This is a genomic window from Streptomyces sp. NPDC091412, from assembly GCF_044756885.1.
In the GTDB taxonomy this organism is placed as follows: domain Bacteria; phylum Actinomycetota; class Actinomycetes; order Streptomycetales; family Streptomycetaceae; genus Streptomyces.
In genome coordinates, this window is the sequence record NZ_JBIVTV010000006.1 from 236,547 (window position 1) to 290,659 (window position 54,113).

Here is a 54,113-nt window from a genome sequence, read left to right on the forward strand (position 1 = left end):
CCGCGGTCAGGCGTACATCGCATTCGAGGGCGTCCGCGCCGTCCTCGATGGCCTTCCGGTAGGCGGCCAGCGTGTGCTCCGGGGCGGCCTCGGAGGCTCCGCGGTGGGCGACGACTTGGATGTGGTGCTGCCGTGCGTGGGTCACCGCGTCATGGTGCCACCGAGGCGGAATGGGCGGGACGGCGGAGAGCCGTCGATAATGTGTCTGTTTCATGCGAGATGACCTATATAAAGAATGCACCCGGACCCACAGCATCGGCTTACGGTGCTCTGACGGCCCGTGGGAAAAGCTGACTACGTACACACCTGCACATGCACAGCTGGAGCGCGCCGGGTCGCCGGCGGGCATGGCGAGCGTGACCGAGTGCGACCGAAAACAACAGCCGTGGAGCAAGGAGAAGAGCTGTGAGCACCGAGAACGAGGGCAACACGGTACCCCCGGCACCGTCCGCACCTCCCGTGCCGGTGGATGCTCCCGCTGCTTCCCCGCACCCGGCCGTCCCCCAGGGCGGCCCGTCGGCACCTCCGCCCCCGGACGTGCCTCCGCACGTCCCGGGAGCGCACGGCGGGGCCGGCGCGCCCGCACCGCAGGGCCACGGCTCGCCCGTCGACGGCTCCTGGCCGCCCCCGTCCTCCGCCGCGCCCGCATACGGGGACGGCGGCGCGGGAGGCGCCGGCTGGGGCGCCGCGTACCAGCAGCACCAGCCCGCGCCCAAGCCCGGCGGCCGGCGCGGCGGCCTGGTCGCCGCGGTCCTGGTGGCCGCGCTGGTCGCCGGCGGTCTGGGCGGCGGCCTCGGCTACACACTGGCCAGGAACGACGACAGCAGCTCCACCACGGTCTCGGCCTCCGACGCCGGTGCCTCGCAGATCAAGCGGGACCCGAACTCGATCGCGGGCGTGGCCGCCAAGGCCCTGCCGAGCACGGTCACCATCGAGGCCGAGGGAACCGGCGGCCGGGGCGGCACCGGCACCGGCTTCGTCTTCGACACCCAGGGCCACATCGTCACCAACAACCACGTGGTGGCCGAAGCCGTCGACGGCGGCAAGCTCAGCGCCACCTTCCCCGACGGCAGGAAGTACGACGCCGAGGTCGTCGGCCACGCCCAGGGCTACGACGTCGCGGTCATCCGGCTCAAGAACACGCCCTCGGACCTCAAGCCGCTCGCCCTCGGCGACTCCGACAAGGTGGCCGTCGGCGACGAGACGATCGCCATCGGCGCGCCCTTCGGCCTGTCGAACACGGTGACGACCGGCATCATCAGTGCGAAGAACCGTCCCGTCGCCTCCAGCGACGGCAGCTCCGACAGCAAGGCCTCCTACATGAGCGCCCTGCAGACGGACGCCTCCATCAACCCGGGCAACTCCGGCGGCCCGCTCCTCGACGCACGCGGCGCGGTCATCGGCATCAACTCCGCCATCCAGTCCGCGGGCAGCGGCGGCCTCGGCGGCGCCGGCCAGTCCGGCTCGATCGGCCTCGGCTTCGCCATCCCGATCAACCAGGCCAAGTACGTCGCCCAGCAGCTGATCAAGAACGGCAAGCCCGTCTACGCCAAGATCGGCGCGTCGGTCTCCCTGGAGGACACGACCAGCGGCGCCAAGATCACCGACCAGGGCGTCAGCGGCTCGGACCCGGTCGAACCGAGCGGCCCCGCCGCCGAGGCCGGTCTCAAGCCCGGTGACGTCATCATCAAGCTCGACGACCGGGTCATCGACTCCGGCCCCACCCTGATCGGCGAGATCTGGACCCACAAGCCCGGCGACAAGGTCACCGTCACCTACAAGCGCGCCGGCAAGGAGCACACGGCGGAGCTCACCCTCGGCTCCCGCGTCGGCGACAACTGATCCCAGGCGCGCCTGCCCCACCGCCTCCGCAGGTCACAGATGTACTGGTCAGAAGGGGTGCCCCTCAGAGAGGGGCACCCCTTCTGTGTCGAGCGCGACCGTCAGTCCCGGGGCTGGACCATCTTGCCCGACACCGCATCAAGGTGGACGGTTGCTCCCCGAGGTTCCGATTCCCCCTCCGGGGTCATGTCGACGATCCGGACGGGGCGCCATTCTCCGAGGCGCATGGGCATCATGATGTCGTCCACGTAGCGGCGGTAGCTCAGGACGTACGGGGCTTTTCCCTACACAAGAGGTTTGCGAATTTCTCGGCGGCCGCTTTGGACTGATCAGGAGTTAGAGACCCTCCATCGTCTTTGTTGTCCACGGAGAAGACGCTCTGAATTTTGCGCTCAGGCCACAAGAGTGTCGGGTTCCCCTTGTCGGTAGCGATATCTACCTGTCCCGGGAATCCAGGCATTGGTTCCCGCTGATGCACCGTCCAGAAGTAGCCCTGTCCCGCGGTCTTCCGGTACTTCACGCCGAGTGGAACAGGCTGGAGTTACCCGAGAGCTCGCGGCCGTTCAACGATGCCGTGGCCTGCCCGTCGTGCCCCCTCGGCCGGGGTGAAAGCCGGTGCGCCACAGGCCTCCACGGAAGGCACGGGCAACGAGCGAGAGCTGCTCGGCGTGGTGGCCTTCACGACCTGGAAGTCAGCCGGTGGACCCCATCTGGACCCCATGTGGACCACGAACCCCGCGAGACGTCGGAGGCCGGTACGCTGTACCCGCTCCGCTCCTGGTGGGTGGGGACGAGGTGGGTTGCCCGAGCGGCCTAAGGGAACGGTCTTGAAAACCGTCGTGGCGCGAGTCACCGTGGGTTCAAATCCCACACCCACCGCGTAGCAGGTGAGAAGCTTGCAGGTCAGAAGGGGTGCCACTCTCCGGAGCGGCACCCCTTCCGCGTGACTTTGTCTCACCCTGATTCGCCGGTTTCCCATCTCTGACCAGGGCGTCCGGCCAACCTGCGGCCAAGAATCGGGGTCCCTCGCCCCCACTCTCGTGCTCCGCCAACCCCCGTTCGATCAGCGCGTGCTGGAGTTCATCGACCGTACCGACCCGGCGTGACCGACCACGGGTGAGGTGAGGGCGGCCCCGTCTGCGCGAGCCGACGGGGGCCGGGTCGTGCCCGGGGCTAGAAGTGCCCGAGGTCCATCTCCTTGTCCAGCCGCTCCTTCAGCTTCACGCTGTCCTTCAGGAGGGCATCCATCGCGGCCAGGTCTGCCGGATCCGTCTCCTGCACACCCTCGGACACCTTGTCGGCCAGGTCGCGGAGATCCGCGTAGTACGGATCCACCCCCGCCTCGTCGTGCAGTTGCTGCGCCACGGGAGCCGCAAGCGGCTGAAGCAGGGTGAGAGTCGCCTGGCATTGGTGGTCAGTGACACAACCACCGGCGAACGTCTCTTCCGCAGTGAAGCTCGTGTACTGAAGCGCAGCAGATCTTGTCGCCCTCATCTCATCGGGCTTCACCGTCGGGGCCGTCGCTGCAGCCGTCTTCGCTTCCCTGGTCGTGCCCGGCTTACCGGCCTCCCCGCTGCACGCCGTCATCAGAACCAGTGCCCCACCCACGGCCAGCACGGACATGCCGCGGCTGACCCACCTTCGGATCTTCATGCGCGGGAACGTAGCACTTCGCCGGCGACGCGTTGTTTTCCATCGAGGTCGAGGACTGATCGGCACCGTGAGGTCACGGCCACGACAAGTCTCAGGTCCGTCTCCGCAAGGGAAGGGCCGCTCCAGTGTCAATCCGTCGCGGGCCACACCTCGGGCCCGCCGCCGCGCCACTCCACCAGGGGCGACATCGCCACGTCCAGTTCGTCCAGGCCTTCCAGGCCGATCCGTTCCATGAAGACCGACAGCTCGTGCAGGCTGTACGCCGTGCCGAGGGTGGCCCCGTCGGCTCGCACCTGCCGGCCGCCGCCCTCCCCGGGCGGGTTCACGATCACGCGAGCAGTCATGGCACCATCCTGCGGCCGGGCCGTGCGGGACGCATCGCGGCGTGGATCGGTCGAGGTACCCCCACCACGGGCGAAGCGGGGCCGTCCCAGGAGGTTGGTCTGCACCAAAGATCGCGTGCGCGGGTCCCTGCTGAGCTGCCACGTGCCTGAGCTGGGAGAGAATGCGGCTGGACTCGTGGTTCACCGTGGGTCCCCACAGCCTCGTGCCTGAACGGGCACGCCGGGGGGCACGGCACGCTGGGCGATGTCGGCAGTGGCGATTCTGGCGGGGGAAACGTGAGCAAGGGTTGGCCTGAGCGCTGGTGGACGACGGCTCTCCTGGCTGTGGTGCTGACCGGCATCGTGACCTACGACGTCGGGAGGGTCGTGGGGGTTCTTACGGAGCCGGTAGTGGACTGGTGGGCTCTTGTCGGGCCATGCCTGGGGGGAACCTGGTTTGCGCTCCTGGCGGTTGTGTGCGCCCGCCGTGCGATCACCCTCCACAGGAGGACACGAGCCGTAGGTGGTGAGACGCAGGCCGGCCGCTGACTCCCGTCGGGCGAGCCGTGGCACCTCGCGGCCATCCTGTGGCCAACAGTGCTACCGCCTGGCCCCGCCCTCGGTGTAAGCACAGGTCATCGGCCGATTGGGAACTGTCCCGCGCACGGTCTTGAAAACCGTCGTGGCAGGTCAGCGTAAGGCCAGGTCGGAAGGGGCGCCGCTCTCCGCAGTGGCACCTCTTCCGTGTGCTCTTGTCGCACCCTGACTCACCGGGTTCGCAGCATCACGGTTCGGCCCGCTGGGTGATGGCCGCCTCGGTGCGGTCTCCCAGGAACTCGTACCACCGGCGTTCCAGGCAGACGTAGCGCACATCCGCTTCGACGAGGCTCAGGAAACCCGACACGGTCTCGGTGAGACGCTGCTGGAGCCCTGTGTCGGCCAGCGTTCCGTCCTCGGCGAAGGCCTGGTAGCTGTCGGCCAGGCTGAACATGTCCGGGTAGACGCGGGTGCCCAGGTGCTCCAGCGGAACCCTCAGGGCCCACAGCCCGCGGTTGCCGCCGATCAGGGACGGCGAGGCGGAGACGAGCATCGCGTGCTTGCTCTTGAACGGCTGGGGCCGGACACGGGAGACCCAGTCGATCGCGTTCTTCAGCACTCCCGGCACGGAGGCGTTGTACTCCGGCGAGGAGATGACGAAGGCGTCGCTCTGCTCGAGGCGGTCGCGCAGGGCGAGGGCGCCCTGTGGCAGCCCTTCGGCCGCCTCCATGTCGCCGTCGTACAAGGGCATGTCGAAGTCGTGCATGCCGGCGAGGTCGACGGTGGCACCGGTGTCGGAGATGAGCCGGGCCACGAGGGAGGCGAGGCGTGTGTTGGCCGAAGCGGTCCGCAGTGCCGCGCCGAAGACCAGGAACCGCAGCGGGCCGGGAGGCGTGTCCGTGGGCATGGATCCGTCCTTCCGTCGTGGGGACGCGCTTCCAGCGGGGGCGCCCCACTGACCAGTGTGGTTCCGGGAGCGCGGCCGTGCGACCGGCAGCCGGAGCCGGCCAGGCCGGTGATCGGGTGTCCGCTCGGGGTCGTTCCCGTCGGGGGGCTCAGGGGCGGTGGCCCGTCAGACGGGCCGCGGAGGCCATGGTCGCGCGGGCCTCGTGTTCGGTCAGGCCGGTGCGCAGGGCCGCGTCGACCAGCGGGGTGAAGAGGGCGGGGCCGATTCCGTCCTCGTAGGCGCGGCAGGCGGCCCAGAACAGGCGGGTGTTGCGCTGGCCCTCGTGGGCGCCCAGGACGAACTGCACCAAGCCCTCGCCGTGCCGGCCCGCCGAGGGCGGTGCGGGGTGGCGGGCAGCACGGGGCGGGGGGAGCAGGAGGCGCAGGAGGGCGCGCGGGCAGGGGGCCGGTGCGAGGTGCGCGGTGCCGGGGGAGGTGGCGTAGACGCCGTGCCCGGTGCGGGAGCCGGGGCCGACCAGGTAGCCGCCGGCGCCGCGGATGTCGATGCCGGGGGCCAGGCGTCCTGCCGAGTTGGGGACGATGACGTCGGGCGGCCCGCTCAGCCACAGGTGGCGGCCGCCGCTGGGGGTCAGGACGACCACGGTGGCGGGGATGGTGAACAGGTGGCACAGGGCGAGTTCACGCAGGGCCGCCGTGGCGTTCGTGCCGGTCTTGGTGTCCAGGTCGATGCCGATCAGATGGTGCGGGGGCAGTCCGCAGGCGATGCCGTAGCCGGTCGCCCAGGGTGCGGCGGCGAACAGTTCCCGGATGCGGGCCGGGTCGGTGGATGCGTCGTACACCCCGTGGCCGAAGCGGCCGCACTCGCCGTGGCAGGGCGGACCGGGCGGGCCCATTGGGCCGGGGCCGTCGCGGTGGGGGGAGCGCAGGGCCGGGAGTTTCGTCCGGGACAGGGGGATGACGGCCAGTCCGCGTTCGGCGGCTGACAGGGCGTGCGCGAGGGCCAGCGTCGTGGCCTGCCGGTCGATGGTGGCCATGCCCCTATGTTCGTACGCACGTTCGAAAAAGGAAAGAGGGGCGGGGCGCGGCATGTCGTTGGGGTGGGGTTTTCGGGCGGCTTCCGAAGGAACGCCTCAGTCCTTGCGGCGCATGGGGAGTGGCGGTCCGCGTCGCCCTCGTCGGAGCTTACGACGGCAGGAAAGGTGGCGAAAGGGGTTTATCGATATGTCCTCACGCTTGCGTGCGAATCGGGCGCTCCGGGGTGGTTCGCCGGGTTCCGGTGGGCAACTCTGATCTCGCGACGTCGTGAGAAGGCCCGGGCGGTCGGCCAACTGCCCAGGTGAAAGCCGTACTTCACGTACTCCCCGGCAAGGCGGCCGGTGTGTACCCCGTACTGGAGGAGCACCATGGCAAGCATCCGTACCGCCCGTGTTCTCGCCGCCGCGGCGGCCATCCCCCTCGCCGCGGCGCTCTTCACCGGCGTCGCCGCAGCGGGCACGGGAGCCATCGCGGGCGACGGATCGAACGCGGGCGTCGCGGGCGTCGTCGGCAGCGGGGTCGGCCGCGACAACGGCGGCAACTCGTCCACCACGCAGCAGCAGGCGGTCGGATGGGGCGCCTCGAACCGGAGCAACACCGCACAGGTCAACCGCTCCGCGTTCACGGCCATCCAGCAGGGCAACAAGAACGTCGTCATCCACTTCACCCGTCTGTGGTGAGCCGGGGCGGGCCGGCGCGCACTCTGGGAACCCGCCGGCCCTGAACCCCCTGGTGGGTGTGCTCGTGGGGACGTAACACACCTCTGCCCGGCGGTGCTTCGGCACCGCCGGGCAGACGTATGCCGTGCGACCACGGCAGGCGGCCGTGCCCGGGAGGGCGGCCGCCCGGGACGCCGTCCAGGACGTCCCCCAGGGGTGAACCCGCAGTACACACGCCCCGTTCCTCCACCTTCAGGAGGTGCGGCCGGCCCCACCCCTACAACCTGAGGCGGACTCGGCTGCGGGACCTGCGGGCGATCCGCGGGAGCGGGTGCCGCTCCTAGCGTGGAGCCATGACCACACCCGTCTGCACCAGCGTGTCGAAAGCCGCCGTACCGGCGACCCGGACTGCGGCGTACCCGTCCTTCGCGGCGTACGTGCGGGCCCGGCAGCCGCTGCTGCTGCGCACCGCCCGGTCGCTGACCGCGAACCCGAGCGACGCGGAGGACCTGTTGCAGACCGCGCTCACCAAGACGTACGTGGCGTGGGAGCGGATCGAGGACCACCGGGCGCTCGACGGCTATGTGCGCCGCGCGCTGTTGAACACCCGCACCTCGCAGTGGCGCAAGCGGAAGGTCGACGAGTTCGCCTGCGACGAACTGCCCGAGCCGGAGCCGGCGCCCGGCGCGACCGACCCGGCGGAGCAGCAGGCGCTGCGCGACGCCCTGTGGCGGTCGATCATGAAGCTGCCCGCCCGGCAGCGGGCGATGGTCGTCCTGAGGTATTACGAGGACCTCTCCGAGGTCCAGACGGCCGAGGTGCTCGGAGTGTCCGTGGGGACGGTGAAGTCGGCGGTGTCGCGGGCGCTCGGCAAGCTGCGGGAGGATCCGGAGCTGGTGCGCGTGCGCTGACCGTTGGGGGAACGTTGTGTGATCGATCATCCGGAGCTAGTGACATACCACGCGGTATGTGAGCAGAATCAGCGCAGCCATTACCACCGCGTAGGCGACGCCGCCCCGGGAGGACGCCGTGCTGAGCACCATGCAGGACGTACCGCTGCTGATCTCGAGGATCCTGGCCCACGGGTCGACGATCCACGGGGCGTCGCAGGTGATCAGCTGGACCGGTGACAGCGAGCCGCACCGCCGCTCCTTCGCAGGGATCGGCGAGCGCGCGGCCCAGCTGGCGCACGCCCTTCGCGACGACCTCGGCGTCGCGGCCGACGACCGTGTGGCCACCCTCATGTGGAACAACGCCGAGCACGTCGAGGCGTACTTCGCGATCCCGTGCATGGGCGCGGTGCTGCACACCCTCAACCTGCGCCTGCCCGAGGAGCAGTTGGCCTGGATCGTCAACCACGCCGCCGACCGCGTCATCATCGTCAACGGCTCCCTGATCCCGCTGCTCGGCCCGCTCCTGCCGCACCTGAAGACGGTCGAGCACGTCGTCGTCTCGGGCCCCGGCGACCGCACCCCGCTCGACGGCTCCCACGCCCGGGTGCACGAGTACGAGGACCTGATCGCGGCCAAGCCGGTCACCTACGACTGGCCCGAGCTGGACGAACGCCAGGCCGCCGCCATGTGCTACACCTCCGGCACCACGGGCGACCCCAAGGGCGTGGTCTACAGCCATCGTTCGGTCTACCTGCACTCCATGCAGGTCAACATGAGCGAGTCCATGGGCCTGACCGATCAGGACACCACGCTCGTGGTGGTCCCGCAGTTCCACGTCAACGCCTGGGGCCTGCCGCACGCCACCTTCCTGTCCGGCGTCAACCTGCTGATGCCGGACCGCTTTCTGCAGCCGGCTCCCCTCGCCGAGATGATCGAGCGGGAGAAGCCGACCCACGCCGCCGCCGTGCCCACCATCTGGCAGGGGCTGCTCGCCGAGCTGATCGCCCGGCCCCGCGACGTCTCCGCCCTCACCCAGGTCACCATCGGCGGCTCGGCCTGCCCGCCCTCCCTCATGGAGGCCTTCGACCGGCTGGGCATGCGGGTCTGCCACGCCTGGGGCATGACCGAGACCTCCCCGCTCGGCACGGTGGCCCGCCCGCCGGCCCACGCGGTCGGCACCGACGAGGAGTTCGGCTACCGCCTCACCCAGGGCCGCTTCCCGGCCGGCGTCGAGGCCCGTCTGACCGGACCCGGCGGCGAACGCCTCCCCTGGGACGGCGAGTCCGCGGGCGAGCTGGAGGTCCGCGGACCGTGGATCGCCGGCGCCTACTACAACGGCCCCGGCGCCGAACCGCTGCGCCCGGCCGACAAGTTCAGCGAGGACGGCTGGCTGAAGACCGGCGACGTCGGCACCATCAGCCCCGACGGCTTCCTCACCCTCACCGACCGGGCCAAGGACGTCATCAAGTCGGGCGGCGAGTGGATCTCCTCCGTCGAGCTGGAGAACGCCCTGATGTCCCACCTGGACGTCGCCGAGGCCGCGGTCGTCGCCGTCCCCGACGACAAGTGGGGCGAACGCCCGCTGGCCACCGTCGTCCTCAAGGAAGGCGCCACCGCCGGCTTCGAGGCGCTGCGCGCCTTCCTCCAGGAGGAGCGCGGGATCGCCAAGTGGCAGCTCCCCGAACGCTGGACGATCATCGGGGCCGTTCCGAAGACCAGCGTCGGCAAGTTCGACAAGAAGGTGCTGCGCAGGCAGTACGCCGCCGGAGAGCTGGACGTCACCCGGATCTGACCGCGGGCCGGACAGCACGCGCACGCGTACGGCGCGGGGGCGCCGGGCGGGGAGCACCACGGATCCCCGCCCGGCGCCCCCGCGCCGTAAGGACGTGGGCCAGCCGGTCGGCTGGTCGGTCGGCTGGTCAGTTGGTACCAATGCGGGCCAGCAGGTCGACGATCCGGCTCTGCACCTCGTCGCTGGTGGACCGCTCCGCGAGGAACAGCACCGTCTCGCCCGAGGCCAGCCGCGGCAGGTCGGCCTGGCCGACGGCGGCCGTGTAGACGACCAGCGGCGTGCGGTTGAGCTGCCCGTTCGCGCGCAGCCAGTCCAGGATCCCGGCGCGGCGCCGGTGCATCTGCATCAGGTCCATCACGACCAGGTTCGGCCGGAACTGCCCGGCGAGCGTCACCGCGTCGTTGTCGCTCGCGGCCCGCGCCACCTGCATCCCGCGCCGCTCCAGCGTCGCCGTCAGCGCCAGCGCGATCTCCGCGTGCTCCTCGATCAGCAGCACACGCGGCGGATGCTGCTCGCTGTCGCGCGGCGCGAGCGCCTTCAGCAGTACGGCCGGATCAGCGCCGTAGGCCGCCTCGCGCGTCGCCTGCCCGAGTCCGGCCGTGACCAGCACCGGCACCTCGGCGGCGACGGCCGCCTGCCGCAGCGACTGCAACGCCGTGCGCGTGATCGGCCCAGTCAGCGGGTCGACGAACAGCGCGGCGGGGAAGGCCGCGATCTGCGCGTCCACCTCCTCGCGCGAGTTCACGATGACCGGCCGGTAGCCGCGGTCGCTCAGCGCCTGCTGGGTGGTGACGTCGGGGGCCGGCCAGACCAGCAGCCGACGCGGGTTGTCCAGCGGTTCCGGCGGCAGTTCGTCGTCCATCGGCTGCGGCCGCGGGGTGTCCGCGATCTCCACGGCACCACCGGGACCGTCCAGCGGCTCGGGACCCTCGGCGGCGTTCTCGTCCGGAGCCCCGATGGCGTACGACCGTCCGCCGCCCTCGGTGCCGACGGCCATGGCGGGTCCGCCCAGGGAGGGCTGCGCGGGGGGCTGCTCGGCCGGCGGGTGCGGGCGGGCCGTCTGGTCCGGCCGCTGTGCCTGCGTCTGCGGCGGGGTCTGCGTCTGGGGGCGCGCGGCGGCGGCCGGGTCGGGCGGAGTGCCCAGTTTGCGGCGGCGGCCGGAACCGCCGGTCGTCTGCGGGGGCGGCGTGGCCGACGGCGGCTGCGGTGCCTGCACCTGTGCCGCCTGACGGCTGAACGGCACGCCCTGCCCCAGCGTGCGCACGCTGATCGCCCGCCCCTGCGTCGAGTTGAGGTCGACGGGCGCGGCGGCCTCGGCGGGCAGCGGCTGGGCCGCGCGCGCTGCCGGGGCGCCGGGGCCGGGCTGCTGTCCGGTGGGCTGGGCCTGTACGGCGGCCTGTCCCCTCGCCTGCTCGGGAGGGAGGACGGGGCCGGCGGCGGCCGGGATGCCGTGGGGCGGTGTACCTGGGGTACGGGGTGCTCCGGGGGCAGGCGGCTGGGGAAGGGCCTGGGCCGGGGGCATGGGGGCGCCGGTGGCGTTCGGCGGTACGGGGCCGCCACCCGCGCCGGGGGCCGCCTGCGCCGGGGTGCCTGGGGCCGGGATGCCCTGCGCGGGGACGGGCTGCGCGGGGAGCGGCCCGGCCGAGGGCTGGGCGGGAGCCGGGGCCGGGACGGCGGGGTTCTGCAGGGGGGCGAGTGCGGCGGGCTGCTGGGGGAGCGGCTGACCGGCGATGCCGTGCGCGGGAGCGGGCACCGTACCTGCGGCCCCGTGCTCCGGCGACGGCACCTGTGCGGGCAGGGCCGCCTGCGCGGACGGGTGCTGCGCGGGCAGCGCCTGTCCAGGAACGGGCTGCTGCCCGGGAGCCTGCGGCCCTGCACCCGGCTGTCCGGGAGCCGCCTGGGGCACGGCGGGGTGACCGGGCAGACCCTGTGGCGTGACGGGCTGACCGGGGGTCATCTGTTGCGGGGTGGGCTGTCCGGGCACGCCCTGCGGGGCGACGGGCTGTCCGGGCACGCCACGCGGCGCGGCGGGCTGTCCGGGAGCCGCCTGGTGTACGGCGGGGTGACCGGGCACGCCCTGCGGCAGGGCGGGTTGACCGGGCAGGCCCTGGGGAGCGACAGGTTGACCGGGGGTCAGCTGTTGCGGGGTGGGCTGTCCCGGCACGCCCTGCGGTGCGACGGGCTGACCGGGCACGCCCTGCGGTGCGACGGGCTGACCGGGCACGCCCTGCGGCACGGCGGGCTGACCCGGAGTCATCTGCGGAGCGGGCTGCGGGAGCGCCTGTGCGCCACCCGGGCCTGCCTGAGCCGGAACGCCCGGTCCGGCCGTGCCCAGTGCGGGCGCGCCCGGCAACGGCACGGGCACAGCCCCGGCAGGCGCACCCGGAACACCCGGAACACCTGTTGCACCCGGCGCGCCTTGCACGGGCGTCGCGCCCGCCGCCGCGGTGTCCTGCGGCTGGGCCACCGCCCGCCGCCGGCGTCCCGTGGGCGCGCTCGTGGGGTGCGGCTGCGGCGGCGTGTGGTCGTCGGCCTGGTCGTGGGGCACGGCCTGGTGCTGCCCTTCGTCACCCAGGGGGGCGACGGCAGGGGCGCCCTGCGCCGGCACCCGGAGCGCCTGCGCGGCCTCCGGTCCTTCGGCGGGCCGGTCGGCCTCCGCGGGCGGCAGGGCGAAGACGGGACGGGGGGTCGCCTCCTGGGCGGCGGCACGCTCGGTCGCCGCCGCCAGGGCACGCCGACGGCGCCCGGTCGGCTGCGGGCCGGAAGCCGCCGGGTTCTCGCCGCCCGCCGCCTCGGTCTGCGCCGCCTCGGTCTGCGCGTCGGCAGCTGCGGGCAGCGCCGCCGGCAGTGCCTCGGGCGGGCCGACCTCGCCCCTGGCGCGCCGCCCGGTGGGCGCGGGTACGCCCTGCGGCGGCACCGTACCGCCGAGTCCCGTACCCGAGGCCGCCGTTCCCGCGCCGTGCTCGGCCGCCATGACCACGGCACCCTCGGACACGCCCGCCGCGTCGTCGCCGGGCCGTCCGCGCCGCCGTCCCGTACCGCCGGGGCCGTCCGCGTCCTGGGCCGGAACCTGCCCCGTCTCCTGGGACGGCTCGGCCGCCCGCCGCCTGCGCCGACCGGTCGGAGCCGCCGCGGCACCGGCGGTGTCCTGCTCGCTGCCGCTCTCGAGGAACGCGTCCGTCGAGGACCGCCGGGCCCGCCGCCGCCCGGCGCCCGACGGCTCTTCGGGCACGGCGGGCTCCGCCGGGGCAGGCTCTTCGGAAACCGCGGCCGGCTCCAGGGCGTGAACCGGGGCCGGGGCCGGGGCCGCGACGACGCCGGCACCGCCGCCGAGCGGCACCTCCAGGACGTACGCGCTGCCGCTCATGCCCGGCACTTCGTGGGTCTGGAGCACGCCGCCGTGCGCACGGACGATCCCGCGCACGATCGGCTCGTGCACCGGGTCTCCCCCGGCGTACGGCCCGCGCACCTCGATCCGGACGACCTCACCGCGCTGCGCCGCCGCCACCACGATGGTGTTGTCCATGTAACCGCCCGCCGAGACGGGCGAGTTCCCCGTCGCGTCGACGCCTGCGACGTCCGCGACGAGGTGCGCGAGCGCGGTGGCCAGGCGCCGCGGGTCGACCTCGGCCTCGATGGGCGGCGCGTGCACGGCGAACTGCACCCGCCCGGGGCCGATCAGTTCGACGGCGCCGTCGACACCGGCGGCGACGACCGCGTCCAGCATCACCTTCGTCCGGGTGATCTCCTCGCTGCCGGTGTCGAGGCGCTGGTAGCCGAGGACGTTGTCGATCAGCGTCGTGATCCGGGAGTACCCGGCCGACAGGTGGTGCAGTACCTGGTTGGCCTCGGGCCACAGCTGTCCGGCGTCGTCGGCGGCGAGGGCGGCCAGCTCGCGGCGCAGTTCGTCCAGGGGCCCGCGCAGGGAGCCGCCGAGGAGGGTCAGCAACTGCTCGTGCCGGCCGGCCAGCGCCTCGTAGCGGTCCTTCTCCCGCTCGCCGAGGGCGGCGTAGCGCTCCTCGTTCGCCGCGAGTTGCTCCTCGTGGCGCTCGGTGAGTTCCTCGATCTCGGTGACGTGCTGCTGGCGCAGGGCGGTGAGCTCGGAGGCGTGTGCCTCGGCGAGCTCGTCGAGCCGCTCCTCGTGGCGCTGCTCCTCGGCGGCCTTCTCGTCGGCGAGCGCGTCGTAGGGGCGCCGGTCGGTGAAGGTCATGACGGCGCCGACGAGCTGGTCGCCGTCGCGCACCGGCGCGGTGGTCAGATCGACGGGAACCTTGTCGCCGGCCTTGGACCACAGCACCTGTCCGCGCACCCGGTGCTTGCGCCCGGAGCGCAGGGTGTCGGCGAGCGGGGACTCCCCGTACGCGAAGGGGGAGCCGTCGGGGCGCGAGTGCAGGACGAGGGTGTGCAGCTCGCGGCCGCCGAGTTCACCGGCCCGGTAGCCCAGTATCTGGGCGGCTGCGGGGTTGACGAGCACGATCCGCCCGTCGGTGTCGGTGCCCACGACACCCTCGGCGGCGGCCCGCAGGATCATCTCGGTCTGCCGTTGTGAACGGGCCAGTTCGGCCTCGGTGTCGACGGTGCCGGACAGATCGCGGACGACCAGCATCAGCAGTTCGTCGCCGCTGTAGCCGTGGCCGTCGTAGGCCTGCTGGCTGTTCTCCAGATTCGCGCTCGTGACCTCGACCGGGAACTCGGACCCGTCGGTCCGCCGCGCCATCATCCGGGTGGGCTTGGTCCGCCCGCGCGGATCGATGTGATCGGGGCGCCGCATGGAGCCGGGAATCAGCTTGGAGTCGAACTGCGGCAGCAGATCGAGCAGGCCGCGTCCGACGAGGGCGGTGCCCGGCGTCTCGAAGGCCTCCAGCGCGATGGTGTTGGCGTTGACGACGGTGCCGTTCGCGTTGACCAGCACCAGGGCGTCGGGCAGCGCGTCGAGTATGGCAGCGAGGCGAGCAGCGCCTCGGGATGGCCTGCTGCTCACGAGACGCTTCCTCCCTGTCACCGCACCTTGCCGACCGCGGAGGCCATCTTGCCAACCGGCCCGCAGCGTGTCACGCGAGGGAGTCTATGCGCAGAGGTTGCTCCCGCGACGCAGGATGAGAGGGAGGTCGCACGCGGAGTTGACGTCGAACCTGTGACCGGACGATTTCGCTTCGCACGACCTCCGCGAGACCTTTACGGACTCCCGGTCCGCCGCACCTTCGACATGTACCTGCGCGCCGGTGCCCCCGTCCCCGCCTACGCACGGGTGCGCGCCTGCGCGCCCGTTCCCGCCCCCGCGCCGGTACGGGACACCGCGGCCGGCCTCGGAGCGCTGAGGTCGGGCAACAGCGGCACGAGCCGGTTCCAGCGGTCGATCCGGCAGCCGTCGCCACGGTCGTAGGCCGCGTCGACGCGGCGCCCGGCCCACGTGCCGGTGATGCGGGCGGTGGCGGGACCGCCGTACTGCATGGTGCACACGCTGCCGGCGGGCACGGGGGCGAAGGGCTCCCGCCCCCAGTGCGTGTTCCGGTCGAGCACGTCGCAGGCGCGGCGGGCGTCGGGGTGGCTGCCCCCGGCCGGGTGGCAGTACAGCCTGTACGTTCCGTCCCTGCCCGGGCCCGCGTGCCGCACGGTGACGGTGAGGTGGTCGCCGGCCCGGTCCTCGACCCGGACGGGCGGCGGCGCCGCGGCCGAGGCGGCGGGCACGGCCGAGACCGAGGCGAGCCCGGCGAGCACGGCGGAGGCGCCGAGTGCCAGCGCCCGCGACACCGCGGAACGTCGGGCTGGGAGTGATCCGATCTGTGTCATGCCCGGACTAACGCCTCGCGCCCCCGGACGTTGCGGCCCGGCCGCCCGACGCCAGCGGAAGGGCTTTGCCCTGGGCCCCACCTGCCTAGTACCGTAGGGGGCGATTGGTGACACCCCACTCGGCTGTGTCATCATCTGCACGCACCACTCGCGCGCTCGCGTGAGCGGTTGTGCTGGAGGCGTCGCCTAGTCCGGTCTATGGCGCCGCACTGCTAATGCGGTTTGGGCCTTAAAGCCCATCGAGGGTTCAAATCCCTCCGCCTCCGCGCATGATCACCGAAGCCCCGGTCCCTCTGGACCGGGGCTTCGGCGTTGCCGGTTCCGTCCCGCTCCGGACCTTGTTTCCGCAGGTCACAAGGGGTGGGGGGAATGGATTTCACATGGCGGCGGCAGTCATGTAATGTTCTTCCTGTCGCCGCGAGCGGCCCGGAAGGGCCCGGAGCGAAGACAAAAACAGAACAAGCACTCGTAGCTTAACGGATAGAGCATCTGACTACGGATCAGAAGGTTGCAGGTTCGAATCCTGCCGAGTGCACACAGGTCAAAGGCCCCGGAGTGATCCGGGGCCTTTGACGTTTCAGGGGCGTACAGCAGCGAAGTACAGCAACCGCGTCAACCGCTACCGCCCATCGCGTCGGACAGCTTGCTGATCGCGGCGCGCACCTCTTCCTCGCTCGCTTCGGCGTAGACCTCCATCGTCATGGCGATCTGCGAGTGCCGCAGGATGCGCTGTGCCACCTTGGGGTGCACCTTCAAGGCCACCAGGAGTGAGCTGCAGGTGTGCCGAGTGTTCCGCAGCGGGATGACTCGGAGGCCGGCACGGCGAGCCCGCAGGGCGAACATCCGGGTGAGGTTGCCCGGCTCGATCGGCGTGCCGTACTTCGTGGTGAAGATCAGGTCATGGCTGCCCTGCCACAGCTCCCCGGCTGCCTTCCGGTCGCCGATCTGTTGTGCCCGACGCATCCGAAGCGCCTTTAGGCAGAGCGCCGGGAGCGGAAGGAAGTCGTCGGACTCCTCGGTCTTGGTCTCGCGGTGGAGGATCTGCCGCCCGGCTCGCTGGATCTGGTGATCCACGTAGATCTCGCCGGTCTCGAAGTCCACCGAGTTCCAGGTGAGGCCCAGGACTTCACCCCGGCGCAGGCCGAGGCAGAGCACGAGCATCCAGGCTGCGAAGAGGTGATCGTCCCGAGCGGCACAGTCGGCGAGAAACCGCCCGGCTTCAGCGACCGACCACGGCTTGATTCTCCGGCGCCGAGGCTTGGGGACCTTGACCAGAGAGGCCACGTTCTTGCCGATCTCCTCTTCAGCCACGGCGTGCGTGAGCGCCGCCCGGAGGGCATCGCGGGCCGCCTGGACGACACGCCGCGAGGGGAAGGCCTCGCAGCACTCGCCGATGGCGCAGCAACGCCGCTGTTCGGGGCGACGCTTCGCATCCTTGTCCTGGGCGCAGCACTGGCAGGTGGCGGCGAGCTTGTTGATCCACTCGCGCACATCCCGGACCGTGAGCTTGTCGATCCGCTTCGTACCGAGGTGAGGGTTGATGTAGAGCCGCACCGATCCCTCGTAGGAGACGTACGTCAGGGGTGCAAGATTCGGCTTCACGATCTCGTCGAGCCAGTACGCGAGGAACGCGGCGAGGGTGCGGTGCCGGGTGGCCACCGGCCCCTTCTTGGCTTCACCATGCAGTTTGATCCACTTGTCGTGGACCTCTTCCCGGCTCTTGCCATAGACGTACTTACGCTTGCGCTTGCCGTCCGGAGTGTCGACCCAGACGTATGCGGCGAAGCCGTTCTTGTACGGGTAGATCGAGCCTTCACCGTTGGCGCGCTTGCCGCTCATGCCGACACCGCCCAGGACTCGGCGGTAACGCGCCCGATGTACTCATCGACCCACTCCGGCAGGATGCGCCGGTTGCGGCCGACCTTCACGGAGCGGATCTCTCCGGTGAGGACGAGCATCTTCGTCTTCGACAGCCCGAATCCGAGCATCTCGGCAACCTCTGCCGTGCTGTACCACTTGCGCGTGATCACAGCTGTTGTCATGAAGCAGTTCCTTCCTGGGCGAGTTGGTCGCGTAGGGCTTCGCGGGCGGTTTCGCGGTTGAGCTGGAGGTCTCGGGCGATGGTGGCGGCGAGGGCGGATTCGCCGGGGGTGTGGCCGTGTCCGGCGTACTGCCAGTCGGCGAGGACGAGGACGGTGTCCGGCTCGGCGTCGTCCAGGCCGAGGGCGCCGTGTTCCTGGGCGGCGCGGTAGTCGGCGCGTGCCTGGCGGAGGGCGCTGAGGGTGGTGGAGTAGCGGCGGGATTTGGAGGAGAAGTGGCCGCGGAAGCCGAGCATGTGAGCCCAGGCCCACAAACGGCGGTCCGGGTACAGCGGGTCGAGCATCTTGCAGGCTTCGATCAGGCGTCGGGTGTGGTCGGGGACGCCGTGGCGGTCGAGTTCGGCGAGTTCGCCGATGCGGCGGTCGAGGGTGCCGGTGTTCTCGGCGGCTTTGGTGGCGTACTTGGCGACGTAGGAGGCGACGGCCTGTTCGGTGATGTCGGAGCCGTCCCCGAACGCCTTGACCGGCCGGACGTCGAGCTGTCGGCCCCAGCGGAAGGTGCGGGCCGGTTGGTCCCCGGCGGCCGGGACGGAGACCGAGGTGTAGGAGTGTGCGGCGGCGGCGCCGATTGCGTCGGCGAGCAGGTCGACGGTGGCCCAGGACGGCGGCGGGGCGTCCGGCCCGTCGGGTCCGTCGAGGCGGATCACGGCGTGGAAGTGCACAGCGCCGCGCTTTTGGAACTCGGCGACCTTGCCGTACGACAGCCGGGCCAACTCCTTCAGTTCCCGTTGGGTGATGCCGGCGCGGGCGGCGATCTCGCGGCGGAGCCGGTTGGTGAAGCGCTGCCATAGGTCGCCCGCGTGGTTGTTGAACAGCACGGCACCCGCGTAGTCGTAGGTGTCCGGGTCGAGGGCGGTGCCCAGTTCGGGGGCGTCCGGGGCGTGGCGGGTGCCGCAGCGGCAGGCGCCGTGGTCGGGCCGGTTGTGGACCGGTCCGAACGAGGGTGCGGTGAGGGTGGCGAAGACGCGCGCGTGATCCCGGACGGTGGCGGGGATGTCGCGGCGGTCGTCCCCGGCAAGGCCAGCGCGGATGAGGTGGTAGGTGTCGCCCGCGTAGGTCCAGGCGCAGGCGGGGCAGCGGGAGGCGCGGCGGTTGCCGCAGGCGACGCGGAGCCGCCCGCCCGGCTCACCCTCGGTGCTGTAGTGGTGCAGGGTCTGGCCGGTGGTCCTGTCCTTGTGAAGGACCCAGCCGGTGAGGTGGATGGGGTCGGCGCAGCCGCCGGTGCGGCGGATCTGGTCTTGCCAGCGGTCGAAGCCGGGGGACCCGGCCACCCGCAGCAGGTCGCCGAGGGTGGTCGGGTCCAGGCCCGCCAGGGTGGCGGTGTCGGTCACGCTGTTACCTCCCGGCCCGGACGAGGGCGGCGGGGAGGAGGTGGCCGGTGCCCTTGCAGGTCGGGCAGGTGACGTAGACCGTCACGCGGGAGCCGTCGGTGTGGCGGGTGCCGGTGGTGATGGCGACGGCGGCGAAGCCGTCGCAGTCGCGGCAGATACGCCGGGTCGGGGCGTGCTGGGGCATCATGGGCTTGCCTTTCGGGTCCGTTGGATCTGGAGGGTGGGAAGGCGCCCGGAGCGGGCGAAGTTTGGCGACCGAGGCCGCTCCGGGGGCCGCTCAGCGGCGCCGGTTGTCGGCGCTGATCAGGGAGCGGATCACCAGGGCGCAGACGGCGACCGAGGCGCCGGTGATGGCGACCGCGAGGAGCATGGAGACCAGGACGGCGCCGACGACCAGGACGACGGCGGTGCCGCCGCCGACGAGGGCGAGCGCGGTGCCGGGCGTGAGCTGGATCGTGGGCCGGGTCGAGGTCGGGACCGGGGCGACGGGGACCGGCGGCGGGGCCGGGGTGCCCAGGATGATGGCGGTCGGCTCGACGACGACCGCGGGCGGGGTGACGATGCCGGTGGGCTGGGGCATGGTCGGGAGCTTGGGCCGGAGCATGGCGTTTCTCCTTTCGCGGGTTACTTGACGGCGGTGTCGATGACCGGGGCGAAGAGGCTGTCGGCGAGGAGATAGCCGCCGAGGAGCAGCACGGCGACGAGCCACCAGGGCGGGCGGATGAGCTTGACGCCGAGGGCTCCGACGCAGAGCAGGGCGAGCCAGAGCGGGACCTGCATGGCGTTGGCCTCCTAGCGGACCTTGCAGCGGTGGGTGCGGGCGGCGAGCTGGGCAGCGGACTGACTGGTGTAGTCGGCGGACCAGCCGCATCCGTCGGAGCTGCACACGGCGGCGTGCTTGGTGGTGCCGTGGCGGTCGCGATGGGTGCCGATCTGCACGGGGCCGATCCGCATCACGGAGTGGAAGAAGTCGCGGGCAGGCATGTCAGTCGGTCTCCTCACGGGTCGTGGCCGGGTCAGGGAAGGAGGCGCGGATACCGGCGGCGGTGGCCGGGTCGGTGGTGCGCTGGGCGGCTTCCTCGGCGAGCAGGTGGGCGAGGTAGGGCCGGTTGGCGGCGGTCATCTCGCGGGCGCCGTCGAGGTAGTCGGCGGCCGTCAGGTCGGCCGGGTCACGCGTCATCGGCGTTCCCTCTCTTCCGGGTCAGGCGAGTTGGGCGGCGACGGCATCGGCCAGGTGCGGCGGGACGCCGAGGCGGGCGCGAAGGGTGTCGGTATCGATCGGGGATCCCGTCCGAGTGCGGTGGTCGTCGGCGACCTTGCGGGCGTGGTCGACCAGCGCGGCCGGGACCGGCACGGCCGGGGGCGGTGTCGGGGTGGGCAGGGCCGGGGTCTCCTCGGGCTCCGGGACTGCGACGGGTTCGGGCGCCGGGTCCGGCTCGGCGACGGCGGCCGGTTCGGGCTCCACCTCGGACGCGGGATCCGGGTCCGGGGTGGCGGGTGCCGGCGGGGCCGGGGAGCGGTGCGCGGGTGAGTGGGCGAGGAGGGTGCCGCCGAGGAAGGCGAGGGCGGGCCATCCGGCGACGCCGAGGCGGAGCAGGGCGGGCGGGTGGTCCAGGTCGAGGAACCCGGCGGTGGCCACGTTCGCGCCGAGCGAGGCCACCAGGGCGATCAGGAACCAGCACCAGGCCAGCCGGGACGGCCCGTCGGAGCGGAGCCGACGCCAGGCGGCGACCAGGAGCAGGTCCACCGAGATGGGGTAGGCCCACGCCTTCCAGCCGTCCTGTCCGGCGGCGGCGGCGAGGTCGTGCAGGTGGGCGAAGGACAGGGCACCGGCGATGACGGCCTGTACCAGGACGGCATCCACACGCAGGGCCGAGCGGGGCATGGTGGCTTCTCCTTCCTGGCTCAGGCGGCGGCCGGGGCGGACTCAACGGCCGGGGAGGGAACGGGCTTGAGGGTGCCGAGCGCGGGCCGGAACGACGCGAGGGCGGGCAGGTCCGGGGTCAGGTCGGCGTGCCGGTTGCAGGTGTTCACGGCTTGGCGCAGCGAGGTGTGCGGGGCGCGGATGCGGGCCCATCCGCCGGTGGAGTCGCCGGTGATGGCGAGGCCGGGGGTGTCGGTGGGGATCTGGATCGCGGCCAGCACGGCGTCCGGGGCGATGTCGCCGAGGGCCATGTTCGCGCTGGCTTCGTCGTTGACGCGGTGGGCGGTGCGGCCGGTGAGCTGGGCGCGGAGCATGGTGATGCCCTTGCCGAGTTCGGAGCCGAAGCGCTGCCCGCAGACCTCCAGATAGATGCCGGCGGCGCGGCCGAGCTGGGCGAGCCGCGCGAGTGCGGTGATGATCCGGTCCCGCCGCTTCTCCTCCTCCTTGCTGGCGAACAGGGCGAGTTCGGCGACCTCGTCGACCAGGACCACGATCGGCACCGGCCGCAGGTCCTCGCGCAGGTCCCAGATGTCGGCGGCGATCTCCGCATCCGGCACGTCAGCGGTGATTCGCTGCTCGGCGCGGATGAGCTGATAGACGCCCTCCATGTGGGACACCAGCGCATCCAGGAGTTGGGCGGCGGTGTCGGGGTTGTCGGCGAGCGCGGAGAACCGGCGGGCCAGCGGGAACAGCTCCACCCCTTGCTTGCAGTCGATGCCGACCAGGGCGACCCGGTGCGGGGCGAGCGCGGCCACGAGGTTGCGCTGATAGACGGACTTGCCGGACTCCGTGGCGCCGAGGGTGAGCGCGTGGGGTACGGCCCGGTAGTCGCGGTAGTGCACGGCTCCGTCCTCGCGCAGGGCGACCGGGACCCGCATCGGCCGGGTGTCGACCAACGTCGGCATCTGCACCCGCTTGAGCACGTCATAGCCGGTCATCCGCACCTCGACCACGCCCGAGCGCAGTTCACGGGAGGTGACGCCGTACAGGGCGAACGAGTGCCGCAGCCGGTCACACGACGCCGCTACGTCGAAGGCGTCCTGACCGGGGCGGAGCTTGAGGCGCAGTACCAGGCCGGTCCGGGTCGGCCGCACCCGCAGGATGAGCGGGGCACGGGGACCGGGGACGGGCCGGTTGGCCACCCGCGCCACGGTCAGGCGCCAGCGAGGGGCCGGGACCGTCAGACCGCAGGCATCCATGACCGAGCCGTACCGGACCAGGACCCGTAAGGCGGCGAGGGTGACCCCGAGGGTCAGCCAGTACCAGGCGGGGCGCCGCCACCGCAGGAGACCCGCAGCAGCGACGACCAGCACCAGGGCCACGAACAGCCACGTCATGGCTCAGGCCGCCTTCGGCTTCGCGGCGGTGTCGACCAGCGAGGTCACCGCAACCGCCCGGAAGGCGATCCCGTGCCGCTTCTGGCCGTTGAACTCGTTCTCCCACGGCCGGGCGATCAGACCCGTCAGCGCGACCGGGGTGCCCATGGCCAGCTCACCGGAGATGCCGGGCTCCGGGACGGTGAGGGACAGGATCTCCACCTCGTCGTTCGCCGCGAACATCACGTCCACGGTCATCAGCTGCGCGCCGGTCTCGGCGTCGGTGGCGATCTCACCGGTACGGCGGTCCTTGACCTTGGGCTGCGGGGCCTTGGCGACCATCACGGTCGCGGCGGAGGTTTCCACGGGGATCTGACGCATCGTGTCTCTCGCTTTCGCCAGGCCGAACCACTGTCGGCTCATGCAGAGTTCATGTCCTCAACTCCTCCTTAGGAGTTGCGAGTACGACTATGAGGGCTCCCCGACTAGTCGTCAAGTCCTCTTGAGGACTTAGACTGTGCGCAGATCTAGGAGGCCCGCAGATGGCGAAGCGATACGAGAAGGTTTCTGAGGATTTGCGCCGACGCATCGAGTCCGGCCAGTACGCCCCCGGGGACCGCTTGCCACCAGAGACGACACTTGTCACGGAGTACAAGGTCAGCTTGCCCACGCTGCGGCAGGCCCTGGGCGCGCTCCAGAACGAGGGGCTGATCGAGAAGCGGCACGGCCGAGGCAACTTCGTACGCAAGCAGCGGCAGAGGGCAGAGCGGAGCAACCTTCGCCATCAGTGGGAGAAGGACCGTGCGCGCGCGGACCTGAAGGAGCGCAGCACCACGGGCGCTACCGAGCGAGACACCGGCCTCACGATCGCGCAGCTGGCATTTAATGCCGAGTATGAGCGGGTCGAAGCCTCGGACACCCTCGCCGCAGCGCTGGACGTCGAGCCAGGCACCGCCGTACTCAAGCGGACGTATCGCACGCGCAGTGTGGACGAGGACGAGCCCTTGAACGTGGCCCGGTCGTACATCCCCTACGAGCTCGCAGAGCAGAACCCCGATCTGCTCGACGAGGGACAGGAGCCGTGGCCCGGCGGCACCATGAATCAGCTGCACACCGTGGGGATCGAGGTGGACCGGGTCGAGGAGGTCGTGACCGCGCGTCCGCCGACCTCCGAGGAGGTCGAGGAGCTGGGGCTTGTGCCAGGTGTCGCGGTCATGGATGTCCGGAAGACTCTCTACGACATCGGCGGCCGGATCGTGGAGGTGGCAGACGTGGTACTGCCCGGCGACCGCTACGCCGTGAAGTGCGTGACCCCACTGGAAAGGTGGTGAACGGTCGCATGACGAACCTTGTCTCAGTGATCACACCGGTGCATGGGCCGAGTGCGCGGTACCTCGCCGACGCCTACTCGTCACTCACCCAGCAGGAGATGCCCCCCGGCTGGGACTGGGAGTGGCTCATCCAGGAGGACGGCGAGACCGAAGACGTACGGCCACACGTCCCCGCGGACTCCCGGATCAGCTTCGATCAGGGTCGGCACGGACGCGCCGGCATGGCTCGCACGATGGCACTCGCCCGGGCCCGCGGCGACCTGGTCAAGGTGCTGGACGCCGACGACAAGCTCACCCCTGGGGCACTACTCCGAGATATCACGGTCCTGACCGAGCAGAGTGCGGTCGCCTGGACGACATCACGCGTCCTTGACCTCCTGCCGGACGGGTCAACCGTCGGCTTCGAGGGCGACCCGCCAGCTGGCCCGATCGCCAAGAGTGCCGTCCTGGAACGGTGGCGGACGCACGACTACAGGGCACAGGTTCACCCAGCGACGCTGTGCGCACGGCGCGACCTGGTGACCGCGTTGGGCGGATGGATGGCGCTCCCAGCCTCCGAGGACACCGGCCTCTTGATGGCGCTGAACGCCGTGAGCACCGGGTGGTTCATCGAGGAGTGCGGATTGCTCTACCGCAAGTGGCCCGGACAGAGCACTGCCCAGGACGCCCACCATCATGAAGTCGAGCGGCCCGCCCGGATGAAGATCATTGAAGAACGCGCCGAAGCGTTGAGCAAGCTCAGCACATGGCACCTGTGAGCCCGACCTAGCTACTGAGATTGAACTGGTGATGTCGGCCAGGTCGGCAGGCGGCGGACGGTCGCTCGGACGTTCTTCAGCGGCCGTCGCATGGGTCATCGTCCGCAGACACCGGCTTGGTGTCGGCCGCCAGGCAGGAGGAGTACACCCGCGGCGGCGTGGGCCGCGGCTTCGGTTCCGACGTGGCGCCCACGGCAATGATCGCCCCGGCACCGACGAAGGTTAGCCCTGCCATCGCGGCGAGCCAGGTAGCGCGGCTCACTGATCGCCACCGAAGTGGTTACGGAGATCGTCAAGGCAGTCGTCCTCGGTGCTGACCTGGATTCGCGAGAAGACCAGCACTCCGTCTCCCTTGCCTTCCTGCTTGGCCTTGGCCCGCTGCGTCTCGATGTCCGCGATGCGCTCGGCGCACTCGGCACTGACGGACTTCTCGGGCTGCGGGTCCGGTGCTGAGGAGGCGTTCAGTGTGGCGGTGGCGGCGAGGCCGGCCGCGCACAGCACCGCCCAGGCGACAACCCACGAGCGGCGGCTCATCCGTATCGGCTTAGGCATCCAGGCATCCTACGAGCGCCGCGGCGGGCTGTCGCCGAATCGGGACTTCCTCGTCGACGAGACCAACGACGGAGCCAGCTGGCGTCGCCGACGAGGGCGGCGGTGTCTGACCGATCGCGCGTCAACTTTGGCCAGCTATGGCAGGTGTTCCACCGGGACGGACGTTGGTACGACCAGTACGCCATGGGAATGCTGGAGGGGGAGCTGCGCTAGAACAGGCCCCGAGCAGCACGCGGTAAGACTTTCCCTACTTCATCAAGGCGGCTCGCTCCGCTCACCGCGCGCGGCCCGGCCCCCGGCCGGGCCTGCGCTCCTGTCTCCGCCCCGCTCCAGCCCGGCCGGCGCCCGTGCCGCGCGCACAGCAATCAGCCGCCTGATGCCAGAGAAGCGGTACGTCGTGGGCTGGGGCGGTCGGCTCCACGGCTTTAGGCAGCCACTTTGGCGCGAGCCTCGAAGATCATGGCCCCAACGTCGTGCTTTACCGGGCAGGTCCACAGACTGCCCGACGCGCCGGAAGCTTACGGGGCCATGATCACTCGCGCCAAAGCAGCTCCAGCCCAAAGCCGTTCCGCCGACCTTTCCGGAACAACCCTCACCACTCGGACTGCCCGCTCTATGATCTCCCCAGCGCCGCAGGCATCTGCAACCGAGGAGGAAGTTCGATGACGAACCCTGACGCTTCCCAGGGATCCCCGGATAATGGGCCCACCTTCCTTTGCCGAATCGGGACGATCTTTCTCCTCACTCCGGAGAAGCGGAAATTCGGGGACTACATGGAGAACCTATGTAATGCCCTCCAGGGAGACCCGAGAGTTCAGTGGGTAAAACGGGCAAAGCTCAACACTGACTACTGTTCGCACATAGCGGTCTACCCGAACGCTGACGAGTCGGATTCGGATGAAGTCATGCATGGATCCGACGCCATGCGTGCTGTTCAATTCGACAGGCCTCTCCTCTTTAAGATCGTCGTTCCGATCAAGAACCAACCGCAACATCATCATGCCGATGACATCCCAACGGACACATATTGGGTCTCTTGGGATGGAGTTGTGGTTATGGTCCTTTGGCGTCACGAGCGAGAGGCCATTCCGAGTTCGGGCGGTCAGATCATCCTGCAGCTACTGGAAGAGATCTGCGCATCTGCGAATCTCGGCGTATTCAATCAGGCATGCTCGCCAGCCTGCATGAACGTCTTCATGCACTCCGATCTCGTCATTAAGCAGCTAGACGGCCTCGAAGACTGCCGGGTATTCGGTTTTGATCGAACGACGGTAGACGTAGCCGCTCCGCCCAGCGAGGATCCCGAAGGTGTACTTATCGACCTAAATTACAGCTTCGGTCGCACCGCCCTCTATTTCGCCCGTCAGAAAAACAGCGGGCGCCGGATAATCGACTTGGAAGCCGAGGCTTGGAGAAGGGCAGCACGCCTCCTTTCTCATTACTCGGCACATGTTGAGGCTGCAGCCACACCTCTCCGGAAGCGCATAGTAATGCGATGGCGCAACCGAGGGTGGCGGTCAGAGGTCCGCTCACTTTCCGCTCAGACGTGGGTTTGCATGACTGGCATCGAGGTGACGCTCCGGAATTGGAAGGAGCTCAAGAACGATTTCTTCGGCGCAGCAAAGGAAAACTCGTGCATGCCCATCTTCGAGACGGACTACTCTGACGAAGTAGCAATGATCGAGTCGATTGACCTTTCTCGCTTGGAGAGCATGAGTACGCAGGTAGAGTCCAGATTGGACAACCGCCTGGTTTCCATCGCTACGGCTGGAGGAGCGGTTTCGGGAGCTATCGCAGGCGCTCTGGTGACGTTGCTGGGAGGCTAGGTGGCAGCCTCCGTGCGCTGTCGGGCCCCGCATCGTATGAGCCTCCAGACTTGGGACGGCTGGGCCGTCTCTGAGCCGTCCAAGGTCGGCCGACGCCGACCGACAACGACTGAAGCCCACGGCGTCTGATCTGGTCAGAGCCGTGGGCTTCTTCTGCCTCGTTGGTCAGCGGGACCGGTGATCAGTAGACCGGCATGTCCGGCTGCGCAGACAGACCGCCGGGCTCGTGCCGAGATCACCGACTTCTGGCGGGATTGGTGACGGGGACGGTACAGCAGCGGAATACAGCAACCACAGCAATCGTCCCCGCCCAGCAGTGACCTCGGGAGACCACAGGGCAACCTGTATGACCGCTGTCGCCCGATCCCTGTAGAGCTACGGATCAGAAGGTTGCAGGTTCGAATCCTGCCGAGTGCACACAGGTCAAAGGCCCCTCAGGATCATCTTGAGGGGCCTTTGACATCAACGGCTGACATCAACGTGGCCCGAAGCGTCGATCAATCCTCGGTGTCCGGCTCCTGCTCGCCGTCTGTTTTCTCCTCTGGCTCGTACAGTCCCAGCGCGTCGTCCATCCGGTCGGCGGCGGCTTTGAGCGTCGTGCTCATGACGTGCGCGTAGGTGTCCAGCGTCATCGTGATCGTGCTGTGCCCGAGCGTTTCCATGATCGTGCGAGCGTCCACACCCTGTGCGAGCAGGAGCGAGGCGCACGTGTGCCGGAGGTCGTGCACTCGCACCCGTCGTACGCCGGCGTCCCGGCACAGGATGGTGAGCATCCGGTTCAGGCTGCGAGGGTCCGTGACGCGACCGGTCGTCGTGGTGAAGATCAGCCCATCCGGCTGCCCCGGTGCGAGCTGCCACTTTTTCCCCGCGACCTTGCGTTCCCGTTCCTGCTGGGCTCGGTGCTGTGTGAGTGCCCGCATGCAGTGCTTCGGGAGGGACACCGTACGAATGGAGCGCATCGTCTTCGGACTGACGAAGATCAGCTCACGCCGGATGCGCTGTACGGGCGGTCTTGAGCATGATGCGAGCCTCTGCGGCGTCCAGCGGACGCACCTCCTTGCGGGTGACGGTGGCGGTCTCCACGATCCGCGCGACGTTCCGCGCGATCAGCTCTTCCCGAATCGCCTGTTGCAGCGAGGACCGGAGGACGACATGGATGTACTGGACGGTCCGGGCGGACGGGCGACGCTTGCAGCAACGGCCCACGGCGCAGCACGAGCGCGCTTGCCCTCCGGACGCTCCGCGTCCGCACCCCGCAGGCAGCACAGGCAGGAGTCCTTGAACTCCGCGAGGAACCGGCGCACGTCCGCCGGCGACAACCGGTTCAGTCGCTTCTTGCCGAGAGCGGGTCGGATGTACAGGCGGGTCAGACCCTCGTAACTGTTCAGCGTTGACGGTTTGAGCCGCTGGGGTGCGATGGTGGCGAGCCAGTAGGTGAGCTAGTCACCGAACGCCATGGTGGACTCGGCGGCCGGGATGTCCTGACGGGTCTTCTCCTGTGGGCCTCGCGTCTCGGGTTGGCTTGCCCAGCGTCCAACGCACCCGGCCGACCATGGATTCATTGAACAAACACCAACGCCCCAGCCCATTGACTGAGGCGTGGACGTTTTTTGGTCTGCGCGCCTAAAAGGGTGGTTCTTCTGCGGCCCGGCGCAACTACGAACTACGAGGCAGTGCCTTTATGATCCCTCTCTTCCGGGGGCTCCCGCTATTTCCAACGACGCCAACGGGATGATGCATGACGACGACACCGGGTTCCGCTGTGTGGCGACGCCGGAGCAGATGGAGCCCCGAAAGCGGCGACGAGTAGGGCTTTCCTCGTCCAGTCCCAGATCCCGCGCCATCCCTGCTGGCCCGCCCAGGAAGTGTGCCCGGCTATCTACGTGCGTGTGCAAGTCAGTGAGGAGAGCCCGCGCTCACGCGGCAGGCTCCGCCAGCCGAGCGGCGGAGCCTGGTCTTTGGGGCTTGGGACATCCGGAGTATCCTGCCGGACTTCGCGAAGTCCCTGTTCTACGCTTCCTCAGTGCAAAGCTTGTCGTAGTTCCTTTCGTAAGCGGCCGTGTAAGCCTGCATGTACTTCGAGTTCGTCGTCTTCGGCGCCCAGGACTGCTTGTATGCGCAGTCCGGGCCGTCGGCCTGCCCGGCTACCCGTCCATCGCGATTGCCCTCCTTCGCCCCCAGGGGCGGCTTCGGGGCCTCAGTCACAGACACCGACGCGGCGTGGGTGGTGTTGGCCGAGCCCTGTGCCATGGTTGCGGGCGAGAACGCCAGGGCCACGGCTGCGACGAGGGGGCTCGCCACGAGTGCGACGGTTCGCTTCGCGCGCATAGTCAGCCTCTTCCTTGAAGCGGTACGACATATGGTGCCTCGACCTGGCCAAGCACATCCTTCGCGCGGTTGCTGATCAGGGAGCGGCATCTACACTCTCTGGCACCATGAGGCCGGTGGATTCCGGCTTCCGACGCCAACTTCCCTGCGGACCGACTACTACTCGCAGTTGTGGCGTCTCTAATTCGACCGTAGCGAGCGCCGGCCAGTATGTCCACTTATGGCCTAATCCCCGTGATTGACGTGCCAGCTGCCGCCGATTCCACGGTGACTAGTTGTGCTTCGTCACCTCAGTCGATCTTGCCTGTTCGGGGGCATGATGGCGAATATGTGTGAGCGGTCATGAAATTCCCCACGATCTCCATGATCAGCAACACGTAATTCCCCACCTGGGCTGGGGCGGTGACGGGCCGCCCGACGGCTGAGTGTGCGGCTGGTCAGGTCGGTGAAGGGCGCCTACGGCGGCGCTCCGCGCCGGCCTTGACAGATCAGAAGGCATCCGACCTCCACGGCTGACATCAACGAGGCCGGACAGCGGTACACAACGGCGCCCCTGGGCGACCGTTGGGCAGCCGACGACAGCACCAGGCGCGAGCGTGGATCGAACTCCTAAGGCGGGTGTCGCAGGTTCGAATCCTGGACACCGGGCGAGCCTTGGCAGCTCGCTGCGCTCGGCGCGACGGCGTTCGGGAGCTCCCGCCCGCCGCGTGCTTCCGGGCCGGCTCGGACCTGGCGTGCCCGACGGGTCGGCACAGTCCTTGCGACTCTCCCGGCCACGCTCGCGCGGGAGCGCCCCGCGGCGCGTGGCTGCGGGACGCCTTGTGGGGTTTAGTCGACCGGCTGCCCGTCGTACTTACCGCCCACGCAGGGGTTGCCCGGCAAGTCGATCCGAGGCGTTCCGCCGCCGTCCATGCACTGGTGAGGGCCGACGACGGGGGCACCCTGTGCGGTGGCGGCGGTGGCGGTGGCGGCGCCTGTGAGGCCGAGTCCGGCGAGGGCTGCCGTGGCGCTGACGGCGGCGAGGATTCGTCGAATGCGCATTTGGTTCCCCTTTCGCGGATTACCTCGGTTGGGGCACTAGTCAGATTGATCCTCACCTCTGTGGGTGGCACGTCATGTTGCGCCGTTCGGGTGACAGTGCTGGCGGGTGCGGGGTGGTGACGCGACCCGTCGGACAGGCCCTGGAACGAAGAGACCACCCCGGCCGGATGGGTGGTCTCCTCGTTGTTCCGGAGGGGGCGGCGTCCGCGACCGGGCCCCATGCCAAGAGCCGGCGCTCGACCAACTTCCCAGGGCTCAGCGCGGTGGCCGATGAAGCGGGGTCACGGCTGCCTGGGCCGTGCCTGGGCGCACGGCCTGGCTGGGCGGAGGGTCGGCCGGATGGATGGCCACCGGGCCGTACATCGTTCACTGCCCTCGCAGGTGGAATTCGCTGGAGGCGCCGCACACGTCGTGCTGCAATGCACGCCATGATTCTTGGAAATCTCGTACGCCTGCGCGCGCTGGCACCGTCCGACGCGGAGTCGTTGTGGCGGTGGAACAACGACCCCGACGTGATGTGCTGGTTGGACGCGTATTACGACCAGCACTTGGAGGGGGTGCGCAAACGCCTCGAGGAGCGGGGGCCGAACACGTACGGGGACACGCTGTACGGGATCGAGGTGCGTGACGACGAGACGCTGATCGGGTTGGTGCGGCTGCGGGATGCCGAGCCGGAGACGGGTTGTGCCGAGCTGGACATCTACCTGGGCGAGAAGAACCACTGGGGCCGGGGCTACGCCACCGACGCGCTGCGCACCATGTGCCGGTACGGGTTCGACACCATGCGGCTGCACAAGATCTCCCTGACAGTGGTCACGGAGAACCATGCGGCCCACCACATCTACCTGAAGGTCGGCTTCGTCGAAGAGGGCCGGCTGCGGCAGGTGTTCCACCGGGACGGACGTTGGTACGACCAGTACGTCATGGGAATGCTGAATGGGGAGCTGCGCTAGGCCCTGCCTGGGCTCCGGCCCCGCCGTCGTCATCTTCCGGCCCGTAACTGTCACCCCTCAGCGGGCATCGGCGCCCTGCTCGTGGAGCAGCGACGGGCACGTGTGCCGGGGTGGCTGAGGTCAGCACCGTGTTTCCGTCGGCCGTACTCCAAGGGTCGTCCTCTCCAACTCGTCAACAGGAAGCCGGCGTTGTAGCCGCACCTGCCTCCGGCACGCCGACCGCCCCGGCACCATCGGCACCGGGGTCTTGATCAGGGCTTCCATGACCGGACCACCCGGAATGCTGTCCAGGCCGAGGGGTGGTCCGTCTCTCGTCGTCGGCCTCAGCCGCCCGGGAAACGTTCGGCGAGGGGGGCTTCGGGATCGGCTCAGGGCTTTGCCCACCTCATGGATGACGAGAGGCCCGGGAGTGATCCGGGGTTTCTCGCGTTGCAGGGGTCTGTCGTCAGGCGGCGTGGGCAGCGCGGGGCCGGGGTCACCGACGTCCGTGACTGATCGTTCCCCGGCCGTGGAACCCCGCGTCCGGTCCTGAGCGGTCGGCCGAGCGCGCCCGCCCCCGGAGGCGTTGTCAGTGGGGGCCCGTACTCTCGCAAGGGATGACGCGGGTGTGGAAGTGCTCGGGGCTGCGGTGGTCGGCGGACGGTCCCGTGCTGGTGTGGGACGGCGGCCGGTCAAGCGCGCTGCCGTGGGGGAAACGGGTGGCCTTCGAGGTCGCGGAAGGGGGAGTGCGGACATGCGTGGGAGCGCGGGGGCACGTGTGTCCCGTCCGGGCGGCGGTGCCGGGGCGGAGCGCGGGGGCGCGGTGCGAGGAGTGCGCGCGGCTGGATAGGGCGCACTCCGTGGCCGCGGACACGATCGCCGACGACCCGCGGCCCTACCACGTATATCTGGCGTGGTTCGGGCCCGCCATGGTCAAGGCCGGGATCACGGCCGTGGAGCGGGGTTCCGCGCGGCTGCTTGAGCAGGGGGCCGTCTGCTTCAGCTGGCTGGGCGCGGGTCCGCTCATGGCGGCGCGCCGTACCGAGGAGTTGCTGCGCGCCGCGCTCGGGGTCCCGGACCGGATTCCGTACGCCGAGAAGCGCGCCGTACGGTCCGCGCTTCCCGTGACCGAGGAAGAGCGGGCCGCCGAGATCGAAGCGATGCACGCGCGGGCGAGCGCGCTCGGCGGCTGGCCGGAGACGCTGGAGCGGGAGCCGTTCCGGCCTGTCGATCACGCCGGGATCTTCGGGCTGGCCGGTCTGCCGGCCGCCGTGGGCGAGGTGACCGAGCTTGTCGCGGGCGGGGTGGTGAGCGGTGACCTGGTCGCGGCCGCCGGGCCCGATCTGCACCTGGCGGCCGGTGACGGAGTCGTCGTGCTGGACACGCGGCTGATGGCCGGCTGGGGACTGCGACCTGCCCAGAGCGTGGGATTCACCGTGCCGGTAAGGGAGTTGCGGAACCGGGCGGGCGTGCAGGACGGCCTGCAGGACGGGCTGTTCTGAAGCGTGCCGACCGCCGGGGAAGTCCCTGGCTGCCGGAGACTTCCCGGGCTGGCACAGCCGAGTCACGCGCCTCCCAGGCGTTTCCTGAGAACCGCCTGTGGGTTTCTCAGGGAAATCACAGACCCGTGAAAGTCTGCTCTCAGAGGCTCCCTGAAGGGTGTCCCCCATGACCACGACCTCGCCCCAGGGGCACACCGAACTGCTGAGGCCGGACGGGAGCCCCGTCCGGGTGCTTGTGGTGGACGACGAGCCGTCGATCACCGATCTGCTGTCCATGTCCCTGCGCTACGAGGGCTGGCAGATCCGCAGCGCGCAGGACGGGCACGGCGCGGCCCGGGCCGCGCGCGAGTTCCGGCCCGACGCCGTCGTCCTGGCCATGACGCTGCCCGACATGGACGGGCTCACCGTCCTGGGCCGGCTGCGCCGCGAACTGCCCGGGGTGCCCGTCCTCTTCCTGACCGCCAAGGACGCCGCGGAGGACCGTATCGCCGGGCTGACCGCCGGCGGGGACGACTGCGTCACCAAGCCGTTCGGTGTGGAGGAGGTCGTGGCGCGGCTGCGCGGGCTGATCCGGCGCTCGGGTGCCGCCGACCGGCGTTCCGACTCCGTACTGGTGGTCGGCGACCTCTGTCTGGACGAGGACAGTCGCGAGGTGTCGCGGGGAGGGGAGGACATCCACCTCACCGCCACCGAGTTCGAACTGTTGCGCTTCCTGATGCGCAACCCGCGCCGCGTGCTCAGCAAGGCTCAGATTCTGGACCGCGTCTGGTCGTACGACTTCGGCGGGCAGGCCAACGTCGTTGAGCTGTACATCTCCTACCTGCGGCGGAAGATCGACGTCGGCCGTGAACCGATGATCCACACCCGGCGCGGGGCCGGTTACCTGATCAAGCCCGCGGGGTGAGGCGAGACTCTCCGCGTCGCTGAGGTCCGGCCGCACTCTGCACGCCGCGCGCCGCACGTGCCGCTGACGTCCGGCTGTCGCCGCGCGCCGCACGTGCCGCTGACGTCCGGCTGTCGCCGCGCGCCGCATGCCGTCGGCCGTCGCCGCGCGCTCGTACGTCGTATCGACAGTCCTATACGGTGTATAGCATGTCGACGACCTCGCCGGAGCAGACCTCTCCGCAGGCCGCCCAGGGCCACCCCCAGCGCTGGCTGATCCTCGGCGTCATCTGCCTCGCCCAGCTCACCGTGCTGCTGGACAACACCGTTCTGAACGTCGCGATCCCGTCCCTCACCCGTGAGCTGCGCGCGGCCACCTCCGACATCCAGTGGATGATCAACGCGTACTCGCTCGTGCAGTCCGGGCTGCTGCTGACCGCGGGCAGCGCCGCCGACCGGTACGGCCGCAAGAAGATGCTGGTGGCGGGACTCGTCCTGTTCGGCGTCGGTTCGCTGGCCGCCGCACTCGCCGACTCCACCGGACAGTTGATCGCCGCCCGCGCGGGCATGGGCGTCGGCGGGGCGCTGCTGCTGACCACCACGCTCGCCGTGGCGATGCAGATCTTCGCCCCGGCCGAGCATCCCAAGGCCATCGGCATCTGGAGCGCGGTCAACGCCCTCGGCTTCGCGATCGGCCCGCTGATCGGCGGCTTCATGCTGAACCACTTCTGGTGGGGCGCGATCTTCCTGATCAACCTGCCGGTCGCCGTACTGGGCCTGATCGCGGTTCTCGCCCTCGTCCCGGAGTCCAAGAACCCCCGAGGGGACCGGCCCGACCTGCTCGGCGCGCTGCTGTCGACGGTCGGCATGACCTCGCTGGTGTACGCGATCATCTCGGGTCCCGCGCACGGCTGGACGTCGACACGGGTGCTGGTCACGGCGACGGTGGCGGTGGTGGTGCTGGCCCTCTTCGCGTTCTACGAGAGCCGGATCCCGTACCCCATGCTCGACCTGCACTTCTTCCGTGACCGCCGCTTCACGGGCGCGGTCGCCGGGGCGGTGCTGATCACCTTCGGCATGGGCGGCGCGCTCTTCCTGCTCACCCAGCACCTTCAGTTCGTCCTCGGCTACGGCCCCCTGGAGGCCGGTCTGCGCACCGCGCCGCTCGCCCTGTCGGTGGTGGCGCTGAACTTCACCGGACTCGCGGCCCGGTGGACGACGCGACTCGGCACCCCGGTGGCGATCGGGCTGGGCATGGTGCTGATGTCCGGCGGGCTGGTGTCGATCGCCACGCTCGCCTCCGGCGGGTACGGCGGCACACTCCTGGGCCTTCTGCTGATCGGCGCGGGCTGCGCGATCGCCAACCCGGCCATGGCCCACGCCATCATGAGCGCGATCCCGCCGGCCAAGGCGGGCGTCGGGGCGGGCATCAACGGCACGCTCGCGGAGTTCGGCAACGGCCTGGGAGTGGCCGTCCTGGGGGCGGTGCTCAACTCCCGGTTCGCGGCGGTGTCCCTGCCGGTGGCCCTGGCCGCGGCGGGGTCGGCCGCCGAGAAGAAGCAGGTGACCGACGCGTTCTCCGCCGGACTGGAGACCAGTCAGCTGGTGGGAGCGGTGGCCGTGCTCCTCGGTGGCCTGCTGGCCGCCGCGTTGCTCCGCAGGGCTGAGCGGGCAGACTCGGGGATGGTGGTGGCCCACTAGTGCTGTGACCGGAAAGGTTTGCAGGGAAGCTGCCGGGCGTCGCGAGCCGGTGAACCCTTCCGGTCGCAACACCGGCTCGGGCGGCACCGCCGCCGCGCGGCCGCGCGTTCGTCGTGGCCGGTCGCGCGCCGCGGCGGAGTGCCTGCCGGGCACCGCCCCGCGCGCCTTCGGGCGCCCGGCACGACCGGCGGTTCAGGAGTTCGAGGAAGGTGCGCCATGGTGAAGGCAGCCCAGGGGGCCAAGGGCGCGGCGCGGACCAGCGTCTGGCTGGAGGGCAAGGCGCGCCGCGGCGGGCGCGGCGGGCAGCCGTCCGGTCTCGACCGGGAGCGGATCACCGAGGTCACGGTGCGGCTGCTGGACGCGGAGGGACTCGCGAAGTTCTCCATGCGCCGGCTCGCCGCCGAGATGAACGTGACGGCGATGTCCGTGTACTGGTACGTCGACACCAAGGACGACCTGCTCGAACTCGCCCTCGACGCCGCCTTCGGCGAGCTGCGGCTGCCCGAACCGGACGAGGAGACGGACTGGCGCGACCAGTTGCGCCGGCTCACCACCGAGTACCGGGCGCTGCTGGTGCGCCACCCCTGGCTGTCGCCGCTCGCCGGGACGTTCCTCAACATCGGCCCGAACTCGCTCGCCTTCTCGGGCACGGTGCAGCGGGTCATCCGCCGTACCGGGCTGCCCGAGCAGCGGCTGACCGGGGCGATCTCCGCCGTCTTTCAGTTCGTGTACGGCTACGGCACGATCGAGGGCCACTTCGTGGCCCGCTGCGCCGAGGCGGGCATGGCCCCGGACGACTACTTCCGGCACGCGATGAGCGCGGCCACCCGGGCCCCGGACGCCACCGAGGTGCTCCGGGAGTCCGCGATCCTCATGGCGGCCCGCGGCGGCGACACGGTCGAGGAGATGCTGGACCGCGACTTCGCCTTCGCCTTGGACCTGCTGGTCGCCGGTATCGAGGCGATGGTCGCCCGCGGCTGACTACTCGTCGCCCGGTGCCAGCCGCGCCGGGAACCCGCCGGTCGCCACCGGCCCCCAGCGCCGCGGAGTGATCCGGATGATCGACTTGCCCTGCCTGACCATGGCCTCCCGGTACTCGTCCCAGTCCGGGTGCTCGCCCGCGATGTTGCGGTAGTACTCCACCAGGGGTTCCACGGAGTCCGGTGCGTCGAGGACCTCGGCGGTGCCGTCGATCTGCACCCACGGGCCGTTCCACTCGTCGCTCAGCACGACGACGCCGACGCGTGCGTCCTTCTTGGCGTTGCGGGTCTTGGCCCGCTCCGGGTAGGTGGAGACAACGATCCGCCCGGAGTCGTCGACTCCGCAGGTCAGCGGCGAGGCCTGCGGGCTGCCGTCGGCCCGCCGGGTCAGCAGCAGGGCGCGGTGGCGTGGCCGTACGAAGTCCAGCAGTTCGTCCAGCGAGACGCGGGTGTTGGTCGCGATGTCGGGTGCCATACGCGCAGCCTAGTGCTGTGGCCGGGAAGGTTTGCCGGGAAGCTCGCGGCGTCCGGTGCGGTACATCGCAAGGCGGAGCATTGCCCGCGTACGGGATGTACTCGGGTGATGCGACAACGCGGCGAGGTGCCGTGCCGGGCGTCGCGAGCCGGTGAACCTTTCCGGTCACAGCACTAGGACCGACCGGGGCCAAGGCCCTTCGCCGGCTGAGCCCGTCGCGTGTCCTGCGCCCGGCTCGCTCAGGCGAGGGCGCCGCTCAGGCCGTCGTGCACGGGCACGTCGCGGCGGACCCCGGTGACCTCCAGGACGCGGTACGGGACGCCGTCCGGCCTCGCCACCACGCGGAGCAGCACTCCAGAGGGCAGCCCGTGCCGTACGTCCTCGACGAGGCGGGCGCCCTGGGAGTCCATGAAGCGGGTGTGGGTGAGGTCCAGGACCAGCACGTCCAGCCGGCCCGCGCGGGCCGCGGCGAAGGCCAGGACGCCGGCGCGCAGGGCCGGGGCGTTGGACAGGTCGATCTCCGGGGGCAGGACGAGCAGGAAGCGGCCGGGGTGGTCGCGCGCCCGGCAGGGGCTCGGGAAGTGGGTCACCGCACTCACCTGGTAGAAGGCAGAGGTCCATCCGGTCTCGAAAGGCCGCTTCCCGACCCGTCCGGCTCCATTGCACCATTCCCGCGTGCCGGTTCACAGGGGCTGGGGCCGACCGTCAACCAGGCGGAACCTGCTGGGAAGGACGAGATAAAGTTCTGTTCGTCCTGTGCTCGCAGTCGGGAATGTGCTGCGGAGCTCTCCTGCGCATGGCCGTGTGGCCGTGCATGCCGAAGAGGTTCGTGGTGCCTGCGTCCGACTTTTCTGAATTGCCCCGTTTTCCGGGAGATCTCGAGCTGGCCGAAGCGCTGACGACGGCGGCTCAGCAACTGCACGACACGGTCACCCCGCACAGCACCATGCGAGCCGCCGTAGGGCTCGCCGTGCGCCTGCTGCCGGGCGCCGAGCACGCGGGCATCTCGGTGCTGGAGCGCGGCAGCGGCCGCCGCACGGTCGCCTGGACCGACGCACTCGTGCGCACCGCCGAAAGGTCCGGTGACGGTGACGGGGGCGGCCCGTCACCGTACTGGGATCACTTGTGGCGCGCGCCCGTCGTGCACCTGACGGACAGTGAGGCCGAGGTCGGCGGCGCGTCGCTGGCCGGCCTGGGGCTGCGCTCGGCGCTCGCGCTGCGGCTGCGCGCCGACAAGCGGCGGCTGACCGTGCTCACCGTCTACGCCCGCAAGCCGGACGTCTTCGACGACGCCGCGACGCGCGTCGGACGGCTGTTCACCGCGCACGTCAGCCTCGCCCTGGACTCGGTGACCGTGCGCGAGCAGCTCACCGAGGCGATGCGCACCAGGGACCTCATCGGCCAGGCCACCGGCATCCTCATGGAGCGGCTGAACATCGACGCGGCGGAGGCCTTCGACAGCCTGGTGCGAGCCTCGCAGCGGGAGAACGTCAAGCTGCGCGACCTCGCCCGCCGGATCGTCGATACGAACAACGCCAGATGAGCGACGGGGAGTTGATCGGCGTCCGGGGGACACCAGCGCCGCGTCCGGTGCGGCGAATGGGGGGCGTCCTCCTGCTCGAAGAGCCCGGTGAAGCGTGACTCTCCGACCTGGCCGCCGAGACCCGCCGGCCCGCGTACATGCCGTACGCGCTGTCCGGCGGGGCCCGTCGGAGCCGGTCAGGGCCCGTCGGCGTCCGGTGCGTACGGGCGCTCCCGCTCGTCGTGACTGGCGAGGCGGGCGCCGCGATCGACTTCTACGGCCTAGAGCCCGGCGCATTCAGGGCGGGCCGGCACCGGCACCGGGCCCGCGCCTTCGCCGCCCGCGCCGCGGACGCCGTTGACCTCGCCCCCGCGTCTCGAACGCGACCGGGCCGCCGTGCCCGACGTGCGCACGGCGCTGGTGTCCCGCAGCGCCATCGACCAGGCGATCGGCGTCCTGACGGCCCGGGAACGGGGCGACGCCGGCAAGGCCCTGGACCGTCCGCGCCACACCTCCCAGCACCGGAACACCAAACTCCGCGATCTGGCCACGGACCTGGTCTCCCGCGTCACGGACCCGGGCCGCCCCCCCCGTCCGGCGGCCGGTGGGGCAGGCCGCGGGGCCGGTGGACTATGCCGCGGGGAGCACGGTGCCCTGGACCGCCTGGATGTCCAGCTCGACCCTCAGAGTGGTGCCGATGGCCGCGATACCGGCCTGGAGGACCTGGTTGTAGTTCATGGCGAAGTCCTCCCGGCGCAGCTCGGTCGTCGCCCGGAAGGCGGCGCGGGTGCCGCCCCAGGGGTCGGCACCGGTGCCGAGGTAGGCCAGGTCGAGGTCGACCGGGCGGACCACGCCGCGCATGCCCAGCTCGCCGTGGACGGTCCAGCGGTCGGGGCCGGCGGCGGCCACACCCGTGGAACGGTAGGTGATCCGCGGGTGCCGCTCCACGTCCAGGAAGTCCGGGGACTTCAGATGGCCGTCGCGCATGCCGTTGCCGGTGTCGATGGAGTCGGCGCGGATGACCGCCTCCACACGGGACTTGGTGACGTCGTCGGGGGCGATCTCGACGGTGCCGGCGAAGTCCGTGAACCGGCCGTGCACGCTGGAGATCCCCAGGTGCTGGGCGACCGCGGCGACCGAGGAGTGCGCCGGGTCGATGGTCCACGGCCCCGGCGGGGGCAGTTCCGCGCCGCCCTGCCGGGCCAGTGTCACCGTGCCGACCTCGGCCCGGCCGCTCGCGGTGACGATCGCGCTGGAGGCGGCGGGCGCGTACCCGACCGCCGTGACGATCACCGTGTACGCACCCGGTCCCAGCACCGTCGTGTCCCGTACGGCGCCCTCCGCGTCGGCCTCGGCCCGCAGCACCTGCGTGCCCGTCATATCGGTCATCGTGACGACCGCGTGCGACACGGCCCATCCGTCCCGGGTGCGGATCCTCGCGGTCAGTCCCATCCCGTTCTCTCCCTGCACAGCCTTGCAAAATGGTCGGAAAGCGACCGGCCCGCGGCACGGCGCGGCTCCCCTCGGAGCGCGCCCCGCCACGGGCCGGACCGAGACCCGGGACCTTGCCCGGGCCTCATGGGCACTCTGGCCCGGGGTTACTCGCCGGGGTGGGCGAGGTCGATGTCGTGGTCATCGACACCGCGGCCCGTGACCGTCAGGGCGGTCGCCACGGGCGGGTAGCCCGTCGCGATGACGGTGTAGTCACCGCCGTTCAGGTCGGTGAAGGCGTACGCCCCGTCCGCGCCGGTGGTGGACGTGCCGACCACGTTGCCCGCCGCGTCGACCAGGGTCACCCGGGCGTCCGCGAGGGGACCGTGCGGAGCGCGGACCACGCCCTGGAGCTGCGCCCCGGCCTCCAGGTCGATCTCGACCCGGGTCACCCCGGTGCCGCCCACCTCGACCGGCAGCGCCCGCGGCCGGTACCCGGCGGCGTTCACCGCGACGGTCACCGCGCCCGGCACCAGCTCGGCGAAGGAGAACTCGCCGCTCTCCCCGGTGGTCCCGGTGGCCAGCAGATCACCGCGCACATCGGTGACGATCACCATCGCGTCCTTCACCGGCAGCCCGGACCCGGCGGCCCGGACCACACCACCCAGTCCGCTGGTGCCGCTGAGCAGGATGTCGTACGCCACCGGCTCGCCGTTGACGACCACCGTGGACGCCTGCGGCTGGAAGCCGTCGGCGGAGGCGATCAGGACGTACGAGCCCGCGCCCGGCGCGTCCACCGTGTAGGCGCCGTCGGCCTGCGCGACCGACCGGCCCAGCTGGCGGCCCGCCAGCGAGATCAGCGTGACCGCGGCCTGCGGCACCGGCGCGCTCTCGGCGCCCCGGACGAAGCCGTGCACCGGTATCCCGCCGCCGGCACCGGCGCCGGGCGCGACCGTGGCGACCGCGGCCAGCCGCTGCGTGCCCTCGGGACCGGTGCCGGCGCCCTCGGCGGGGGAGGCGGCCATCGCCCAGCTGGGCACCCGCTCCCCGGCGGAGCCGGCCGCGGCCTCGGCGGACCGGGCCTCGGCGACGACGGGAGCGGCGGCCGGGTCCACCGGCGCGGGCTCGGCCTCGCCGGCCTGCGCCAGCGCGCCCTTGGTCCGCAGCGGGACCTCCTTGATGAACAGGGTGATCAGGAAGGCCACCGCCGCCAGCGCGGCGGCGATCAGGAAGATGTCGGCGATGCCGTGCCCATAGGCGCTCTCCATGACCGTGCGCAGCGGCTTGGGCAGCGCGTTCATGTCCGGGATGGTGTCGCTCGTGCCGGAGGCGGACATGGCGGCCGCGTACTTCGGGCTGAGGTCGGCCAGGCCGTCCTTGACGTAGTCGGTGATCCGGTGGGCCATCACCGCGCCGAGCGCGGAGACGCCGACCGCACCGCCGAGGGAACGGAAGAAGGTGACCGTGGAGCTGGCCGAGCCGAGGTCGCTCGGAGAGACCTGGTTCTGCGTGCACAGCACCAGGTTCTGCATCATCATGCCGATGCCGAGACCCAGCAGGGCCATGAAGACGGCCGTCTTCCAGTACTCCGTGTCGTAGCGGATGGTGCCGAGCAGGCCGAGCCCGGCCGTCACCAGCACGCCACCGCTGACCAGCCAGCCCTTCCACCGGCCGGTACGGGTGATGAACTGTCCGGAGACGGTGGAGGAGACGAACAGACCGCCGATCATCGGGATGGTCATGACGCCCGACATCGTCGGGGACTTGTCCCGGGCCAGCTGGAAGTACTGGCTGAAGAACACGGTGCCGCTGAACATCGCGATACCGACGAACAGGGAGGCGAGCGACGCCAGCGTGATGGTGCGGTTGCGGAACAGCCGCAGCGGGATGATCGGCTGGCTCGCCTTGGACTCGACGAGCACGAAGAGCAGACCGAGGACGATCGAACCGGCGACCATCGCGTACGTCTGCCAGGACAGCCAGGCGTACTTGTCCCCGGCGAAGGTGACCCAGATCAGCAGCAGCGACACGGCGGCGGAGATCAGGGACGCGCCGCCCCAGTCGACCTTGACCTCGCGCTTCACCACGGGCAGGTGCAGGGTCTTCTGCAGGACGATCAGCGCGATGACCGCGAAGGGCACGCCGACGTAGAAGCACCAGCGCCAGCCCAGCCAGGAGGTGTCGGTGATGACACCGCCGAGCAGCGGGCCGCCGACGGTGGCCACGGCGAAGGTGGCGCCGAGGTAGCCGGAGTAACGGCCGCGCTCCCGCGGCGAGATCATCGCGGCCATGACGATCTGGGCGAGGGCGGACAGACCGCCGGTGCCTATGCCCTGCACCACACGGCAGGCGATCAGCATGGCCGGGTTCTGGGACAGGCCCGCGCAGGCCGACGCCAGGACGAAGATGACGAGCGCTATCTGGACGAGCGCCTTCTTGCTGTAGAGGTCGGCGAGCTTGCCCCACAGGGGAGTGGCCGCGGTCATCGACAGCAGGGCGGCCGTGACCACCCAGGTGTAGGCGGACTGGCCGCCGCCGAGGTCGCCGATGATGTGCGGCAGCGCGTTGGAGACGATCGTGGACGACAGGATCGCCACGAACATGCCGAGCAGCAGCCCGGAGAGCGCCTCCATGATCTGCCGGTGGGTCATCGGAGCGCTGCCGGGGGAGCCTCCTCCGTGCTTGGCGTGGGCCCGCACACCGGCTGGTGTGGTCGTTGCCATGGGCTTCCTTTTTCTTACGTGCTTGCGGGTGTACGGGTGGTCTTGGGGGCAACGGGGGCGGGGGTCCGGGCCGGAGCGGAACGGCAGTCGCCGAAGCTGGCGCGCAGGCGTGTCATCAGCCGGATCAGCTGGCCGACCTCGTCGTCGGTCCAGTCGCTCAGCCGCTCGCTGAGCAGGCGGGTGCTCCGCCGGGTCAGCTCGTCGAGCTGGTCCAGCCCGGCGGGCGTCAGGCGCAGGATGCGCGAACGCTTGTCCGCGGGGTCCTGGATCCGCTCGATCCAGCCGCGTGCGGCGACGTGCGCGACGTGCCGGCTGGTCACCGACATGTCCACGGAGAGCAGCTCGGCGAGCTTGCTCATGCGCATGTCCCCGTGGCGGCCGAGCAGGGTCAGCACGGCGGCCGAGCCGGCCGGGCAGTCGGGCGGCAGGATCCGCCCCATGTCCCGTTTCACGGCTCCGACGGCACTGAGCTGACGCGCAAGCTCTTCGTACTGCGCCTGCTCGGCCATCACACCTCCCGAATTCGTTGCTCAGGGCAACCGTAGAGTGGTTGGTTGCCACAGGCAAACAAATCGGGCCCCGGCGGCGCAAAAACATGGCAAAGGCAAGTATTGGCGAATGTAAACCCGCAGGTGAAGTGTCGTCCGCCGTCCAGAGGTCGCGGTGCGACGCGGTCGGCATCCAGCCGCCCGTCGGAGTTCCCTGCCGAGTGGCGCGCCGGGCGGGGTGCCAGGTGGGATGCCAAATGGGCTGCAGGGCCCCCCGCTTGGGCGGCGGCAGCGTTTTCGCTAGGGTCTCGGGCCATGGCTAACACCCAGGGCCCGCAGGGCAACTACGACCCCGCCGGCAGCACCCAGATGTTCCGCGCGTTCGTCGACGACGCGCCTCCCCAGAGCGCGCAGCAGCAGGCGTCATCCTCCGGCCCGCGTGTCGGACTGATCGTCGCTGTCGTCGCCGCGGTGGCGGTCGTCGCGGCCGTCGCCTGGCTCGCGCTCAAGTAGGGCGAACCGCCCTTTCGGTACGAAGCACTCTTTCCGGTTTCCCGTCTCCGTCCACCGGCGCCAGCCGCCCCCTCTCCCCCGTCGGCTCCCTCTCCGCCGGCCCCGCCGCCCCGCGCGCGGCCGGGAAACGGCTCCCAGACATACGACGGCCGCCGACGCGCCCGAAGGCGCCTCGGCGGCCAGGAGTCGACGTCACCACGGCAGTGCGCCGTGATGTCCGACGCCCCGTCGAGCGACAGGCGCCGGACCATGCGGATCAGTCGCTGATGAGCCCCTCCCGCAGCTGTGCCAGCGTCCGCGTCAGCAGCCGGGAGACGTGCATCTGCGAGATGCCGACCTCCTCGCCGATCTGCGACTGGGTCATATTGGCGAAGAAGCGGAGCATGATGATCCGCCGCTCCCGGGGCGGCAGCTTGGCCAGCAGCGGCTTGAGCGACTCGCGGTACTCCACGCCCTCCAGCGCCGTGTCCTCGTAGCCGAGGCGGTCGGCCAGGGAGCCCTCGCCGCCGTCGTCCTCGGGGGTCGGGGAGTCCAGCGAGGAGGCGGTGTAGGCGTTGCCGACTGCGAGGCCGTCGACGACGTCCTCCTCCGACACGCCCAGCACGGCGGCCAGTTCCGTGACGGTCGGGGAGCGGTCGAGCTTCTGCGAGAGCTCGTCGCTGGCCTTGGTGAGCGCCAGACGCAGCTCCTGAAGGCGCCTGGGCACCCGCACCGACCACGAGGTGTCGCGGAAGAAGCGCTTGATCTCGCCCACGACCGTCGGCATCGCGAAGGTCGGGAACTCCACGCCCCGCTCGCAGTCGAAGCGGTCGATCGCCTTGATCAGGCCGATGGTGCCGACCTGGACGATGTCCTCCATCGGCTCGTTGCGCGAGCGGAAGCGGGCCGCCGCGTAACGGACCAGCGGGAGGTTCAGCTCGATCAGGGTGTCCCGGACGTAGACGCGCTCGGGACTGTCCTCGTCGAGTGCGGCGAGCCGCAGGAACAGGGAGCGGGACAGGGTGCGGGTGTCGATGATCTCCGAGGCCGGCAAGGCCGACACGGCCGGAACAGCCGGGGCGGGAGCGGCCTCGAGGGCCGCCACGTCGTCGAGGGCGTCGAGCGGCTCGAGCGCCGGGGAGGGCGTCTCGCTCTTCGTGAGCGTCAGCACCTTGGAGCTGCCCTGGTCTGCGGACATGCCACCCCCTCTGGGTCGCGGGACGGTCGCGGCCACGCTCTCTGACGAGGAGAACGCAGCCCTCACCTGAATACCGGAGCCGAAGCCACGGCAAACGCGCTTCCCGCAGAATGTCACATGTCGGCAACGCGCTGTAGGGACTTGTCGACAAGTCAGAACCGAATCGGCCCTGGAAAAAAGGGGTCTGACGGCTTTTCAGCTTGAAGATGTCGGGAAGTGCCCTGATGGGTGATTCGCTCTTCCCGGTTACGCGTCGATCCTGTTTGCGGATCGCAATCGCTGGAAGCTACGGGCGAGTAGCCGGGACACGTGCATCTGGGACACGCCGAGTTCCGCACTGATCTGCGACTGGGTCAGATTGCTGTAGTAGCGCAGCAACAGGATCCGCTGTTCCCGTTCGGGAAGCTGGACGAGGAGGTGGCGGACCAGGTCGCGGTGCTCGACGCCGTCCAGGGCCGGGTCCTCGTAGCCGAGCCGGTCCAGCAGCCCGGGCAGCCCGTCGCCCTCCTGGGCCGCCTCGAGGGAGGTCGCGTGGTACGAGCGTCCGGCCTCGATGCAGGACAGCACCTCCTCCTCGGTGATGCGCAGCCGCTCGGCGATCTCGGCGGTCGTGGGGGAGCGGCCGAAGGCGGTCGTCAGGTCCTCGGTCGCGCTGTTGACCTGCACCCACAACTCGTGCAGCCGGCGCGGGACGTGGACCGTGCGGACGTTGTCGCGGAAGTAGCGCTTGATCTCGCCGACGACCGTCGGCATGGCGAAGGTCGGGAACTGCACGCCCCGGTCCGGGTCGAAGCGGTCGATGGCGTTGATGAGCCCGATGGTGCCGACCTGGACGACGTCCTCCATCGGCTCGTTGCGGGAGCGGAAGCGGGCGGCCGCGTAGCGCACGAGCGGCAGGTTCGCCTCGATGAGCGCCCCGCGCACGCGGGAGTGCTCGGACGTGCCGGGTTCGAGTTCCTTCAGCTGGCTGAACAGCACCTGCGTGAGGGCCCGGGTGTCGGCACCGCGCCGCTTCTCCGGAGCCGGAGCCGGAGCCGCATCCGAGGTCGGATCCGGAGCGGGAGTCGCGGTCGGATCCGGAGCGGGGGTCGCGGTCGGATCCGGAGCGGGGGTCGCGGTCGGATCCGGAGCGGGGGTCGCGGTCGAGGCCGTGGCCGTGGTGGTGCCCGGTGCCGGGGTCGAGACGGGATCCTGGGGCGGCGCAGTCTTGGCCGACACGGTCAACGCCACCTCTTCGTCGATCAACTCATCCGTCAAAAGCGGTCATAGCATCACAAGACAGGTGCATCGTGTTCAAGCACCGCATATGCACGTGTTGAGGGATGAAATAGGGCATAAGACGTCGAGAAGCCCCGCACCGTTCCGATGCGGGGCCGAGCGTGCATCCGTACGGCCGTACGGCTGAGAAGTGCCGGGCCGTCAGAACTCGTAGTCGGCGATCACCCACGTGGCGAACTCGCGCCACTGGGCGACGCCCGCCTGGTGGGCCGGGTGCTCCAGGTACCGGCGCAGCGCGTCGGTGTCCTCGACCGCCGAGTTGATCGCGAAGTCGTAGGCGATGGGCCGGTCGCTGACGTTCCAGCCGCACTCCCAGAAGCGCAGGTCCTCGATCTGCCCGCCGAGGGCGCGGAAGGCCTCGGCGCCCGCCACGACGCGCGGGTCGTCCCGCTCGATGCCTTCATCGAGCTTGAAGAGGACCAGGTGGCGGATCATCATTTTCCTCCGTTGGCGGCCCACGTCATGAACTCGCCTATGGCCTTGGCGGCGTCCGATATGCCCTCGAACCCTATCTCGACGTAGCCCGCGGCCCCCTTCGGGTCCGTGATGATCACGTACAGCACGAAGACCACGACCACATAGACGACGATCCTCTTGGCGTTCATCGCCATCGCGGCCTCCCCCTGTCGGTGATTTCCCGGTCGCTGAGTTGCCTGTAGTCGGTACCGTCCGGGCCGAGCGCTGTAGATGATCGCACAAAGGGCCCCGTCCTAGTGGACGGGGCCCTTCTGAAGCGGTAGCGGAGGGATTTGAACCCTCGGTGACTTGCGCCACACTCGCTTTCGAGGTCTGTTCGCGCTGGTCAGAGCGTGATCCAGAGTCGTTCAGCCTCGTTCATCCTCGTCCTCCCGCCCGTCGCGTGAACCGTTGTGAACGTCTCCGCACGGGGGTGAATGAGACGGAAACTGAGGCGGAGTTATCGCTCGCTGACCTGCGCGTTAGTACTCCAGCCGGACTTCTGGATATTCCCTCCTATCGTGAAGGCGGCAGGGGTGGCCATGATTCGGGCGGTAGCGGTAGCGGTAGCGGTAGCGGGGGCGAAGGGGGCGGGGGCGGGGGTGGCTCCCACGCCGGGAGCACCGGGCCGCCCGCGCGCAGGCGTGCGATGGTCAGCTCGGCCCGGCGGCGTGCGAGCGGCGCGTCGTCGCGTTCGAAGCGATAGCGGATGCGGGTGCGGCTGTCGGTGACCTCGGTGGACAGCAGCCGGTAGCCGAGCGCGTGGGCGATCTCCTCGACGTTGCGCGAAATGGCGTCCTTCAAGAAGTTGAGCGTCAGCTCGATCCGGCCCCGGCCGTCGAAGAGGGCTACGATCTCCTCGCTCTTCACTTTCCCCACTTTCTCCAGAAAGGCCGTCAGCCTCGCACCAGGAGCACGACGGCCTCGTTCAGCCGGTCACGTCGCCGGTGAACTCGGGGAAGTCCTGGCCCGAGTAGTCCGCCACGCGTTGCACCCTGACGACGATGCGCTTGCCGTACTCCGTTTTCATGGACCAGTCGTCGGTGAAATTGGACCCCGTCCCCGGAGCCAGCTGGCCCTCCAGGGGCTTGGACCCGCTCTCGAACGTCGTGTGCAGCGCCTTGCCGCCGGTCGTCGCGCCGTCCACGAGGAGCGTCACCCCGTGCAGGTCAACGGGCTTCTGGCCCTCGTTGGACACGTACAGCAACACGCGGAAGCCGGTGTACCCCGCCTGCGGTGCCTCGTCGTAGTAGGTGGACACCCGGGCGTCGATGACGGAGACATTCAGACCGTCCGGCCAGGTGTACCCCTTATTGAAAGTCAGGTGCTCCGAGGGTGCCGTGCTCGTCGCGGCTGTCGGCGGCTGTGAGGGTTTCGGCGTCGCCTTGTTGTCCTCGCCGCTGCCGGTGTTGTCGCAGGCCGCCAGAGCTGCCACCAGTAAGGCCGCTATCGCGACCGTCACGCGTGTGCGCATGTCTCCTCATTCCTCAGTCGGTGCACATCGTCCCACCGGTGTTCCTCAGCCCCGACACCCCACGCACACCACAACGGACCCGCGGGTGGGTACGGCGCCCCCTCCATCCCGGTGCCGGCCGATCCCCCGCCGGAGGCACTGTTCTGACCTCGGCTGTGCTGTCTCAGTCCAGCCCCGGCCTGGTCTTCGCCCCCTTGTGGGCGCGGGCGGGCGACGGCGCGCGGCCCCGGTGACGAAGGCACGGAGGGGCGGCGCGGCGGCGACCGACCGGCGCCGCCGCGCTGTGCGCGGCATCTCTGATCTTCGATCGGACTGCTTGCAGTTCAGAAGGCCGGGAGCGACGGCGAGCGAAGCGAGCCCTTGATGGCAGCAGGGAAAGTCTTATCCGGCTGGGGCGGCCTGCCTCGAAGGTGTGCGCCACGTGCACGGATCTTAGGACGGGCATACGAACGCCCCCGCCTCGACTCGCGAGGCGGGAGACCGTAGCTCGCGCCTACCGCTCTGTGATTGCGACCGACGCTTTGGCCCGACTGGCGCTCTGGACAGACGCCATCTGATCCGTGGCGGATATCGAGGGGGCAGGGTGACACCCTGTCCCCTTAGGCAGTGTCTGGCGGATCAGCAAAGCCATCTCTTGAGCAGCCTCGATGACCCATGTCCAAGGGATGTGCTGAGATGGGGCTCCTCAACCAGGCAGGGAAGTTGGATAGCGGCGCGCACAACGGCTGTGGCCCGGTGCAAGATCTGTCCCCTGATGACCACGTGTTCGTGTCCAAGCACGTGTATCGCGGGCAGCCGGTTGTGCGTGTGCACCTCGATGAGGACGGAGACTGGCAGGCGTTTTCGGCTGAAGAACCACGCTGGTTTGGACGGCCGCGGCTGATTCACGCAGCTCACCTGTTGGAGCATGATCCGTCATTGGCCAGCCTTCCGGCCCTGCCGCTGGGCCACCTTGCGACCAGAGATGAGGCTTCTGGCACAACATGGCAGATCTTCCAGGGGTGACGTTCAGGAACGGAGCCACAGTCGGAGCGCTGCGGTGGTGACGGTGCCGTGGAAGACGTAGGCCCTACTTGTCGTAGCGGGTGGCCGCTCTTGATCGGCCAACTGAGACGGGGATGCGCGAAGGGTCCGGCTCATCGAGCCGGACCCTTCGTCTACCTGCGGTAGCGGAGGGATTTGAACCCTCGGTGACTTGCGCCACACTCGCTTTCGAGGCGAGCTCCTTCGGCCGCTCGGACACGCTACCGAGGGAGACCTTACAGCACACCGGGCCGTGCTTCGAAATCCGTTTCCGTCCCGCCCCGGGCGGCCCGGATTCAGCGGCCGCGGAAGAAGTCGGTCAGCAGCGCGGCGCACTCCTCGGCGAGCACACCCTCGATCACCTCGGGCCGGTGGTTGAGCCGCCGGTCCCGTACGACGTCCCACAGGGAGCCCGCGGCGCCGGCCTTCTCGTCGCGGGCGCCGTAGACCACCCGGTCCACCCGGGACAGCACGATCGCTCCGGCGCACATCGTGCACGGCTCCAGTGTGACCACCAGGGTGCAGCCCGACAGCCGCCACTGCCTGGTCTTCGCGGCGGCCCGCCGGATGGCGAGCACCTCCGCGTGGGCGGTCGGGTCGCCGGTGGCCTCCCGCTCGTTGTGGCCGACGCCGAGCACGGTCGTGCCGTCGGCGGACAGCACGACCGCGCCCACGGGCACGTCCCCGCCCGGGACGGCCTGCCCGGCCTCGTCCAGGGCGAGCCGCATCGCGGTTCGCCAGCGGTCGCGCACCGGGTCCGCGGCCCGGGCAGGGGCCGGGGCCCCGGTCGGGGTCGGCGTCCGGTTCGTGTTCGGCATCCCGCTCATGTCGGACGGTCCGCCCGGGTCCGGCGCGTCCGTCCCGGTCAGCGGACGGTCTCCAGCACCTCCGAGGCACCCAGGGCCTCGGCGATGGCGTTCAGCGCGTCCTCCGGGTCCAGGATGCGCAGCTCCTTCGCGCCGACCCCCAGGTCGCCGAGGATCTCGCCGTCGCCCAGCGGGCTGTGCGTGATGGCTTCGGTGGACGACGACTCCTCCTCGTCGTCCTCGGTGGACGCCGGTTCGCCGTCCTCCGTGCCGTCGAGGTCGAGGGAGTCCAGGTCGGGGCCGTCGTCGCCGGGCTCCCGGCCGAGCAGTTCGTCGGTGAGCAGGATCTCGCCGTACGAACTACGGGCAGCGGCGGCGGCGTCGGAGACGTAGATACGAGGGTCGTCCTCGCCGTCCACGCGTACCACGCCGAACCACGCGTCCTCCTGCTCGATCAGGACGAGCACCGTGTCGTCGTCGGCCGAGGCCTCCCGGGCCAGGTCGGCCAGATCGGCCAGCGTCTCCACATCGTCGAGCTCTGTGTCGCTCGCTTCCCACCCGTCTTCGGTGCGCGCGAGCAGTGCGGCGAAGTACACCGTGACTCTCCCACTGGTCATAGGCGTGCCGGTTGGGGGTCCCCCCGGCGGAGGTTCTGGGCGGGGGAGCTGGGCTCCGAGCCCCACCCACTCGGAATCGTGGCAGAAACAAGGCCTTCAGGGGACGTCTTCGGCTCCCTGTGTCCGGCAGTTTTGATCGCACACCGGTAAAGGACTCACCAGCGCACACGTTGCCGCCACCAGCGGATCGTACGCGGCTTTCCCCCGACGGCCACGCACACCCACCGTCGGAGACGTCCGTGCGGGTGCAGCTCTGCTCCCGTGTGCCTTCCGCGCGTGTCTTGCCGTGTGTCCGGCCCCGCGCCTTCCCCGGGACCCTCGCCGGGGTCTCGGCGGGAGTTTTCCGCGACCCGAGCCCATGGACCGGGTGCGTGACCCGGCGCGCGGCGGGGGTCCCCTCCGTGTCCCGATGGCACCCAGGGCGCCCGTGCCCCGGTGGTGGCCGTGTCTCGGTGGTGTCCTACCAGCGGAACGTGCGCATGCGCATGGCGTGCCGCAGCCGGGCGGTCTTGGCGCGGCGGGGCTGGACGCGGTCGCGCAGGGCCCGGGCCTCGGCGAGATCGCGCAGGAACCGGGCCCGGCGGCGGCGCCGTTCGGCGTCCGCCGCGCCGGCCGTCTCCGGGAGGTCCGCCGTGTCCCGCCGCACGCGCGGCGACGGGTCCTTGTCAGGTTCCCGTTCCCGATCAGGCATCGGCTCACCACCCCAGTCCGTCACTCCCACTTTCCCCCGGATGCCGGGTTTGATGCCACAACAGCGCACGCCGGCGGGGGTGCGACCCCGCCCGCCCGCCGGCGGGACAGCGGGCGGGCGGGCGGGATCGGGGCCCGGTTACTGTTGGCCCATGCGTCTCCACGTCGTCGACCACCCGCTGGTCGCTCACAAGCTCACCACGCTGCGCGACCGCCGCACCGACTCCCCGACCTTCCGCCGGCTCGCCGACGAACTGGTCACCCTGCTCGCCTACGAGGCGACCCGCGACGTGCGCACCGAACAGGTCGACATCAACACGCCGGTCGCCCCGACCACCGGCGTCAAGCTCTCCCACCCGCGGCCCCTGGTGGTGCCGATCCTGCGGGCCGGCCTCGGCATGCTGGACGGCATGGTGCGGCTGCTGCCGACCGCCGAGGTGGGCTTCCTGGGCATGATCCGCAACGAGGAGACGCTGCAGGCCTCTACGTACGCGACGCGCATGCCGGAGGACCTCTCCGGCCGTCAGGTCTACGTCCTGGACCCGATGCTCGCCACCGGCGGCACGCTGGTCGCGGCCATCCAGGAGCTGATCAAGCGCGGCGCCGACGACGTGACCGCGGTCGTCCTGCTGGCCGCCCCCGAGGGCGTCGCCGTGATGGAGCGCGACCTGGCGGGCACCCCGGTGACCGTGGTGACGGCCTCGGTCGACGAACACCTCAATGAGCACGGCTACATCGTCCCGGGCCTCGGAGACGCGGGCGACCGGATGTACGGCGCCGCCGAGTAGTACCGGCCCGCCGACTGACGCCTCTCGGGTGGCCCCGCGGGGCCACCCGCCACCGACCCGGCTGCGGGGAGCCTCAGCAGCCCTTCTTCGGGGCGGTTGCCGAGGGCTGAGGGGCCGTCAGGGCGGTCAGGGCCTGATCGGCGGCCGTCTGCTGGGTCAGCGCCTTGAAGCCCGTGCCGATGATCAGGTCCACGTCGGTGCCCTTGCGGGTGTCCGTGCGGCTCTCCGCCCCGGCGAGCTGGGTGGCGAGGACGGGCAGCGAGGTGTTCAGCGACGAGGCCGGGCCGACGAGCAGTCCGGCGCCCTTGACCTTCTTGTCGAACTGCTCGGTCGCGTTGCCCACCTGACCGATGCGGAAGCCGCGCTTCTTCAGCTCGTCCGCGGTCTGCTTGGCCAGGCCGCCGTGGGGCGTGGCGTTCAGGACGTTGACCGTGATCTGGCCCGGCTTGGGCAGCGTCCGGGCCGCGCTCGTCGCCGACGGGCTCGCTGCGGGCGACGCCTTGGTCGAGCAGTCCCCGTCGGTGCCGGCCGCCGAGGCCTTCCGGCCGCCGGTGAAGACGTCGATGAGCTGCCACGTGCCCCAGCCGATCACGCCAAGGACCGTGACGGAGGCGACGGCGAGGAACACGAGCCTGCCGCGCCGCCGGGGCTTGCGCATCCGCGGGTATCTGTTCCCCGTGATCCGGTACTTCCCGCCCATGCCGGGGGGAGTCAGCATGCTCATGAGCGCAGCGTAGTGGGCATGAGCGGTGATTCCTACTGGATGATCATCGGAGCGGCTCAGCAGAACCCGAAAGGTCCAAGCCGTGACCGGACGGCGGGTCCGGACGGCTCAACTCCCGGCTCACGTTCCCGGCTCGGTGCCCCGGCCAAGGGCCTGGCTCAGGGGCCCGGCTTCAACGGCGCGGGCCCGCGGCCCGGATGCTCAGTCCAGCTCCAGCACGCGCGCGTGCAGCACTTGGCGCTGCTGGAGCGCCGCCCGTACCGCGCGGTGGAGGCCGTCCTCCAGATACAGGTCGCCCTGCCACTTCACGACGTGCGCGAAGAGGTCGCCGTAGAAGGTCGAGTCCTCCGCGAGGAGGGTCTCCAGGTCGAGCTGCTGCTTGGTGGTCACGAGCTGATCGAGGCGGACCGGGCGCGGCGCGACGTCCGCCCACTGCCGGGTGCTTTCCCGGCCGTGGTCGGGGTACGGCCGGCCGTTTCCGATGCGCTTGAAGATCACACGGAGAGCCTACCGGCCCAGACCTTCCGGGCGCAGCCCGGCCGCTGGAGTGCGGCGCTGGAAATGCCGCAGCAAAACCGGGCGAACCGGGAACGGGGGCTTGAGATCGGCGACAGCGGGGCCGTGCTGGGACCGCGGGGTGCGGGAGTTCCCGCCGTGCGCCCGTTGTGCACAGGCTGTGGACAACGGGTCACACGGTGCGGGGGACGCGTTCGGCGTGCCCGCGGATGCGGAAGGCGGTGACGAGCTCGAAGATGCCGACCACCACCAGCCACCAGCCGCCGAGCACGATGAGCACCGCGGCCGACCGGAGCGGGGCGTCGATCAGCACGATGCCGGCGACGAAGGTGAGGATGCCGAGGAAGATCTGCCAGCCGCGCGCGGGCGCGCCGCGGTCGTGGACGGCGGCGATCGTCAGGGTGATGCCGCGGATCAGCCAGCCGATGCCGATCCACAGCGCGAGCAGCAGGATCGACTGCGTGGCGCCGCGGAAGCACAGCAGGCCCAGCAGGATCGACAGGGTGCCGCTGATGAAGGCCAGCACGCGCAACGAGGTCGTCTTGTGGGTGCCGAACGCGGAGACCAGTTGGAGCACGCCACTGACCAGCAGGTAGATCCCGAAGAGGATTCCGGCGGCCAGCAGGGAGGCGCCCGGCCAGAGCAGCACCAGGACGCCGAGGATCAGGGCGGCCGCACCGGTGGCGAGGACCGCCTGCCAGGCGGCGTGGGACAGAAGGTGCAGGGGCCCTTCCAGCGGCGGTTCGTACTGCGGGGGCGGCGATGTCCGCGGCTCCCGCGGGTCACGCATGGCATGGACGCGGCGATCGTCGTACGCCGGGCTTTCGGGGCCGCTGCTCGGTGGCTCGGTCATGGTTCATGCTGGGACCGGGCGCGCGCGTACCGCCACCCGGGACCGGCCGGTCGGCTGACGTGCGTCGCACGGCCCGTCCCGGCCGCACCGCCGTCCCGGTCACTTCCCGGGGGACTTCGTCCCCTTGCCCGCTTTGGCAGCCTTGGCCGCCGCCTTCAGCTCCTGCTTGTGCGCCCGCACTCTGGCCAGCGACTCGGGCCCGGTGATGTCCGCGACGGACCGGAAGGAGTCCCGCTCGCCGTACGCTCCCGCGGCCTCCCGCCACCCCGTGGGCCGCACACCGAGCTGCTTGCCGAGCAGCGCCAGGAAGATCTGTGCCTTCTGCTTGCCGAAACCGGGCAGCTCCTCGAGGCGTCGCAGAAGCTCGCGCCCGCTGTCGACGTCCCGCCAGATGGTCTCGGGGTCGCCGTCGTAGTGTTCGACGAGGTATTGGCACAGCTGCTGGATCCGCTGGGCCATCGACGCCGGGTAGCGGTGTACGGCCGGCTTGTCCGACAGGAGCCGGGCGAACGTCTCCGGCTCGAAGGCCACGATCTCGTGGGCGTCCAGTTCGTCGGTGCCCATGCGCCCGGCGATCGTCGCCGGCCCGGTGAACGCCCACTCCATCGGGATCTGCTGGTCCAGCA

57 protein-coding genes, 4 tRNA genes and 2 pseudogenes (2 of these 63 cut by a window edge) are annotated in these 54,113 nt (G+C 70.5%); 20 read left to right on the forward strand and 43 right to left on the reverse strand.

What is annotated here, in order from left to right; genetic code table 11:
* Positions 1-145, reverse strand: partial view of a glycerophosphodiester phosphodiesterase gene (locus ACIQMV_RS18125; protein WP_141359925.1) — the 5' end (the start) only. 683 nt of this gene lie to the left of the window's left edge; only the first 145 of its 828 coding nucleotides appear in the window; its start codon is at positions 143-145; its stop codon lies off the left edge, out of view.
* A 260-nt stretch (positions 146-405) separates the two neighbouring features.
* On the opposite strand from ACIQMV_RS18125, the gene ACIQMV_RS18130 reads away from it, so the two are divergent.
* Entirely contained in the window at positions 406-1,842 is a 1,437-nt protein-coding gene (locus ACIQMV_RS18130; RefSeq protein ID WP_402593763.1) for a S1C family serine protease, read from the forward strand.
* Positions 1,843-2,636: 794 nt separating this feature from the next.
* Positions 2,637-2,721: transfer RNA gene (locus tag ACIQMV_RS18135), tRNA-Ser, on the forward strand.
* Positions 2,722-3,015: 294 nt separating this feature from the next.
* On the opposite strand, the gene ACIQMV_RS18140 is transcribed toward ACIQMV_RS18135, so the two are convergent.
* From ACIQMV_RS18140 to ACIQMV_RS18155, 4 genes are all read right to left on the reverse strand, one after another.
* The gene (locus ACIQMV_RS18140) at positions 3,016-3,495 is read right to left on the reverse strand and encodes a hypothetical protein (RefSeq protein ID WP_402593765.1); all 480 of its coding nucleotides are present in this window, start codon (positions 3,493-3,495) and stop codon (positions 3,016-3,018) included.
* A 128-nt stretch (positions 3,496-3,623) separates the two neighbouring features.
* Entirely contained in the window at positions 3,624-3,839 is a 216-nt protein-coding gene (locus ACIQMV_RS18145; RefSeq protein ID WP_402593766.1) for a hypothetical protein, read from the reverse strand.
* 763 nt (positions 3,840-4,602) lie between these two features.
* The gene (locus ACIQMV_RS18150) at positions 4,603-5,262 is read right to left on the reverse strand and encodes an NADPH-dependent FMN reductase (RefSeq protein WP_402593768.1); all 660 of its coding nucleotides are present in this window, start codon (positions 5,260-5,262) and stop codon (positions 4,603-4,605) included.
* A 148-nt stretch (positions 5,263-5,410) separates the two neighbouring features.
* The gene (locus ACIQMV_RS18155) at positions 5,411-6,295 is read right to left on the reverse strand and encodes a bifunctional DNA primase/polymerase (RefSeq protein WP_402593770.1); all 885 of its coding nucleotides are present in this window, start codon (positions 6,293-6,295) and stop codon (positions 5,411-5,413) included.
* Between the two features lie 369 nt (positions 6,296-6,664).
* Between ACIQMV_RS18155 and ACIQMV_RS18160 the strand changes: the two genes are divergently transcribed.
* From ACIQMV_RS18160 to ACIQMV_RS18170, 3 genes are all read left to right on the forward strand, one after another.
* Positions 6,665-6,976 (forward strand): hypothetical protein, encoded by a 312-nt coding sequence (locus tag ACIQMV_RS18160; RefSeq protein ID WP_402593771.1) that lies wholly within the window; start codon positions 6,665-6,667, stop codon positions 6,974-6,976.
* A 332-nt stretch (positions 6,977-7,308) separates the two neighbouring features.
* Positions 7,309-7,866 (forward strand): SigE family RNA polymerase sigma factor, encoded by a 558-nt coding sequence (locus ACIQMV_RS18165; RefSeq protein WP_402593773.1) that lies wholly within the window; start codon positions 7,309-7,311, stop codon positions 7,864-7,866.
* A gap of 118 nt (positions 7,867-7,984) precedes the next feature.
* Positions 7,985-9,640: a long-chain fatty acid--CoA ligase gene (locus ACIQMV_RS18170; RefSeq protein WP_402593775.1), complete on the forward strand. Its 1,656-nt coding sequence runs from the start codon at positions 7,985-7,987 to the stop codon at positions 9,638-9,640.
* A gap of 127 nt (positions 9,641-9,767) precedes the next feature.
* Here ACIQMV_RS18170 and ACIQMV_RS18175 read toward each other — a convergent pair whose 3' ends face one another.
* Entirely contained in the window at positions 9,768-14,621 is a 4,854-nt protein-coding gene (locus ACIQMV_RS18175) for a PAS domain-containing protein (protein ID WP_402593777.1), read from the reverse strand.
* Positions 14,622-14,878: 257 nt separating this feature from the next.
* On the reverse strand, positions 14,879-15,430 hold the full coding sequence (locus tag ACIQMV_RS18180; protein ID WP_402593779.1) for an SSI family serine proteinase inhibitor: 552 nt from the start codon (positions 15,428-15,430) through the stop codon (positions 14,879-14,881).
* A 175-nt stretch (positions 15,431-15,605) separates the two neighbouring features.
* Between ACIQMV_RS18180 and ACIQMV_RS18185 the strand changes: the two genes are divergently transcribed.
* Together ACIQMV_RS18185 and ACIQMV_RS18190 are read left to right on the forward strand one after the other, a co-directional pair.
* Positions 15,606-15,696 (forward strand) — tRNA-Ser (locus tag ACIQMV_RS18185).
* Positions 15,697-15,892: 196 nt separating this feature from the next.
* Positions 15,893-15,965: transfer RNA gene (locus ACIQMV_RS18190), tRNA-Arg, on the forward strand.
* Between the two features lie 77 nt (positions 15,966-16,042).
* Here ACIQMV_RS18190 and ACIQMV_RS18195 read toward each other — a convergent pair.
* The 11 genes from ACIQMV_RS18195 to ACIQMV_RS18245 form a co-directional block, all read right to left on the reverse strand.
* Positions 16,043-17,269, reverse strand: a complete 1,227-nt coding sequence (locus ACIQMV_RS18195) for a tyrosine-type recombinase/integrase (protein WP_402593781.1) — start codon at positions 17,267-17,269, stop codon at positions 16,043-16,045.
* Positions 17,266-17,472: an excisionase family DNA-binding protein gene (locus ACIQMV_RS18200; protein ID WP_402593783.1), complete on the reverse strand. Its 207-nt coding sequence runs from the start codon at positions 17,470-17,472 to the stop codon at positions 17,266-17,268. The genes ACIQMV_RS18195 and ACIQMV_RS18200 overlap by 4 nt, the downstream gene beginning before the upstream one ends.
* Entirely contained in the window at positions 17,469-18,860 is a 1,392-nt protein-coding gene (repSA, locus tag ACIQMV_RS18205; protein WP_402593785.1) for a replication initiator protein RepSA, read from the reverse strand. The genes ACIQMV_RS18200 and repSA overlap by 4 nt, the downstream gene beginning before the upstream one ends.
* Positions 18,861-18,864: 4 nt before the next feature.
* Positions 18,865-19,044: a hypothetical protein gene (locus ACIQMV_RS18210; RefSeq protein ID WP_402594000.1), complete on the reverse strand. Its 180-nt coding sequence runs from the start codon at positions 19,042-19,044 to the stop codon at positions 18,865-18,867.
* 93 nt (positions 19,045-19,137) lie between these two features.
* Entirely contained in the window at positions 19,138-19,464 is a 327-nt protein-coding gene (locus ACIQMV_RS18215) for a SpdD-like protein (RefSeq protein WP_402593787.1), read from the reverse strand.
* Positions 19,465-19,484: 20 nt separating this feature from the next.
* A complete protein-coding gene (locus ACIQMV_RS18220; RefSeq protein WP_402593788.1) occupies positions 19,485-19,640 on the reverse strand; it encodes a hypothetical protein in 156 nt (51 codons plus the stop codon).
* Positions 19,641-19,652: 12 nt separating this feature from the next.
* Complete coding sequence (locus ACIQMV_RS18225; RefSeq protein WP_344569109.1) at positions 19,653-19,844, reverse strand: mobile element transfer protein; 192 nt, start codon at positions 19,842-19,844, stop codon at positions 19,653-19,655.
* A 1-nt stretch (position 19,845) separates the two neighbouring features.
* Complete coding sequence (locus ACIQMV_RS18230) at positions 19,846-20,040, reverse strand: hypothetical protein (protein ID WP_402593790.1); 195 nt, start codon at positions 20,038-20,040, stop codon at positions 19,846-19,848.
* Between the two features lie 21 nt (positions 20,041-20,061).
* Complete coding sequence (locus tag ACIQMV_RS18235) at positions 20,062-20,745, reverse strand: DUF2637 domain-containing protein (RefSeq protein ID WP_402593791.1); 684 nt, start codon at positions 20,743-20,745, stop codon at positions 20,062-20,064.
* Positions 20,746-20,765: 20 nt separating this feature from the next.
* On the reverse strand, positions 20,766-22,121 hold the full coding sequence (locus tag ACIQMV_RS18240) for an FtsK/SpoIIIE domain-containing protein (RefSeq protein WP_402593792.1): 1,356 nt from the start codon (positions 22,119-22,121) through the stop codon (positions 20,766-20,768).
* A 3-nt stretch (positions 22,122-22,124) separates the two neighbouring features.
* Entirely contained in the window at positions 22,125-22,481 is a 357-nt protein-coding gene (locus ACIQMV_RS18245) for a hypothetical protein (protein WP_365436196.1), read from the reverse strand.
* Positions 22,482-22,642: 161 nt separating this feature from the next.
* Here ACIQMV_RS18245 and ACIQMV_RS18250 point away from each other — a divergent pair, with 161 nt between their 5' ends.
* Positions 22,643-23,431, forward strand: coding sequence for a GntR family transcriptional regulator (locus ACIQMV_RS18250; protein WP_402593794.1), 789 nt, complete (start codon positions 22,643-22,645; stop codon positions 23,429-23,431).
* Between the two features lie 8 nt (positions 23,432-23,439).
* The gene (locus ACIQMV_RS18255) at positions 23,440-24,189 is read left to right on the forward strand and encodes a glycosyltransferase family 2 protein (RefSeq protein ID WP_402594002.1); all 750 of its coding nucleotides are present in this window, start codon (positions 23,440-23,442) and stop codon (positions 24,187-24,189) included.
* A gap of 258 nt (positions 24,190-24,447) precedes the next feature.
* On the opposite strand, the gene ACIQMV_RS18260 is transcribed toward ACIQMV_RS18255, so the two are convergent.
* Positions 24,448-24,741, reverse strand: a complete 294-nt coding sequence (locus ACIQMV_RS18260; protein WP_402593796.1) for a hypothetical protein — start codon at positions 24,739-24,741, stop codon at positions 24,448-24,450.
* 662 nt (positions 24,742-25,403) lie between these two features.
* Between ACIQMV_RS18260 and ACIQMV_RS18265 the strand changes: the two genes are divergently transcribed.
* On the forward strand, positions 25,404-26,567 hold the full coding sequence (locus tag ACIQMV_RS18265) for a hypothetical protein (protein ID WP_402593798.1): 1,164 nt from the start codon (positions 25,404-25,406) through the stop codon (positions 26,565-26,567).
* 497 nt (positions 26,568-27,064) lie between these two features.
* Here ACIQMV_RS18265 and ACIQMV_RS18270 read toward each other — a convergent pair whose 3' ends face one another.
* The 5 genes and pseudogenes from ACIQMV_RS18270 to ACIQMV_RS18290 all read right to left on the reverse strand — a co-directional run bounded on the left by ACIQMV_RS18270 (position 27,065) and on the right by ACIQMV_RS18290 (position 29,936).
* Complete coding sequence (locus ACIQMV_RS18270) at positions 27,065-27,526, reverse strand: tyrosine-type recombinase/integrase (protein ID WP_402593800.1); 462 nt, start codon at positions 27,524-27,526, stop codon at positions 27,065-27,067.
* A 25-nt stretch (positions 27,527-27,551) separates the two neighbouring features.
* Complete coding sequence (locus ACIQMV_RS18275; protein WP_402593802.1) at positions 27,552-27,773, reverse strand: hypothetical protein; 222 nt, start codon at positions 27,771-27,773, stop codon at positions 27,552-27,554.
* Positions 27,674-27,991 (reverse strand): annotated as a pseudogene (locus tag ACIQMV_RS18280) (N-terminal phage integrase SAM-like domain-containing protein); the annotation flags it as partial. The pseudogene ACIQMV_RS18280 and the gene ACIQMV_RS18275, both read right to left, overlap by 100 nt.
* 586 nt (positions 27,992-28,577) lie before the next feature.
* Positions 28,578-28,895, reverse strand: a complete 318-nt coding sequence (locus ACIQMV_RS18285) for a hypothetical protein (protein WP_402593804.1) — start codon at positions 28,893-28,895, stop codon at positions 28,578-28,580.
* 828 nt (positions 28,896-29,723) lie between these two features.
* Positions 29,724-29,936 carry a hypothetical protein gene (locus ACIQMV_RS18290; RefSeq protein ID WP_402593805.1) on the reverse strand — a complete coding sequence of 71 codons (213 nt, stop codon included), beginning with the start codon at positions 29,934-29,936 and terminating at the stop codon, positions 29,724-29,726.
* A gap of 428 nt (positions 29,937-30,364) precedes the next feature.
* Here ACIQMV_RS18290 and ACIQMV_RS18295 point away from each other — a divergent pair, with 428 nt between their 5' ends.
* The 5 genes from ACIQMV_RS18295 to ACIQMV_RS18315 all read left to right on the forward strand — a co-directional run bounded on the left by ACIQMV_RS18295 (position 30,365) and on the right by ACIQMV_RS18315 (position 35,934).
* Complete coding sequence (locus ACIQMV_RS18295) at positions 30,365-30,889, forward strand: GNAT family N-acetyltransferase (protein ID WP_402593807.1); 525 nt, start codon at positions 30,365-30,367, stop codon at positions 30,887-30,889.
* Between the two features lie 596 nt (positions 30,890-31,485).
* A complete protein-coding gene (locus ACIQMV_RS18300) occupies positions 31,486-32,370 on the forward strand; it encodes a DUF2797 domain-containing protein (RefSeq protein ID WP_402593809.1) in 885 nt (294 codons plus the stop codon).
* A gap of 166 nt (positions 32,371-32,536) precedes the next feature.
* Positions 32,537-33,274: a response regulator transcription factor gene (locus ACIQMV_RS18305; RefSeq protein ID WP_402593811.1), complete on the forward strand. Its 738-nt coding sequence runs from the start codon at positions 32,537-32,539 to the stop codon at positions 33,272-33,274.
* A 188-nt stretch (positions 33,275-33,462) separates the two neighbouring features.
* Entirely contained in the window at positions 33,463-34,953 is a 1,491-nt protein-coding gene (locus tag ACIQMV_RS18310) for an MFS transporter (RefSeq protein ID WP_141359959.1), read from the forward strand.
* Between the two features lie 216 nt (positions 34,954-35,169).
* Complete coding sequence (locus tag ACIQMV_RS18315) at positions 35,170-35,934, forward strand: TetR/AcrR family transcriptional regulator (RefSeq protein WP_402593813.1); 765 nt, start codon at positions 35,170-35,172, stop codon at positions 35,932-35,934.
* On the opposite strand, the gene ACIQMV_RS18320 is transcribed toward ACIQMV_RS18315, so the two are convergent.
* On the reverse strand, positions 35,935-36,408 hold the full coding sequence (locus tag ACIQMV_RS18320) for a PPOX class F420-dependent oxidoreductase (RefSeq protein WP_141359961.1): 474 nt from the start codon (positions 36,406-36,408) through the stop codon (positions 35,935-35,937).
* Between the two features lie 239 nt (positions 36,409-36,647).
* The gene (locus ACIQMV_RS18325) at positions 36,648-36,998 is read right to left on the reverse strand and encodes an STAS domain-containing protein (RefSeq protein WP_402593815.1); all 351 of its coding nucleotides are present in this window, start codon (positions 36,996-36,998) and stop codon (positions 36,648-36,650) included.
* 224 nt (positions 36,999-37,222) lie between these two features.
* On the opposite strand from ACIQMV_RS18325, the gene ACIQMV_RS18330 reads away from it, so the two are divergent.
* Positions 37,223-37,951: a GAF and ANTAR domain-containing protein gene (locus ACIQMV_RS18330; RefSeq protein ID WP_402594004.1), complete on the forward strand. Its 729-nt coding sequence runs from the start codon at positions 37,223-37,225 to the stop codon at positions 37,949-37,951.
* A gap of 399 nt (positions 37,952-38,350) precedes the next feature.
* Positions 38,351-38,431, forward strand: a pseudogene (locus ACIQMV_RS18335) (hypothetical protein); the annotation flags it as partial.
* Between the two features lie 129 nt (positions 38,432-38,560).
* On the opposite strand, the gene ACIQMV_RS18340 reads toward ACIQMV_RS18335, so the two are convergent.
* The 3 genes from ACIQMV_RS18340 to ACIQMV_RS18350 all read right to left on the reverse strand — a co-directional run bounded on the left by ACIQMV_RS18340 (position 38,561) and on the right by ACIQMV_RS18350 (position 42,593).
* Positions 38,561-39,382, reverse strand: coding sequence for a YceI family protein (locus ACIQMV_RS18340; protein ID WP_402593817.1), 822 nt, complete (start codon positions 39,380-39,382; stop codon positions 38,561-38,563).
* 146 nt (positions 39,383-39,528) lie between these two features.
* Positions 39,529-42,084: an MFS transporter gene (locus ACIQMV_RS18345; RefSeq protein ID WP_402593818.1), complete on the reverse strand. Its 2,556-nt coding sequence runs from the start codon at positions 42,082-42,084 to the stop codon at positions 39,529-39,531.
* Between the two features lie 14 nt (positions 42,085-42,098).
* The gene (locus tag ACIQMV_RS18350) at positions 42,099-42,593 is read right to left on the reverse strand and encodes a MarR family winged helix-turn-helix transcriptional regulator (RefSeq protein WP_402593820.1); all 495 of its coding nucleotides are present in this window, start codon (positions 42,591-42,593) and stop codon (positions 42,099-42,101) included.
* A 294-nt stretch (positions 42,594-42,887) separates the two neighbouring features.
* Here ACIQMV_RS18350 and ACIQMV_RS18355 point away from each other — a divergent pair, with 294 nt between their 5' ends.
* Positions 42,888-43,085: a hypothetical protein gene (locus ACIQMV_RS18355; RefSeq protein WP_141359966.1), complete on the forward strand. Its 198-nt coding sequence runs from the start codon at positions 42,888-42,890 to the stop codon at positions 43,083-43,085.
* A gap of 256 nt (positions 43,086-43,341) precedes the next feature.
* Here ACIQMV_RS18355 and ACIQMV_RS18360 read toward each other — a convergent pair whose 3' ends face one another.
* The 6 genes from ACIQMV_RS18360 to ACIQMV_RS18385 all read right to left on the reverse strand — a co-directional run bounded on the left by ACIQMV_RS18360 (position 43,342) and on the right by ACIQMV_RS18385 (position 47,470).
* Positions 43,342-44,262, reverse strand: a complete 921-nt coding sequence (locus ACIQMV_RS18360) for an RNA polymerase sigma factor SigF (protein WP_402593821.1) — start codon at positions 44,260-44,262, stop codon at positions 43,342-43,344.
* A 246-nt stretch (positions 44,263-44,508) separates the two neighbouring features.
* The gene (locus ACIQMV_RS18365) at positions 44,509-45,480 is read right to left on the reverse strand and encodes a SigB/SigF/SigG family RNA polymerase sigma factor (protein WP_402593823.1); all 972 of its coding nucleotides are present in this window, start codon (positions 45,478-45,480) and stop codon (positions 44,509-44,511) included.
* 201 nt (positions 45,481-45,681) lie between these two features.
* A complete protein-coding gene (locus tag ACIQMV_RS18370; RefSeq protein ID WP_141366471.1) occupies positions 45,682-45,975 on the reverse strand; it encodes a Dabb family protein in 294 nt (97 codons plus the stop codon).
* Complete coding sequence (locus ACIQMV_RS18375; protein ID WP_141359968.1) at positions 45,975-46,151, reverse strand: hypothetical protein; 177 nt, start codon at positions 46,149-46,151, stop codon at positions 45,975-45,977. Before ACIQMV_RS18375 ends, ACIQMV_RS18370 begins: the two co-directional genes overlap by 1 nt.
* Before the next feature lie 361 nt (positions 46,152-46,512).
* Entirely contained in the window at positions 46,513-46,866 is a 354-nt protein-coding gene (locus ACIQMV_RS18380; protein ID WP_402593825.1) for a hypothetical protein, read from the reverse strand.
* 58 nt (positions 46,867-46,924) lie between these two features.
* Positions 46,925-47,470, reverse strand: a complete 546-nt coding sequence (locus tag ACIQMV_RS18385) for a hypothetical protein (RefSeq protein ID WP_402593827.1) — start codon at positions 47,468-47,470, stop codon at positions 46,925-46,927.
* A 675-nt stretch (positions 47,471-48,145) separates the two neighbouring features.
* Between ACIQMV_RS18385 and ACIQMV_RS18390 the strand changes: the two genes are divergently transcribed.
* Positions 48,146-48,475 carry a hypothetical protein gene (locus tag ACIQMV_RS18390; RefSeq protein WP_402593829.1) on the forward strand — a complete coding sequence of 110 codons (330 nt, stop codon included), beginning with the start codon at positions 48,146-48,148 and terminating at the stop codon, positions 48,473-48,475.
* Between the two features lie 159 nt (positions 48,476-48,634).
* Here the strand turns inward: ACIQMV_RS18390 and ACIQMV_RS18395 are convergent.
* From ACIQMV_RS18395 to ACIQMV_RS18410, 4 genes are all read right to left on the reverse strand, one after another.
* Positions 48,635-48,719 (reverse strand) — tRNA-Ser (locus ACIQMV_RS18395).
* A gap of 70 nt (positions 48,720-48,789) precedes the next feature.
* A complete protein-coding gene (gene tadA, locus ACIQMV_RS18400) occupies positions 48,790-49,311 on the reverse strand; it encodes a tRNA adenosine(34) deaminase TadA (protein ID WP_402593831.1) in 522 nt (173 codons plus the stop codon).
* A gap of 47 nt (positions 49,312-49,358) precedes the next feature.
* Positions 49,359-49,895 carry a hypothetical protein gene (locus ACIQMV_RS18405; protein WP_402594006.1) on the reverse strand — a complete coding sequence of 179 codons (537 nt, stop codon included), beginning with the start codon at positions 49,893-49,895 and terminating at the stop codon, positions 49,359-49,361.
* 481 nt (positions 49,896-50,376) lie between these two features.
* A complete protein-coding gene (locus tag ACIQMV_RS18410; protein ID WP_402593833.1) occupies positions 50,377-50,607 on the reverse strand; it encodes a hypothetical protein in 231 nt (76 codons plus the stop codon).
* Positions 50,608-50,758: 151 nt separating this feature from the next.
* On the opposite strand from ACIQMV_RS18410, the gene upp reads away from it, so the two are divergent.
* On the forward strand, positions 50,759-51,394 hold the full coding sequence (upp, locus tag ACIQMV_RS18415) for a uracil phosphoribosyltransferase (protein WP_141359975.1): 636 nt from the start codon (positions 50,759-50,761) through the stop codon (positions 51,392-51,394).
* Between the two features lie 73 nt (positions 51,395-51,467).
* Here upp and ACIQMV_RS18420 read toward each other — a convergent pair whose 3' ends face one another.
* The 4 genes from ACIQMV_RS18420 to ACIQMV_RS18435 form a co-directional block, all read right to left on the reverse strand.
* Positions 51,468-52,094: a LytR C-terminal domain-containing protein gene (locus ACIQMV_RS18420; protein WP_402594008.1), complete on the reverse strand. Its 627-nt coding sequence runs from the start codon at positions 52,092-52,094 to the stop codon at positions 51,468-51,470.
* 225 nt (positions 52,095-52,319) lie between these two features.
* Positions 52,320-52,616, reverse strand: coding sequence for a type II toxin-antitoxin system VapB family antitoxin (locus ACIQMV_RS18425; protein WP_004943146.1), 297 nt, complete (start codon positions 52,614-52,616; stop codon positions 52,320-52,322).
* A gap of 190 nt (positions 52,617-52,806) precedes the next feature.
* Positions 52,807-53,487: an HdeD family acid-resistance protein gene (locus ACIQMV_RS18430; protein ID WP_402593836.1), complete on the reverse strand. Its 681-nt coding sequence runs from the start codon at positions 53,485-53,487 to the stop codon at positions 52,807-52,809.
* Between the two features lie 99 nt (positions 53,488-53,586).
* Positions 53,587-54,113: the 3' portion of an HhH-GPD-type base excision DNA repair protein gene (locus ACIQMV_RS18435; protein ID WP_402593838.1), read on the reverse strand. It continues 85 nt past the right edge of the window; only the last 527 of its 612 coding nucleotides appear in the window; its start codon lies beyond the right edge, outside the window; its stop codon occupies positions 53,587-53,589.

Bases quoted from the DNA above. Each gene is read 5' to 3' on its own strand.
- ACIQMV_RS18315 (WP_402593813.1), top strand. From the start codon at position 35,170: ATGGTGAAGGCAGCCCAGGGGGCCAAGGGCGCGGCGCGGACCAGCGTC.
- ACIQMV_RS18245 (WP_365436196.1), bottom strand. From the start codon at position 22,481: ATGCGTCAGATCCCCGTGGAAACCTCCGCCGCGACCGTGATGGTCGCC.
- ACIQMV_RS18355 (WP_141359966.1), top strand. From the start codon at position 42,888: ATGGCTAACACCCAGGGCCCGCAGGGCAACTACGACCCCGCCGGCAGC.
- ACIQMV_RS18215 (WP_402593787.1), bottom strand. From the start codon at position 19,464: ATGCTCCGGCCCAAGCTCCCGACCATGCCCCAGCCCACCGGCATCGTC.
- ACIQMV_RS18240 (WP_402593792.1), bottom strand. From the start codon at position 22,121: ATGACGTGGCTGTTCGTGGCCCTGGTGCTGGTCGTCGCTGCTGCGGGT.
- ACIQMV_RS18300 (WP_402593809.1), top strand. From the start codon at position 31,486: ATGACGCGGGTGTGGAAGTGCTCGGGGCTGCGGTGGTCGGCGGACGGT.
- ACIQMV_RS18265 (WP_402593798.1), top strand. From the start codon at position 25,404: ATGACGAACCCTGACGCTTCCCAGGGATCCCCGGATAATGGGCCCACC.
- ACIQMV_RS18225 (WP_344569109.1), bottom strand. From the start codon at position 19,844: ATGCCTGCCCGCGACTTCTTCCACTCCGTGATGCGGATCGGCCCCGTG.
- ACIQMV_RS18420 (WP_402594008.1), bottom strand. From the start codon at position 52,094: ATGGGCGGGAAGTACCGGATCACGGGGAACAGATACCCGCGGATGCGC.
- ACIQMV_RS18390 (WP_402593829.1), top strand. From the start codon at position 48,146: ATGGGGCTCCTCAACCAGGCAGGGAAGTTGGATAGCGGCGCGCACAAC.
- ACIQMV_RS18290 (WP_402593805.1), bottom strand. From the start codon at position 29,936: ATGCGCATTCGACGAATCCTCGCCGCCGTCAGCGCCACGGCAGCCCTC.
- ACIQMV_RS18250 (WP_402593794.1), top strand. From the start codon at position 22,643: ATGGCGAAGCGATACGAGAAGGTTTCTGAGGATTTGCGCCGACGCATC.
- ACIQMV_RS18220 (WP_402593788.1), bottom strand. From the start codon at position 19,640: ATGCAGGTCCCGCTCTGGCTCGCCCTGCTCTGCGTCGGAGCCCTCGGC.
- ACIQMV_RS18370 (WP_141366471.1), bottom strand. From the start codon at position 45,975: ATGATCCGCCACCTGGTCCTCTTCAAGCTCGATGAAGGCATCGAGCGG.
- ACIQMV_RS18295 (WP_402593807.1), top strand. From the start codon at position 30,365: ATGATTCTTGGAAATCTCGTACGCCTGCGCGCGCTGGCACCGTCCGAC.
- ACIQMV_RS18285 (WP_402593804.1), bottom strand. From the start codon at position 28,895: ATGCGCGCGAAGCGAACCGTCGCACTCGTGGCGAGCCCCCTCGTCGCA.
- ACIQMV_RS18345 (WP_402593818.1), bottom strand. From the start codon at position 42,084: ATGGCAACGACCACACCAGCCGGTGTGCGGGCCCACGCCAAGCACGGA.
- ACIQMV_RS18260 (WP_402593796.1), bottom strand. From the start codon at position 24,741: ATGCCTAAGCCGATACGGATGAGCCGCCGCTCGTGGGTTGTCGCCTGG.
- ACIQMV_RS18230 (WP_402593790.1), bottom strand. From the start codon at position 20,040: ATGACGCGTGACCCGGCCGACCTGACGGCCGCCGACTACCTCGACGGC.
- ACIQMV_RS18235 (WP_402593791.1), bottom strand. From the start codon at position 20,745: ATGCCCCGCTCGGCCCTGCGTGTGGATGCCGTCCTGGTACAGGCCGTC.
- ACIQMV_RS18360 (WP_402593821.1), bottom strand. From the start codon at position 44,262: ATGTCCGCAGACCAGGGCAGCTCCAAGGTGCTGACGCTCACGAAGAGC.
- ACIQMV_RS18180 (WP_402593779.1), bottom strand. From the start codon at position 15,430: ATGACACAGATCGGATCACTCCCAGCCCGACGTTCCGCGGTGTCGCGG.
- ACIQMV_RS18330 (WP_402594004.1), top strand. From the start codon at position 37,223: ATGCCGAAGAGGTTCGTGGTGCCTGCGTCCGACTTTTCTGAATTGCCC.
- ACIQMV_RS18305 (WP_402593811.1), top strand. From the start codon at position 32,537: ATGACCACGACCTCGCCCCAGGGGCACACCGAACTGCTGAGGCCGGAC.
- ACIQMV_RS18200 (WP_402593783.1), bottom strand. From the start codon at position 17,472: ATGACAACAGCTGTGATCACGCGCAAGTGGTACAGCACGGCAGAGGTT.
- ACIQMV_RS18350 (WP_402593820.1), bottom strand. From the start codon at position 42,593: ATGGCCGAGCAGGCGCAGTACGAAGAGCTTGCGCGTCAGCTCAGTGCC.
- tadA (WP_402593831.1), bottom strand. From the start codon at position 49,311: ATGCCGAACACGAACCGGACGCCGACCCCGACCGGGGCCCCGGCCCCT.
- ACIQMV_RS18375 (WP_141359968.1), bottom strand. From the start codon at position 46,151: ATGGCGATGAACGCCAAGAGGATCGTCGTCTATGTGGTCGTGGTCTTC.
- ACIQMV_RS18155 (WP_402593770.1), bottom strand. From the start codon at position 6,295: ATGGCCACCATCGACCGGCAGGCCACGACGCTGGCCCTCGCGCACGCC.
- ACIQMV_RS18145 (WP_402593766.1), bottom strand. From the start codon at position 3,839: ATGACTGCTCGCGTGATCGTGAACCCGCCCGGGGAGGGCGGCGGCCGG.
- ACIQMV_RS18410 (WP_402593833.1), bottom strand. From the start codon at position 50,607: ATGCCTGATCGGGAACGGGAACCTGACAAGGACCCGTCGCCGCGCGTG.
- ACIQMV_RS18140 (WP_402593765.1), bottom strand. From the start codon at position 3,495: ATGAAGATCCGAAGGTGGGTCAGCCGCGGCATGTCCGTGCTGGCCGTG.
- ACIQMV_RS18150 (WP_402593768.1), bottom strand. From the start codon at position 5,262: ATGCCCACGGACACGCCTCCCGGCCCGCTGCGGTTCCTGGTCTTCGGC.
- ACIQMV_RS18320 (WP_141359961.1), bottom strand. From the start codon at position 36,408: ATGGCACCCGACATCGCGACCAACACCCGCGTCTCGCTGGACGAACTG.
- ACIQMV_RS18385 (WP_402593827.1), bottom strand. From the start codon at position 47,470: ATGCGCACACGCGTGACGGTCGCGATAGCGGCCTTACTGGTGGCAGCT.
- ACIQMV_RS18430 (WP_402593836.1), bottom strand. From the start codon at position 53,487: ATGACCGAGCCACCGAGCAGCGGCCCCGAAAGCCCGGCGTACGACGAT.
- ACIQMV_RS18340 (WP_402593817.1), bottom strand. From the start codon at position 39,382: ATGGGACTGACCGCGAGGATCCGCACCCGGGACGGATGGGCCGTGTCG.
- ACIQMV_RS18165 (WP_402593773.1), top strand. From the start codon at position 7,309: ATGACCACACCCGTCTGCACCAGCGTGTCGAAAGCCGCCGTACCGGCG.
- ACIQMV_RS18310 (WP_141359959.1), top strand. From the start codon at position 33,463: ATGTCGACGACCTCGCCGGAGCAGACCTCTCCGCAGGCCGCCCAGGGC.
- ACIQMV_RS18160 (WP_402593771.1), top strand. From the start codon at position 6,665: ATGGCAAGCATCCGTACCGCCCGTGTTCTCGCCGCCGCGGCGGCCATC.
- ACIQMV_RS18210 (WP_402594000.1), bottom strand. From the start codon at position 19,044: ATGCCCCAGCACGCCCCGACCCGGCGTATCTGCCGCGACTGCGACGGC.
- ACIQMV_RS18270 (WP_402593800.1), bottom strand. From the start codon at position 27,526: ATGCGCTCCATTCGTACGGTGTCCCTCCCGAAGCACTGCATGCGGGCA.
- ACIQMV_RS18255 (WP_402594002.1), top strand. From the start codon at position 23,440: ATGACGAACCTTGTCTCAGTGATCACACCGGTGCATGGGCCGAGTGCG.
- upp (WP_141359975.1), top strand. From the start codon at position 50,759: ATGCGTCTCCACGTCGTCGACCACCCGCTGGTCGCTCACAAGCTCACC.
- ACIQMV_RS18195 (WP_402593781.1), bottom strand. From the start codon at position 17,269: ATGAGCGGCAAGCGCGCCAACGGTGAAGGCTCGATCTACCCGTACAAG.